Genomic DNA, 42,486 nt, shown 5'->3' with positions numbered 1-42,486 from the left:
GTGAAATTCCAAGCAGTTGCCCCTGTAGTGCCGGCATAATTGTTACCAGCTAAGTCTTTAATTGCACCGGCAGCAATTTCAACGTAGTAATCAGTACCTGCTACCAAGTCAGCAGTCGGATTAACTGTGACATTAGAGCCGCTAACTGTGACATTGGCTGAGGTGACATCAATGGTTTCAACAACTGAGTTATCGGAGACTTTCTTGATAACCAGATTGCCAGTGCCTTTTTGTACGGCTTCACTCAAGTTGACTACTAAATTAGCTGTAACTGCAACACCAGTGGCGTTGTCGGCGGGTGTGAAAGTGGCAGTAGGCGGTGTGGTTTCTAAAACACCTGTGGCTCCGAAAACTCCCAGATAATTATCAACGGTGGTACCGCTTGTTTTACTGACGGTAATGCTTTGCAGCGTTTTGGCTGGGTTGGGATTGAACATGAACCCGAATATGGCGGGATCGTTGACATTGGCATAAGCTGTTCCAGTTGTATCAGGGCTCCGATCCATTCCGTCGATGAGATAGTAACTGGACGATGTTTCGGTAATTTCATTAAACCAGTCGAAAACTGTGGCTGCGCCTGTCCCAGTAGTGCCATCGCTATAGTTAAATGTCACCTGCATCCCAGCGTTGCCATTTGTACTGGTGGCGAACAGGTGGATTTCTGAATACTGGTTGGGCGTAACTGCGAAGGTAAAGGATGTGCCGTTAGTTGTGAGGACTTTGGCGTTGTTGCCGTTATTGGTGTTGTTGTAGCCTAGCTGAACGTCTGGATGGTACGCATTCGTGGCGAAAAAGCCGTTGTCGGGTAAACCGTTCCCATTAGCACCACCTTTAAATGTTGCAAAGGACTGAGTGATTAGGGTATCTATGGCAGTCCCTGAGCTACCCAGTGGGTTTTGTGTGGTGTCTGTGACTCCTCCCGTGTAGTTGATAATGACATCGCGATCGAATACTGATGTGAGATCAAATTGAACGGCTGTGGCTAAAACACCGGCATAGGTTGCCATTGCTTCGCTGGACAACGCAAGGGAGGCTTCAATTGAACCGGTGGTTTTTTCCAGTTCCCAGTCGCCCCCTAGTGCTGCATTACCGGTCTTATTGGTGGATGCTGTTACATCTGCCCCGGTTATTTCGCTGAGGCGCTTTACGAAGTTTTCTCCAACTTCTCCCGCTGCTACGTCGCAGCCATAAAGTAGGATATCGCCATTTGCTGTCAGGGCATTTCCCCACTGTTTTAGCTGATTGCTGAAAGTTTCTAGGTTATTCTCATTGAGTACGTCAGCACCGAGTTTTAAACTGCCTCCGCTCCCGTGAGAAACTATATGAACTGCTTCAATATCTTTTTGATCTGCCAAGGCGTTAGTAATTTGGTCGATCGCGCTGAAATTTTCCTTTAAAATGACAACTTGAGCGCCATTGATGCCTTGAATCAGGCTTTGATAATCCTCTACATAAGAGTCTACGAAAATAATTTGCTTGTTCGCGGTTGATAAGTTCATAGTTGCTGAAATCCTTTATATTTATCGTTTACATCCCAGTCCGGCAGGAGTGAAAATCCCCGCCTCAAAGCTTAAGTTCTCGCTATGAGGAATGAATAATTTATTAGTCCTATTGCTCAAATCAATCGGGCGGTAGAATTGTTAGCCCGTTCCCCTTTTTCACGGGAAATGAACACAAAAAACTCATTGTCTTCGCTCATAGCTGACAACATTCGATCGACTTGCGCCCCCCCAGGGCGATCGTCATAGCAGTGTGAAAATCTGATTTTGGCGCAATAAAGCCACGAGCAAAGTAGAACCTGAGCGAGGTAATCCTGAGCTGAAGTGAACTTTCACTGACCTCGGGTTGGAATGGGCTCTATAACTTAGATGCCACTTGAATGTATCATACTAAAGGCAGATTTTATACCATTTTTTATTATTTAATATTTCGCAACACAACATCCAGATTTACGATATCTTTACAATTTAGACATCGTGGGTTGGCTTTCCCTATCTCTAATCATTGCTTCGGGCCCCTGCCTCTGTAAAGTCGGAAAAGTCGGATCGTAAAGTCGGAAAAGTCGGATCTTTGTGATGAGTAAATAATAAGGTTTACGATATCTTTACAATCTACACATCGCTGGGTTAATTACTTAGGTATCTTAACCGCAGATGTCAGCGGATATACGCAGATATACGCAGATGGACGCAGATGGACGCAGATGAAGAGATGTTATTTGATGAGTTCTTCTAGGGATGGAAAAAGCAATTTTTCTGCGCTCACTTTTTCGCAATCGCAAGGCTGTTGATTTGCGGATATTGCTGATACTTTTCCTAGCAGCAATTGGATGCTTTCGATTAGCAATGGTAGAGTTAATAAAATAATTGATGCAGAGACTAGCAAGCTAATTAAACCGTCAGCCCAATTCCAGTGCAGCCACGCCACGGCGATCGCCGCTAAAATTACTCCAACCGACGAAAATATGTCTGCCACGGCGTGCAGAAAGGCGCTTTTGAGGTTCAAGTCGCCGTGACAGCAGGAATGCAAGCAGCAAGCATTGATCGAGTTGATGCTTAAACCGACTATGGCCGTAATTAACATCGGCAGCCCTTCTACTTCGGGGGTTGGGGACAGCAAACGGGCGATCGACTCTGCTGCAATCCAAAGGGCGATCGCAACTAAACTGATACTATTAATCAAAGCAGCAATGATTTCTGGGCGGGCGGGCAGGATGCCCACCCCACAGGAAGACTCACTGTTGGCTTCACAGGCATCTTGCTTGTTCTTAACAATAGTGCCAATGCCCACCCCACTAGAAAATGCACTGTTCGCTTCACAGGCATCTTGCCTGTTCTTGAGAATACTGCCCGATTTCAATTCGATCGTACAATCTACGGATTTACTTTTGCGTTTGACTGAGGAGTACCAAGTGGCGGTTAAAGTTATTGCTAAAGCTGCTACATCTGAAAAAACGTGACCCGCATCTGCTAGTAGGGACAAACTATGAGAATTAAGTGCGGCGATTAACTCTGCTACAAAAAAGCTGCTAAGCAGTACCAATGCTGTTTGTAAAAGTCGCACTTTGCCAATTCTGGGATTTATATTCTCGCATTGTGCGATATCCTTGGCGTTTTCAGAGTCAAAATTGTCCGTAACTGGAAATGTCATGCAGCAGTCCTTAAGGTTAAACTCGATTTTAAATTAAACATTAAATTAACTATCAATGACCGATTATATACCAAATCCGCACCAAGATCCGGAAAAATTGAGCGCAAATTCCCCAAATTCTGGAATAAGCGATCGTCCAATTACCCACAATCAGCCAAATATTTTAACAGGGGAATCTTGGGTTGATTTGCGGCTGTACAACCAATCAAAGTTCGATCGGGGAAAGCCCGGTTGGCTAATTTTGCTGTGGTGGTTCGTGCAGGCGATCGCATTTCCTCTCACTCCACACCCTTTTAACAGCATCAGAAGGGGCCTGCTGCGGTTATTTGGAGCGAAAATAGGTCGCGGTGTACTCATTCGCCCCACGGCTCGTTTTACCTATCCTTGGAAAATTGAAATCGGCGATTACAGTTGGATCGGAGATGATGTTGTATTGTACAGTCTCGATCGAATTGCGATCGGCAAACACTGCGTAATTTCTCAAAAAAGCTACCTCTGCACCGGCACTCACGACTCCCAAGACCCAGCCTTTGGCTTAATAACAGCATCTGTTACTATTAACAACGGCGTTTGGATTGCCGCCGACTGCTTCATTGGCCCTGGTGTCGAAATCGGTGCTAACGCTTTAATCGGAGCTCGCAGCAGCGTCTTTAAAAATATGCCTGCAGGCTTTATTTGCACGGGAACACCTTGTCGTCCCCGCTGTCAGCGAGAAATTAACAAAAGTTGGTAAGAGACATTGTACCGGGAAACTAAGCAACTTTACAAGCTTGCTGCCGAACAGGAATTTCAATGACGAATTCTATTCCCTTTCCTGAGACAGGCTGGCAGTATAATCGACCTCCATGTTTTTCAACGATAATTTGGTAACTGATAGATAACCCCAATCCAGTTCCTTTACCGATAGGTTTGGTAGTAAAAAATGGATCGAATAGCTTCGGTTCAATGCTTTCGCAAACTCCCCGACCGTTGTCACTAATATAAATAGCCACCCAATTATCGTCAATTACTTTTGTAGAAATTTGAATGCGGCTCGGGTGTTGTTTGATTTCTGCAAAGGAACGATCCTGATTCGATTCATCTAAAGCATCAATGGCATTGGAAAGAATATTCATGAACACTTGATTTAATTGTCCGGCATGGCATTCTACTGGTGGAAGCTGACCGTACTTTTTTACTACTTCAATTTCAGGATGCTCTGGTCTTGCTTTTAAACGATGATGCAGGATGGTGAGTGTACTATCAATTCCTTCATGAATGTTTACAGCTTTCACCTCTGCCTCATCCAGACGAGAAAAGATTCGCATTGACTTGACAATCTCCTGGATGCGCTGCGTTCCTAAGTTGATTGAGTTAAGGACTTTGATAAAATCTTCCTCCACAAATTCCAGTTCTATTTCATCCGTTGCTGCTTGAATCCGAGGGGTGGGATTTACATAATCTTCTTGATATAGGTGTATAATTTTTAGTAAGTTATGAGCGTACTCTTGGGCATAACCCAGATTGCCAGAAATGAAATTTATCGGGTTATTAATTTCATGAGCAATGCCAGCAGCCATTTGCCCTAAGCCGGACATTTTCTCGCTTTGAATTAACTTAAGTTGCATTTGTTGTAAATCTTCATAGGCTTGGCTGACTTCTAAAACTTTTTGCTCCAACAATGTATTTTGTTCTGCTAATTTCTCAGTTAGAACATGAAGCTTTAAATGCAGCTTGACGCGAGCTAAGACTTCCTCCTGTTGGAAGGGTTTGGTAATATAATCTACAGCCCCAAGCTTAAACCCCTCAACTTTATTAGCGGTATCCGAGAGAGCAGTCATGAATATAATGGGAATCTGCTTAGTTTCTGGATTAGCCTGTAATCGACGACAGGTTTCAAATCCATCGATCTCTGGCATCATGACATCTAGCAAGATTAGATCGGGTAGAGCATATTTAACTCGTTCTAGTGCCATTTTTCCAGATTTGGCAACCCGAACTTCAAATCCTTCTTGGCTTAAGGCATCAGATAAGACACCCAAGTTAGCTGAATTGTCATCAACTATAAGAATCGTACTATTTGCTTGAATTTTTGAATAATTCATAAACCTTACTTGTAGGACTGAATAAACGTTAAAATCTCTTCGTCTTGAAAGTCTTTTGCCATCTGATGCAATCTTTTAGCAAAGGGAATGTATTTGGTATCTATTTGTTCAAGTAATACCGCCTGCTTAACTATTTCTAGGAAATTTCCTTCCCTGGCAAGCTGGTATAGCCTTTCCATTTCTTTAGTTGGCGGGGCAATTAGCTCGCTGGTGTCTGAGGCGATCGCCTGTGGCTCTTCATTAGCTTCATAAACCCATTCCAAATCCAGATACTGTTGTAATTTTTGCAGGAGTGCTGTTGCCTGAACAGGTTTGGGAAGAAACGTATTGCCTCCTGCTTCTAAACTTCTGTATTGATCGGTTTCAAATACGCTGGCAGAAGAGACAATAATGATGATGTCTTTTAATTTTTCCGATTCTCTAACCCGCTTAATTACCTCGAAGCCATCTAGTTCGGGCATTAGTAAGTCGGTAACGATTAAATCTGGCTGTACCTCCAGAATTTTTTCCCAGCCTTCCTGCCCGTCGTTCGCTTCAGACACCTCAAAGCCGATCGGACTGAGCAAATTGTTAATTACCGAACGGTTAGCCCATTTGTCATCAATCACCACAATCTTAGGTTGGCGGTCTTTGATGCCGATAATCTGCCCGCGATGGTCGATTTGAGAAGTTTTCACCCATTCATCGGCTTGAGATAGATTGACATCAAACCAGAAAATACTGCCAACATTCATCTCACTTTGAACCTGAATGGTACTGCCCATCAGTTCTACAATCCTTTGGCTAATTGCCAGTCCCAATCCCGTACCTTCGGTCTGCCGCCTGCGATCTCCTACCTGCTCGAAGGGCTGAAAGATAGCTTGGAGTTGATCTTGTGCAATGCCGGTACCTGTATCGCGTATTTCAAAGCGAATTTTTCCTTCTGCTGCAAAACTTACTGTAAAAGTAACGCTGCCCTCATCCGTAAATTTAATAGCGTTGCTTAAAAGATTAATTAACACTTGTCGCAAGCGTTTTTCATCCGCACGAATACCGACCGGGAGTTCGGGGCTTGATGGAAAATGGAAGTGAATTCCTTTTAGTTCAGCTCGGATACGACACATTTCTGCGACACCTTGCAGGAACGCCGGGAAATGAAAATCCGTGGGCATGAGTTCCACTTTCTGCGCTTCAATCTTCGACAAATCGAGAATATCATTGATTAAGGTCAGTAAATGCGAACCGCACTGATAAATGACATCAATGCGCGATCGCTCTTCTTCATTCAAGACTTTGGAACGCTGAAGAATCTGCGCGTATCCCATAATGCCGTTAAGCGGAGTTCGCAACTCGTGGCTCATGTTGGCAAGAAATTCACTTTTTGCCCGACTTGCTGCTTCCGCTGCTTCCTTTGCTTTTGCTTGTGCGATTTCTGCTAGTTTGCGATCGTGGATATCGATACAAGTGCCAACCCACTCCCGGAGGCTGCCATCTTCATCCAGAAGTGGCACCCCTCTAGCTTGGAAATAACGATAGTTTCCATCTGTTCCGCGCATTCGATATTCCATCTCAAACAGGTTTTTCGTTTGCACTGCTTCCATCCACACCTGAACTGTTCGTTCGCGATCGTCCGAGTGGATTGTATCTAACCAGCCAAAACCCACCCCCTCAGCTTCGGTTTGTCCGGTGTAAGCTCTCATACTCGGTGAATTCTGGCATCTTCCTTCAGCATCCGTTGTCCAGACAATTTGGGAAATGGCAAGGATTAGCGATCGATAGCGTTCTTCGCTTTGTTTGATCGCATCTTCGGCAAGTTTGCGATCGTGGATATCGGTGCAAGTGCCAACCCACTCCCGGATGCTGCCATCTTCATTCAGAATGGGTACTCCTCTAATTTGAAAATAGCGATAGTCTCCATCCGCTGCACGCATTCGATATTGTGTGTCATACAGGCATTTCGTTTGCGCTGCTTCCATCCATACCTGAGCCGTGCGTTCGCGATCGTCCGGGTGAATTGCATCTAACCAGCCAAAACCAACCACTTCGTCTACGGTTTGTCCAGTGTAAGCTCTGAAAGTTGGTATATCTGGGCATCTTCCTTCTGCATCCGTTATCCAGACCATTTGGGACGTAGCAGCGATTAGCGAACGATAGCGTTCTTCGCTCTGTTTTAGAGCATCTTCGGCTTGTTTGCGATCGCTAATATTTCGTGTTATGGCGATGATGCCGAGGATATTACCATTAGCATCCCGCCAAGGAGCTTTTGTAGTTAAAAAGGTTGTAGACGTTTCATCATCAGAAGAGATATCTTCCTCGTAACTCTCAGTGATTCCTGCTACCATGACTTGGCGATCTTTTGCCATCATTGCATGGGCAGTGTCAGGCGACATTAATTCGAAATCATCTTTGCCGATGATTTCCTCAATGGACTTGCCTAGGAAGTTTGCCACATTGGAGTTAATGGCAACATAACGCCCTTCGGTATCTTTAACCACAATGATGTCTGGCGTACTTTCCAAAATAGAGTTTAGCAGTGCATTGCGATCGCGCAGAGCTTCTTCAGCTTGTTTGCGATCGTTAATGTTTCGTGCTATGGCGATAATACCGAGAATATTGCCTTGACCGTCCCGCCAAGGGGCTTTTGTGGTTAAAAAAGAAGTGTTTTCTTTACCATTGAAAACATCTTCTTCGTAGCTTTCAGTAATGCCTGCTTCCACGACCTGGCGGTCTTTTGCCATTATTGCAATGGCGGCAGCAGGGGGAAGGAGTTCCGAATCATCTTTACCGATAATTTCCTCAATGGGTCTACCGTAAAAGGATTTTGCCACAAAGGAATTAAGGGCAACATATCGGCCTTCCCGGTCTTTAACAACTATTATGTCTGGCGTACTTTCCAAGATAGAGCTCAGCAAGACGTTGCGATCGCGCAGCACAGCTTGCTGTTCGCGCAGAGCTTCTTCAGCTTGTTTGCGATCGGTAATATCTGTATTAGCTCCAATCCATTCGCGAATTGAACCATCCGCGTTCAGAATTGGTACACCACGACAACTCATGTACCGATATTCGCCGTCATAGCGGCGCATACGTAATTCATCTTCATAGAGCGAGCGATTGGCCACGGCAGCCGACCATATACTACCAACATGAGCGCGATCATCTGGGTGCATGGCATCTAGCCAGCCCCATCCTTTATACTCCTCAAATGTCTGTCCTGTAAATGCACCTAAAGTAGGTTGTTCGCTGGCCAATTCGCCATCAGCATTACCGATCCAAATAATTTGAGCGGTAGCTTCGATTAAAGAACGAAATCGTTCTTCACTTTGTTTGAGGACATCTTCTGCGGTTTTGCGACCGCGAATATCCCGCGTAATAGTGGCAATTCCTACGGGTTCATTAGTCTCTGAATGTTTAATCAAAAATAGGGTGTAATCTACCAGGATGGGTTGACCTGTCTGGAAATGTCTGAAGCGGAAATCGCTCCGCCAACTTCCGTCTTGCATGATTGCAGGCATAATAGACTGCTGTACAAAGTCCAGATCTTCTGCAATAAAGAAGTCGGTCATGTGTTTGGTTTTGGCTTCCTCCAAACTACTGAGCCCCACCAAATCCAGACCCGCCTGATTCACTAGCATCGGGCGACCATCCATTGAGGCAACGCCAATAAAGTCACGGCTGTTCTCGATCGTGGTAGCAAGTAATTGCCGTTCTTCCTCTGCTTTTTTGCGATCGCGAATATCTCGCACAATAGTAGAAACAAACTCGACTTCACCCGCTGCGGTTTTGTGGACGATTAAAACCTGGGAAACTGGAATTTCTTCCCCATCCCGTGACAAAAATAGGGTTTCACCAGCCCAACTACCCTCTCGCAAGGCGGTGGGAATTATTTCGTTGTGGAACTTTGCTTTTGCCGAGGTAGCTAATACAGAATCTATAGTAAACGGCGATCGTGCTTCCTCTGGAGACATCCCCAGCATTTCCTGTCCGGCTTGGTTGAGATAGACGCTATGCCCAGCCGCATCCGCAACTGCTACTAAGTCGGAAGTTGCTTCCAAAATTGCCGTCAGCCGTGCCTGCTTTTGTTCTGCCCGCTTGCGATCGGTAATTTCAATTACAATCCCACCAAGACCAAAAACGATGCCATTTTCATCGAACAAAGGATAGTAAGATGCTTGCCAGTAGCGCGCGATGCCCGGTTCTTTCGGCGTTTCACCCACTAATTCACAGTCGAGAATTGGCTTGCCCGTATCCAGAATGCTTTGCAGCATTGGTTCCACAGTCGGAGCGAATTCTGGCAGCACTTCACGCACTGACCTACCAATATGGTCTGCCACACAAACGCCATTGATCTGAGCCAGAACTTCGTTAATTTGGACATAGCGGAGTTGGCGGTCAAAAATCAGCATTCCGGCGTTGGCACCTGCAAAAAAAGCGTCGAAGTGAGCCTGTCGCAATGCCTGTGCTGTTGTGCTCTCTTGCTGTGGCCGTTGGTTTTTATCTGGTGGCAATTTGCTCATGTTGGCTCGTGCATTTCAGCTATAATTCTAGAACTTATTTCCAATTGTGCGATCGCAAGGTTTGCCTTTTTTCCTATTTTGGTACTGAATAAAACGTTCGCTGGCGCGATCGTTAGGCTTTCAATCTGCGATATATTATGTATCTCTTGCCATACTATATTCCCTTAATTATTCGGATGTATGGCCAAGTATTTCTATTTTTCATCAATTCTATTGCCAATCAATCCTATCGCTAGAACATTGGTAAAAACTCAACCTAGGGAAGCATTTGTCAATCAGCAATTATGCTCAGCATTGACTCGGATTTTGGGTGCAAAACTTAGATTTGGGCGATCGAGGAATCACGGCGATCGGCATATTTTTGCCCGCCTACCCCCAAATCGCCAATTTTCCACTCCTAAACCAGCAGTATTTTCAGTAAAATTACGGATTGACAAATGCGATTAAGTTCTAGTTTGTCCCCCATGTCAGTAGAATTCCAAGTAGTTTTGGAACGTTATCAATTTTAGCTAGATCCGTTAAATTTTCACTTAGATATACACAAGACGGACGCAACTGGCAGAGTAATAGCAATATCTCTCCCACCAGTTAAAATAATTGTAATACTTGGATATTTGACTTGTCCACTTAAATAGTCATTGAATAATCCCTGCTTAAGTCGATCGCGGGACTTCAAAAAAAAATAGTGGAGAGTATGATAAACTCGAATCGAGTTAATGTTGACTAAAGTTAGTAGAGTGTCCGCTTTAATAATAGATGAGTTGGCTATCGGAACGAGAAAAAGTGGCACACTAACCGCAGGTCTGCGAAGACCAGTATCCGAAAAATTGGCAAGAGGGATAACTCCGTAGTATGAAAAACCACATATCTATCTAACGACTTCACTTTTTTCAGCCGAAAAACAGGTTAAAATTTACGATAACGAGTTCAGTATTTTATTTTTACATTTGGCACTGAGGACTTTTTTTACTACTCCCCTTAAAAAATGACCGAACAAAAAACATTATCACCTGAATTTCAACTGAATACAATAACAGAAGAAGTATGGACACAGGTATCGCAAATATTGACAGCCACCCTATTTAAAATAGGTGAAAATCCTGTATCGCTGCAGTCACTGGTAGAACTGATTGTACTGTTTCTTGCTATCCTGGTCATAGCACGATATTTCACGAACTTCCTTAAAGAAAGCTTGTTGGTAAGACTGGGAATTGACGAGGGTAACAGGGAAGCAATCGCAGTAATTATTGGGTATTTAATAGTAGCTTTTGGAGTAATATTCGCCATCCAAAGCATCGGCTTCAACCTCGCTTCTTTTGCAGTAGTTGCGGGGGGACTGGGAGTCGGAATTGGCTTCGGAATCCAAGATTTAACAACTAATTTTGTCAGCGGTTTAACGCTACTTTTAGACCGACCCGTGAAAGTCGGAGACTTTGTGGAATTAGAAGGATTAATGGGAATAGTCAAAAAAATCTCGATTCGATCGACCATCATCCAAACCACTGAGGACTCCAGCGTCATAGTTCCCAACAGCAAAATGATTAGCAACAAAATTGTTAACTGGAGTTACGAAAACTCCCTACTCTGTCTGCGAGTTCCCGTAGAAGTAGCCGAGAATAGTAACCCGCTGTTAGTGACAGAAACTCTGTTAAATATTGCTTACGCGGAAGCCGGAGTTTTGTACGAACCGAATCCGAAAGTATTGTTTGTCGAGTTTGGCGATGATAGTTTTAAATTTGAACTTTTAGTTTGGACGGACAGGCCGATTGAAAGAGAATTTATTACAAGTTCTTTAAATTTTGCAATTGAATACAATTTTCGCCATCTAAAAATTGACTTTCCGTTCAATGACAGAGAAATTTATTTGCAAAACCCCGAAGTTCTGTTGTCCATGTTCAACCAAAAAGAAACTGTAACTGACATCCCGAACCGTTACTCCAAAAATAAACAAAAACTGCCAATTTTGGAAGATAAACTGAAAAAGTCATCGTCCCTTAGCTGTTTGCTGCGTGAGGTGGAATACTTTGAAAATCTGACGGAGATTGAATTGCGGCAATTGATTGAAGTTGGATACCGCAAACGGCTGCGATCGCAAGAATATTTGTTTCACGAAAACGACCCCGGAGATGCTTTTTACATGATTCTTTCAGGTTCAGTAGAAGTTTTTGTGGAAGCTATTAACAAACACCTGAATAACCTCGGTACGGGTCAGTTTTTTGGGGAACTTTCTTTGATGTTGGGAATTCCGAGAACTGCTTCGGTAAGAGCTTTGGAAGAAACAATTTTGTTTGCCATCAATAAAGAAGGTTTCCAAAAAGTTTTAACCGAACGACCGGATTTATACGAACAGATTATTAAAGAAATAGTCAAACACAAAGAAGAACTCAGCGAGAGACAAAAATTATTGCGAGAAATGGAATTGGTAGATGCAGAAGAAGAGGATGAAAATCCTGTAGAATGGGTGAGAAAACGGCTAAAAAATCTATTTAGTGTTTGAAATAATTTATATGACGCGATTTATTCACGATCTTTTTGCCAAAGAATACCTGGAGGAATTACTGTCGCCGCTCGGAACGGTTAATATCGGCCGCGATGTGACTTCGGAAGTCCGAGAAATAGATGTTTACTTCACTCCCAGTACCGCAATTCCAGAATACTCAGACACCCTGGGATTGTTGGGAAAAATGGCAAGCACAACTGCAATTTTTGAACCGTTTCGCAATCCTGCCAACGTCAGCGAAATTTGTAGCTGTCTGGGCAAGTTATTGGACGTGCGAGGTGAATTGGAGCGAAAATTTAGGAGAGAAAATACTCGCTATGATGATTCTCAGTTACCAAAACTGTGGATTTTGATGCCCACAGCATCGAAAGCATTGGTAGATAGCTTTAATGCTATACCAGACACAGAGAATTGGATGCAGGGAATTTATTTTTTGGGGGAATCTTTGCGGACTGCAATTGTGGCGATTCACCAGTTGCCAGAAACTCCAGAAACCCTGTGGTTGAGGATTTTGGGCAAAGGGGGAGTGCAGCAAAGGGCTATTTCCCAATTAAGCGCTTTAGCAACAGACGATCCGTTGCGGACGATCGCGCTAGAATTGCTGTATCGGTTACAGTCAAATTTAGTAACCGATGCGCCACAAGGATTAGAGCCAGAAGAGCGGGAGTTAATTATGGCCATTGCACCACTTTTTCAACAACAAATACAAGCAGCACAGCAACAAGCTAGAGAAGAAGGACTAGAACAGGGACTAGAAGAAGGATTAGAACGAGGAATAGAACAAGGACTAGAACGAGGCAGACAAGAACAACAGCGCTTAATCTTAGAAAACTTTTTGCGAGTTAGATTTGGAGAATTAAGTCCAAAAATGACAGTATTTCTATCTCCAATATCCAAGTTGGCGGCGGCGGAGTTTACAGTTTTGTTGCTGGCAATATCGATGCTAACCGTCGATGAATCGGGGCGGGAATCAGCGGTTAAATTGTTAGCTGAAAGTGCGTTGCAAATCCGATCGCCTGAATTGGGCGCTCTTCTGCCTACAGTCGTTACTAATTTATTGGCATTGCCTGTAGCAGAATTGACATTGTTTGTAGAACAACTGCCGCAGTTATCGGCTGATGAATTGAGGGACAGGTTCGGAAAAACACCTGACTAAAACCTGCGATCGCAGCCATACAGGGATCTCGCTCTTTATGGCTGCGATAATTCTCACATAAAATTCCTAGATTCTGTCGATCGCACTTAGGAATTGGACTGCGGGCCTAAAATCAAGTGCAGCAGAGCGTCGATCAGTCGATCGCGCTCCATGGGGATAATATCTTTGCCGTGCATCATATGCTGCGTTAATTGGAAATATACCAGCGATCCGATAAAAATCCGCGCCGTTGCCTCCGGATCGGGCAATTTTAACTCTGGATGCGATGCAAAATATTGAGTAAGCCGCTCAATACCCGGTTTAGCTAAGTTTTTCACAAAAGTCTGCGCTAGCTGGGGAAAACGCCCCGACTCCGCAATCACTAGCCTCACAAAATTCAGGAATTCAGGTTCCTGCGTCACCTGCTCTAATAGATTGGTGGCAACGAATCGCAGCGCTACGGCGGGTTCTTCATCCAAAACTGTAAAATGGACTTTTTCTCGCGCCAGCCGCTGTACTAAGGCCACGAATAATCCTTCTTTATCTGCAAAATAGCTGTAAACCGTGGCTTTGGAAACTCCCCCCGTCTTCGCTACCTTGTCCATACTCGTGCCCGCGTAGCCGTGGGCTAAAAATTCTTGCATCGCACCTTGGAGGATTTGCTCGCTCTTGTCACCTCCTGTTGCGTCTGGTTCGATCGGTTTTGTCCTTGCCATACCTTGCTTCTGTAATTTTTATTTGGGCTCTTGACATCATTATACTGAACGGTTTAGTATTAAGACATATCAGAACTAAACGGTTTAGTTTTATTCCTCAAAAAGAGGTATGTCATGGTACACCAACCAACAGCAGACGGCTTATCCTCAACTCCATCCCTAGTTAAACAACTCCTAGTTGTAGCAGCAGTAGCAACCCTGGGGGCAGCGGGAACCACAGGCTACACAATCTGGCGATCGCGCATACCCGACTCCAACGCAGTAGCCGCCGCCGCCGCCGTCGCAGCATCCCAATTAACCACAGTTACAGCCTTGGGGCGACTGGAACCCAGAGGAGAAGTAATTAAAGTCTCCGCCTCCGGTGCGGCGGAAGGAAACCGGATCGATCGACTTTTGGTGAAAGAGGGAGACACAGTGAAAACAGGTCAAGCGATCGCAATTTTGGACAGCCGCGATCGCCTGCAAGCCGCCCTCGACCAAGCTCAAGAACAAGTGCGCGTCGCCGAGGCAAACCTAGCAAAAGTGAAAGCCGGAGCCAAAAACGGCGAAATTCAAGCCCAAAAAGCGGCTATTAGCCGTTTATCAGCCGATCGCAGCAACGAGATCGCAGCGCAACAGGCGATCGTTGCCCGTCTAGAAGTCGATCGCAGCACCGAAATTGCAGCGCAACAAGCCACAATTGCTCGCATCAGGGCCGAACAACAAGGTGAAATTCAAACCCAACAAGCCACAATTGCCCGTCTGCAAGCCGAACTCCGCAACGCCATAAGCGAGGATCGGCGGTACTCCCAACTCTATGAACAGGGAGCAATTTCCGCCTCAACTAGCGACAGCAAAAGCCTCGCCGCCGAAACCGCCCAACAGCAACTCAACGAAGGAAAGGCAAAACTGAATCAAATTCAGCAATCGCGCCAACAGCAAATCAACGAAGCCCAAGCCAAATTGAATCAAATTCAGGAATCCCGCCAACAGCAAATTAACGAAGCCCAAGCCAAACTCAGCCAAATTCAGGAATCTCGACAACAGCAGATTAATGAAGCAGCGGCAAATCTCGATCGTATCGCCGAAGTGCGTCCCGTTGACATAGCAGCAGCAGCCGCCGAAGTCAGTGCCGCCACGTCAGCAGCCAAACAAGCCAAAGCCAATCTCGATCTAGCTTACATCCGTGCTCCCAGAGACGCTCAAGTCCTGAAAATTCACACGCATCCGGGGGAAAAAGTGGGAAACGACGGCATTGTCGAACTGGGACAAACTCGCGAGATGCTAGCTGTTGCGGAAATCTACGAAAGCGATGTGGACAAAGTACGCCTCGGACAAACCGCCAAAATTACTAGCGATGCTTTGACCGGCGAATTGCGGGGAACTGTCGAACATATTGGTTTGCAAGTGCAGCGGCAAAACATTGTTAACACCGATCCTTCTGCGAATATTGATGGTCGAATTGTGGAAGTAAAAGTGCGCTTAGATGCAGCTTCCAGCCAGAAAGTAGCGGGATTAACCAATTTGCAAGTCAAAGTGGCGATCGGCGAAATTAAAGATTAAGAAGACTTAAACCACCGGGTCGCTTTCTTCAATCCAAAATCCAAAATCTCAAATCTAAAATCCTATGATTGGACTCATAAAACCCTTACAACAATTAAGACGCAGAACTTCCCTCGGATGGCTGCAACTGAGTCACGACAAAGGCCGAATGGCCGTTGCAGTAGCAGGAATTGCCTTTGCTGACGTTTTGATGTTCATGCAGTTAGGCTTTCAAAACGCCCTTTACACCAGCAATACGCGCCTGCACCAAACCTTGCAAACAGACTTAGTTTTGATTCACCCCCAAGCGCGAAATTTGATTAATTTGTCTTCCTTCCCCAGGCGCAGATTGTATCAAGCAATGAACGTACCGGGCGTGAAATCAGCCGAGCCGCTTTACGTGAAAATTGCTAACTGGAAAAATCCCGGAACTCGGCGCGAAACGTCGCTGATGGTGGTGGGTTTCAATCCCGATCGCCCTGCGTTTGCGCTTCCAGAAGTCAACCAAAATTTGAGCGCGATTAAACTGCCGGATACCGTGTTGTTCGATCGAGCTTCTAGGGGAGAGTACCAAGGGACGATCGCACAAATCGCTGAAGGAAAAGCCGTTAAAGCTGAGGTCGAGCGGCGCACGGTTAACGTCAGCGGTTTATTCACAGTTGGAGCATCTTTTGCCGCCGACGGTATTTTGATGACTAGCGATCAAAATTACCTGCGCCTGTTTCCCAGACAAAACGCCGCGAGTGTTAATGCCGGATTAATTCAACTGGAACCGGGTGCTGACCCCGTGGAAGTTCAACAAGTTTTGAAAGCATATTTACCGCCGGATGTCAAGGTACTAACCAAACAAGAATTTATCGATTTTGAGAAAAACTATTGGGCTAAGAATACTGCGATCGGCTTTGTATTTAACTTAGGCGTCGCGATGGGTTTTGTAGTTGGTGTCATTATTGTTTATCAAGTTCTCTCAACCGATGTCAGCGACCACATGGGAGAATACGCTACTTTCAAAGCGATGGGCTACCGCAATGTTTATTTACTCGGCATCGTTTTTGAAGAAGCTCTAATTCTTTCCGTCCTCGGTTTTTTGCCCGGAGTAGGAGTCTCTGTCGGACTCTACTCTTTAACTCGCCAAGCCACAAATTTACCTTTGTACATGACGCTGATTCGAGCGGTTGCAGTCTTAATCTTGAACGTAATTATGTGTACTATTTCTGGAGCAATTGCCACTCGCAAACTGCAAGCAGCCGACCCGGCAGATATGTTTTAAGGGAAAATAAATAAGAGAGTCTGAAGAGGCTAAAGTCCTGACTACCAACATATTTTTTGTAATCCTTCTCTTATTTTTCCTCTGCATTGTCGGCGACGAAAGCGGTTTATTAGACTTGAATTGCCAACTATCTTGAACTCCATCTGCGGTCATCTGCGTTCATCTGCGGTTTCCCTCTTACATCAAAGATTTAGGCAACTTTATCTCTTAATTAAATCTCCAACCTCAAACCAATAACTTATGAATTCTACTACTCTCTACCCAACAACCAACCCATTACAGATTGCTGTACCTGTAGTTTCCGCGCACCAACTCGACCACTACTTCGGTCAAGGTCAACTGCGAAAACAGGTACTTTTTGACATTAATCTCGAAATTAATGCAGGTGAAATTGTGCTGATGACTGGGCCTTCCGGTTCGGGAAAAACCACGCTTTTAACTTTGATTGGCGGACTGAGATCCGGTCAATCGGGAAGTCTCAAAATTCTCGGTCAAGAAATGTGCAAAGCCAGTTCAGACCAATTGGTAAAGGCGCGACGCAAAATTGGCTATATTTTTCAGGCGCACAACTTGCACCGCAGTTTGACGGCGCTGCAAAACGTGCAGATGGGTTTGGAAGTTCACGGCAATTTGTCGCGTTCTCAAATGCGCGATCGCTCTGCAAAAATGCTAGAGTTAGTAGGACTGGAACAGCGGATTAACTATTATCCAGATGACTTGTCGGGAGGACAGAAACAAAGAGTTGCGATCGCCCGCGCTTTGGTCAGTCAACCGCAAATTGTTTTGGCTGACGAACCCACAGCCGCCCTGGACAGCAAATCCGGTCGAGAAGTGGTGAATTTGATGCAGCAACTAGCCAAAGAGCAGGGTTGTACTATTCTGTTAGTCACTCACGATAACCGTATTTTGGATATTGCCGATCGCATCGTTCACATGGAAGATGGAAAATTAGCCTAATTTTTTAATTCCCGAAGAATAGACATCACCCATAAATCCCTCATTTTCAATTTTGGATGTCAAAATTTAATCCAAAATTGCCCAACCCCAATCTAAACTCGTCCTGGGACTGTTCACTAATTTCTAACAACCAATCCGGGGCGGTCAATCCCCAAATTTTGCAGGTACATTGCTTCGAGTTTGGGCATCGACGATTCTACAGAACCGCCATAACGCCGAAAAGAAGGCCAGATGTAAGCGAGTTTTCTGACTGCTGGCTCCAATCGCCCCGCTTCTATATCTTCTAATGCACCTTTTTCTCGGATTAACTCTATAGCCATCCAATCTTGATTTTGGGGGCTGAAATCGCGGACGCCAAATTTTTTGGCAAATCTGTCCCAAGTGGTGCTGAGAAACTGATATCGCCCCGCAGCGTCGGAACAGAGTTTTTTGCCGTAGCGGCGGCCGCACCTCATTTCCCTGGGGTGATCTTGAAAGCTGACAAATTTTGTACCGGTGTACTGGGTGCGGTAGCCGTCGGGGCTAGCGGTTCCTTCGGCGGCTGCGATGGTGTCGAGAAAGGCTTTGACTCGACGTTCCGGGCCGATGCTATCAAGTTTGCTATCCTGTGTGGGAGCTGGTGCATTCAGGGTTGCAGTTTCGGGTTGTCGATCGCGCTCGATGTTATCCTCTCTTTTGTCTGGTGAATCGATCGCCGCAACTTCCGGCAGACGTTTCGGGGTAGGCGAGCTTTCTGCCGAGACAGATTGTCCCCACAGTCTCGGCGTCATTCGACCTAAGAAAAAGCACAAACAGATTAAAAAACCCCAAGAGAGTTGAAAACGAAGGCGTTTAAAGCGATTCCGGCGCAGAACCGGCCACCGGTGAAGGGGGAGTGTTGCGGGCAAAATTTTCGTTTGCTGACCGAAGGCGAACAGCGATTTCAGCGCTACCAAGGTTTGCTTGTAAAAACGCGGTGGAAATTTCCGAACTCTCATCGCTGCGGCGAAAGTCTCCACATCTGTCAGAGTAACTTGTGCCAGCGGTTTTGCGACAAACACTCGAAAATGGTTGGCCGCCTGCCAGCTAAAGCGCCGGTTGCGGGGGGATTTGCGGTTTACCCACAGGCGAATTAGCTCCATGTCTGACATAGGGAGCAGGTGGCGTCCCAGATGTTTTGATGCGTACAAAAGTACCTCCTGATATCAGTTCAGGTTGAAATATCCCAGTTTGTGGACTTGAGATTGGTTTCACCGTTGAAATTGGGGACTAGCAAGGAAACAAATTTCTTTCGGGGCGATCGCAAACTTCAAATTTTTCGGTGATCACCGAAGGGTAGGAACAGGGATCAAGATAAACTGATTTCAACCATATCCAGTGATACTACTAAGTGTTCGCCCGGTCAAGTTCGCGGGCAGATTTGGCGATGGGTTGAGTCTAAAATTTAGTGATTCCACAGGCCTGGCAGTCCCAACTGACATAGGTTTCAAGGTGCTGGCATCCGGCTGGCTCAAAAGCGAGCGATCGCATTTTTTGTATCCAATATTAAGAATTCTGTCGGTGTTTGGACGCGGAGGACTCCTCAGCTTGAATGCTGAGCAAATTTTTGCGTTTTGCCAGCATCAGGGAACCGTAGCGATTAGCCCAAACTTGAGTAAACTCAGCACCTAAGAAGAGAATCTGAGCCGAATAATTGATCCAAAGTAAGATAATCACGAACGAGCCAGCAGCACCATAGGTAGAGGCAATACCGCTACCTCCGAGGTAAATTCCAATTAGGGATTTGCCGATCGTAAACAACAAGGAGGTGATAGCAGCGCCGATCCAAACATCGTTCCAAGCCAGATTAACATCGGGCAATAGTTTATAAATTAAGGCAAACAGCATCGTGACTACGCCAAAAGAAATGGCAAAATCCACGATCTGCCAAATGCCGACGGGTAAGTGCAACCAGCCGTTTAACCAATAGCTGACGGCTGCTAAAATGGCGCTAATTACCAAAGAAACTAGCAGTAAAAAGCCGATCCCTAAAATCATTGCAAAAGACAGTAGGCGGTCTTGTAAAAAGCCCCAGATACCGCGTCCGGGAGGAGGTGAAACATTCCAAATAGTATTGAGGGCTTCTTTAAGATTAGTAAACACGTTGGAAGCGCCCCACAAAAGTGTAGCGATGCCGACTAGAGTAGCAATCATTCCCGACTTGGGTTCGGAGGCTTTGAGGATGAGTTCTTGGACGGTTTGGGCGCCATCTTTGCCGATTAGACTTTGGAGTTGGGCGACAATTTGACCTTGGGCTGCGTCTGGGCCAAAGACTAAACCGGCGATCGCAATCACGATAATTAGCAGCGGGGCGAGGGAGAAGACTGTGTAATAGGCTAGGGCGGCGGCTAGGGTTGGCGCTTTATCTTCTTGCCATTCAGTAAAAGTTTCTTTGAGCAGCGATATGACTGTTTTTAAGTTCACGGCATTTGGTTTCCTTATACTTATCGTCCACCAAGGGATTGTAATAGGTTAAGAGTTTTTTAGCCTCAGCCACAAGATAGATTTATCGATTAGCAAATTCGGAAAATTACTTTTATGTCAGATTCCCACACAACTGTTAACAGCACCGATGTAAAGTTGTCCAAAAAAGCAATTTCTTGGGCAAAACTGAGCGCATTAGTAGCGGTGGCCAATTTTTTGCTGGTACTTTTTCATTTCAGTTACCTTCAGTTGCGCCCTGTTTATCAGAGCTATTTTCCGGGTTTAGTTAAAATTTATGACCCGATTAAAGGCATTGATTCGAGTTTGCCAAATCCCGAATATTTGAAAAGCGCCGACCAGTTTTGGCGAATTGATGCGTTGTTTATCGGTTTTTTTGGGGCGGAATTTTTGATTAAAAGTCTGTTTCACACCCGCCGTAAACCGGGGGTAACTTGGTTTGATTTTGTGCTGAGGCGCTGGTACGAAGTGTTTCTGGTAATACCGATTTGGCAGGGGTGGCGGATTCTGCCGGTATTGGTGCGGCTGCACAAGTCGGGTTTGGTGAATCTCGATCGCGTAGTTGCTCAAATTACCTACGAACCGGTGGCTTATTTAGCCAATACGATGTCGGAATACATGATGGTGCGGTTTATCAATCAAGCTAAAAGTTCGATCGAACAGGGCGACGCGGCGCAGATGTTGCTGGCGCAGCAGCCATACCTTCACGTCAATCAGGAAAATACGATCGAACAAATTACCAAGCGGATTTTGGATCTGACAATTTACAAAGTTTTGCCGCAGGTGCAACCAGATTTGGAAGAATTGCTGCACCACAATTTGGAAACAACAATCAAACAGTCGGATTTCTATCAAATCCTGCAAACTTTATCTCCGATTAATATTTTGCCTGCTGAGATGACGGAACAGCTAGCGAATTATTTGGCTCAAACTGCTGTGGATGTAGTAGCTACTACTTATGAAGACGATAAAGGTCGAAAAATTCTCGATAATTTCAGCCAAGAATTTAATCAAAGTTTGCGGCGGGAATTGCAAGATGAGAAAACTCTCGGGGAATTGCAGTCGCTGCTGTCGGATTTGTTAGAAGAAGTGAAGTTGAATTACATTCAAGGCGGGTTGAAGTCCGATCCGGTGCAGACTTTTACGGAAATTAATGCGCTCCGGGAAGTAAGGGAGAGTTGATACAGCAATGAGTTCCGGTTTGGTAAATTAGATGCTTTTTTTTAACTCACATCTTGCACCATTGTCAAGAACAGGCTTTTCGGCCTGTTCCACAAGAGATGAATTTTATTGTGGAACAGGCCGAAAAGCCTGTTCGCAAGATACCTCTTCCACAAGAGATGAATTTTATTGTGGAACAGGCCGAAAAGCCTGTTCCTAAACAAGTAATTGAGAATGGTGCAAGATCTCAGTTAAAACGAACCGCGAAGACGCCAAGGGTGCGAAGGAAGACAAGAGAAAGAGTTCACAAGTTCTACGGGTAAGGTGCGCAATGCGCACCTACGAATACGGGTAGTGGGGATATCCGCAATGTCTGGCGCTCAATATATCTCAATCGCCAGCTAAAATTAAATAATTAACTTAAAACATCTATCGTATTAGATATCTATCTTGAACAACCTTACTTGCCTGGAAATAGAAGTCGCCGAAACAGTGCTGAGATTAGCAATGTTGCTGGGCTTAACACTTGTAATCGCCTTTTTTGTGGCATCAGAACTAGCATTAGTATCAGCCGATCGCCATCAAATCCGCCAACTCGCCCACTTGGACGATCGCCCAACCGCTAAAACTGCCGAACTCGTCCACCAAGCTCAGAACAACATACCGCATTACCTGTCTGTGACTCAAACTGGCACAACAGCAGGGAGTTTGCTGTTGGGTTGGTTGGGTGAGGGAGCAACTGTACACTGGATCGAACCGTGGATCGACAAATTGCCGATCGGTCATTTGCCGGCGATGCTGACTGCTCATTCGATCGCAGTTCCCGCAGCTTTTATCTTAGTAACTTACGTAGAAATAGTCTTAGGAGAACTAATCCCCAAAGTATTAGCAACCCACGCCCCAGAACGCACCGCTTTGCTGCTGATGCCAGCCCTCGAACTCTGCTCAAAAATACTGTGGCCGCTGCTAGCAATTCTCAACGGTACCGTGCGGCTGCTGACCGGTTGGATTACCAGTAAAGAGTCTCAACCGCTGCTGTTACCTTCCGAGGCAACTATCCTGCAAAAAGATGCTCATTCGGCACTAATTTCTGGTCTATGGGAAGTGACAGCAGTTAACGAAAAACTCGGGTTAAACCTGCCGACCAACCAAGCTTACCAAACCATCGCCGGATTCGTGATCCACAATTTAGGTAAAATGCCCAATCAAGGCGATCGGCTATTGTGGGGCGAGTTAGAAATAGAAGCAGAAAATGTAGTAGAAGGCAGTTTAGAAACAGTGCTGCTGCGTCAGGTAACTCGTCCTTTGTTTGAGACTCAGCAGCCAGAACTCGTGTTGAATTAAATTACCGTTTTTAATGGGAGTAATATCCCCGTAGGGAAACGGCACTGCCGTCTCCTCTTACGGACACGATAGGGAAATGGTAGGGAAACGGCACTGCCGTCTCCTCTTACGGACACGGCAATGCCGTGTCCCTACAGATATCGCCTACAATCGACCCAGCTTGATATCAATTCAATCCTGAGTTAGGTTGTAATTAGTCGCTCAGTGCGACAACCTACCAGAAATCGGCAAATTGCATAAAGCACAGTTTATGAGGTGGATATGCTAAAAACACTTTGGGCTACTGTTCGACAAGGGAAAATTGAACTGCTGGAGTTATCAGAATTACCCGAAGGCGCAAAAGTATTAGTAACACTCTTACCTGATGAAGAAACTGAGTTTTGGCTTCAAGCGAGTCAAACATCACTAGATACAGTTTGGGACAATACTGAGGATGATGTTTACGCCCAGCTACTCTAAACATGACCTAGTTTTGGTTAGATATCCATTTTCAGACTTGTCTAGTTCTAAGGTAAGACCAGCTATTGTTGTGAGTGTGCCGCACGTATCTCAAGACATTATGATTGTGCCATTGACAAGCAAAACTGCATCCTTACTGGAGGGTGAGTTCGTACTTGCTGAATGGTCAACAGCCGGGTTAAATGTGGCTACCGCAGTCAAGCGAGGTTTGTATACAGTGCATGAAAGCTTGGTTGTAACGACGATTGGCAAATTAGCGGATTCTGATGCTGAGCGAGTTGAGCAATTTCTTCGAGGTTGGTTAGGGTTGTAGTGCAGCTATACAGTATAATATTTCCTGTTTGTCGGGTTTCGCATAAGAAGGGCAATCGCGCAATGCCGCAGCTTGTCCATCTTCTCCCCGAAAGATTGCCAGCCACTCTCCGTCCAGCGATCGGGCTAAAACAGTGTTAGGTTGTAATTAGTCGCTCAGTGGGACAATGTACCAGAAATATGCCAATTGCATACAGTATACTTTATGAGGTGGATATTCTGAAAACGCTTTGGGGTAATGTTCGACTAGGGAAAATTGAACTGCTAGAGTCATCATAGTAGTTAAGAAATATTAAAATGCGATGTAGTCATGCAGAAAGATTGGGATAATTGATTACTACAAGAAATCTGTAGTGGATCGTATTGAAATATAGGAGCGAAAGAGCAAAGCGAAAAAAGGAAAGTATTACAATTAAAAGCAACGATTATTCATCTGAGTTTGAGAGAAAATCCAAAGAGAGTTATCCGATGCAAAAAAGTGTCGATGAAAATAACATTAACCCAGGAGAACAGCTAAGGGAATTTATTAAAAAACTTTTCCCTGCTGATGTCAAAAATGACTCCTTTATTTCAAGAATTGATTATATTCTGCAAGCTGATGGAGAATTAATAGATTTAGTTTACAATAGCACCATCAACTATGTATTGAGACGACTGATAGTAACCGCTGATTATTTTCAAAGGAAGTGTAAAAAAGAGGGTAAAGGAGATGAAAAATTAATCACTGATTTGAGAGCTTTCCTGAAGGATGATATGCGCTTCCCGGAAAAGCCTATTGAACGAATTATTTTCTTACTTCGTCAGTGTTTGGATAAGAGAAATGCACAGGTAGCAGACAGCACTAAACATAACATAAGAAAGAGAGCCAGAGATAATAATAAGGCTTGCTATATCTGTGGCGGCGAACTGGACTTTGATACCAGAAAAAAAAACTCATACAACGGCGACGAACTGGACTTTGATACCAGAAAAAAAAACTCATACAACTTGGCCGAAGTGGAGCATAAATGGCCGCAAACAATGGGCGGTGCAAGTGATAATTTTAATCTTGAAGTCGCTTGCTCAACTTGTAATGGTAAAAAGTCAGATCATATAGATGCTAGCGATTTTCATTATGAAAAGATATGTCTCGTAAGTGATGAAAACGATAAACACTTTTCGACGGAGATGAACAGGCAATATGAATTGGCTTTATGGGCTAAAAGAGAATTTAAGTGTTCTATTTGTGGAAAATCAGCAGCCGATGCGGGAAAGTTAAAATTTGGACGCAAAAATCCCAATGATAGTTGGCATTTCTTAAATATAGAGATTTTTTGCGAAAAACATCACAAAATAAGGGGATAGTTATGACTGAACACAGGTGTTATTTTGGCAGTTTAATATCACAGCGCACAGATGAAAAGGTAACTCGTTTTTTTGTTTTTAATGCACGCGCAAAAGATTTGAAAGAGTGGTTGGGGATTCGACGAATAAAAGATGTCAAAAAAGGAGCGCAGCGTGTACTAAGAAAAGCTAGAGCTAGTGCAGTTACAAAATTTATAGAGGCTAGTTCAATCAATACAATTCCTAATAGTATACTTATAGCTTTTGATCCAGGCAAAGCAAAGTTTACCTCTTTAAATACAAAAATTATCGAAAGTATTATTCAAACAAATAGTTCATTAGAAAAGCCTGTAAACATATTAAATGGCTGTGATAATCAACTCAATTGGGGAATTATTGAGTTTTCATTTGAACGCAATGAACAAGAGGATGCTAAACCAGCACTTATTGTAGACGGACAGCACCGTCTTTATGGTATGTCTGATTTTGATAAAGAGGATTTACCAATAACTGTTGTTAGCTTAATAGATGCTACTCGTCAAGAACAAGCTTTCCAGTTTATTGTAGTAAATAATAAAGCAGTACGAGTTTCAGCCGAAAATGTCAAATCTATTGTTGCAGATTTTAATGAAGATGAACTTGAGACACGACTTGTACGAGCGCGTGTTAAATATGGTGATAAGCCACTGATACTTGCGTCTCTCAATGATTCTCCATCAAGCCCATTTCAAAATTTATTAGATTGGTCTTATAACAGAGAGATTACAGACGAAAATGCGCTAGTGCCAATTACTGCAATAGAACAAACAATCCGATATATTCGTAAGTCATTTACAGTGCTTGAAAATGATGAAGATTCCTTGATCGAGTTTTTCTGTGCCACCTGGAGAGCGGTGAAAGGAAATTACCCAGAGCTTTTTGGAAAAAATAATCAATTTATGACGAAGGCAAATATTAGTGCTTTCAATGAGTATATCACTGACCGATTAGTATATTTTTGGGAGATGGATTTACTAGATGTATTTGAAAGTGATGAAATTGAAGAAAAAGTGTTAGATATCATTAAACGTTTACCTAAAGAATTTTGGCTAAAAAATTGGGAGCTTAGAATTCAAGACACTCCCTATTTTAGAGACATCATAAAAAATGATTTAAAGACTATAATTACTAATTCAAAATTAGGCAAGGATTGGATGAATGGTTTAGAGTTGATTGAAACAGAGGAATAGAGAATGTCCATATATTTGAAGCACTTCTTTTGCCCTTAAAAATCAAGTTCCAATTGTCTAACTAATCGATCGGGCTGGGCGAGCCGCTCCCCGCCCAGCGCGATCGCACTTTCATCACCCAACAGCCACCTTCACCGCACCCCCAACCAACTGCTCGTAATCCGCCAACAACCACGGAGGCAAACAAGTATTCGCATCCTGAACCCGCAACTGTCCAGGGCGACAATACAGCATTGCCACCAACAAATTATTTACAGCTTTAGGCGTTCCAAATCCTTTACTCAACTCAACAACCAACGAGTTGAAAAACTCGCGATCGCTCTCATTCAGCGGCTCGTTAATAAACCCGCTGCGCAGCATTGCTTTGTAACCCTTGCCAAAATCGCTCCGGTACAAAACTTCTACTTGTTCGCCGGAAACGCTCAGCCACAAATCGGCAATTTGCTTGCGAATTTGGCGCAAATCTGCTATTACCAATTCAGCAGTCGGGTCGATTTCATAAAGATTGACCGCAGCAGTTAATTGATTGAGAAACTGCGGCAGATAATCTTGTTTAATAAGTGGTTGTTCTGTTGGCTCCAATGCGCTCTCAAACACCTTTTCGTAATCTTCAAGCAACCACTGCGGCAAGCGGGTGCGAGCATCGGGAACCCGCATTTTTCCCGGCACAAAATACAGCATCGCCCCCAGCAGACCATTGATAGCTTGAGGATGCACCAACCCTTTGCTAAGTTCGGTCAATTGCTGCAAAAATTTTTGTTCGGCTTCCGTCATTGCTTCTGCTTGCAAGCCGCAGCTAAGTAGTGCTTGATATCCCTTGCGAACTTCTCCTTTGTAAACAGTTTTCAATTGTTCGGAGGGAACAGTCAGCCAAAAATCAGCCAGTTGCTTTCGGATTTGCCTGAGTTCCAAAACTACCGATTCATCAGACGGATCGATGCGGTAAAGATTGACGCATCCTAACAGTTGATTCGCAAATTGCGGGGATTGAATGTATTGAGCTAACAAGTCAGAACTTGACTCAGACTTGACGGTGGCATCAGCCTCAAAAAATTGTTCGTAATCGCCAATTAACCAGTGCGGCAAACGGTTGCGAGCGTCGGGAATTCGCATGGTTCCCGGTGGGAAATACAGCATTGCTGCCAGCAAGGCGTTGACAGCTTTGGGATGCACTAATCCTTTGCTAATCTGCGTTAATTGGTGCAAAAATATTTGTTCGCTTTCCATCATCGGTTGACGTTGGAAGCCACTGGAAAGCATTATTTGATAGCTGTTGCCGGGGTCGGTTTTGTAGGAAGTTTCGAGGTTTTCGGCGGGAATGTTCAGCCAAAAATCAGCGATTTGTTTGCGGATTTGACGCAGTTCGGATATTGCTGAGATGTTTGATGAGTTTCTTTGGTAAAGCTTGACGGCATTCGAGAGGCGATCGAAAAAATCTGTCGGTTCGGGAGTTGTATCTTGTAAGCTGCGGGATACTTCCAGGTGGCTGGTTTGCCATTTGCCAAAGAGTTCTTGGAATAATTTGCCGATCGCCCCAGAGTATGCAACACTGTCAAAACAGCGCGGATTGCCTTGCATTTTTTCCTGAATTTGCTGCCGTTTTTGCTGCCGCAATTGCTGGTTGGTGCCGAGAGTAACAGCTAGTTGAATGTAAGATGCTTCGTCATACGCAATTAAATCAGACATTTGCAGTTCCCGCAACATCGCCGAACCTTGGCGGAACCGCAAAGCATTTCCTTCTACAACAACCACCGGCAATCCTACTTGCAAAGGATCGATTAACGATGTTGCCCCAGCGTAAGGATAGGAATCGAGATAAACATCTGCTAGCTGCAAAAATTCTTTCACATCCGCGCGGCTTGGCAGTTGTTTTATGAACCGCAAGCGGTTGTTATTCACGCCGTATTTAGCGCAGACAGCGTTCATATTGTTAACAAAAGGTGTGGCTGGATAAGTGCGAGTCCAAGCCGGCCCGAAGGGATATAAAATCAAGATGGAATCGGGTACAGCAGCTAGAATCTTTACCCAACTCTCTCTCAACTCCGGCAAAATTTTATAGAAATTTGCGCCGGAGATAAAAACTGTTGTTTTGTCGGAAATTCCGAGACTTTGGCGGGTAGGTTTGACTGTAGCTACTTCCGATTCGGTTGCGTATTTGAAACAAAAACCGCTGCCTTCGAGCACAGCCAACTGTTCGCGATATTGTTCTTGATAACTAGCATCCGGTGCGGTAAATTGACCTGCGATGTAGTAATCCATGTGGCGGATACCGGTAGTTGTCGGGGAACAGAAAGATGTCGTTTGTACCCTAGCTAAACGGTGCATTGCTAGCGATCCAACTGGTTTGTTAATAGCTGTTAAATTCGTACCGAAAAACAGGATATCTAAGTCGTCGGCGCGGATTGTTTGGACTTGCGATGCAAAGTCTTTGGGGAGTGCAACCAGTTTGTCGGCGCGACTTTGACAGTATTGTTCTAATTGGTGGCCGCTGGTGTTGAGCGCGTACAGGTAAATCTCGAAATCGTTGCGGTTTAAATGCTCGAAAACCGGGATGGTAGCGAAGGTTTCGGTTTGCGGCGCGAAATGGTCGCTGATGATGCCGAGGCGGATTTTTGTGCGATTTGGCGATCGCGCCGGGAAGATACAATCAATTGAACAGCCGCGATTCTTGAGTGCAAACTCGATAATTTCCGCCCGTTTGGTGTAAATATCGCGCAGGTTGGCAGTTGTAAAATAAAGCGGGATAAAGTTAGCAATTTGCGCGAACAACAAAGCAATATTCTGCCAAAGTGGCGAATCTGCATTCTCAAACAAATTAGTATGTAAGTAATCAATCCATCCTCGGGTAAATTGATAGTAACTCTCTGCTTCTCCTCGGGTTTGAAATATGTTCGGACAAGTAAACATGAATTTGAGATATTCGTTGGCGAACCAATTAGGCACTTTAGCGCGATCGTACTTGACCGGCAATTGGTGTGCCCGACGGTACAGCATGGCTGCGAGCAGGTAATTGATGGCTTTTGGCTCGTTAAATCCTTTCGCCACATTGGCGGCTAATTCGCTCACCAAAGTCTCTTCTGTATCGGTTAGCACTTCATCTCTAATCTCGCTAGCAAGCAGCGCTTGGTGCTGTTTGCCTGCATCGCCTGCAAAGGCACTTGCAACTTGTTCTGCTGGTAAATTAAGCCAGATAGCAGCAATTTGTTTTCGAGCTTGGCGGACATTTGCTAGTGCAGATAAATCGGTCGGATTTTTTTTGTATTCCTCGATAACGCTTGACAATAAGATTGGAGATTCCGGCGATTTAGCCGGGATTTGCTGTTGGCTGCCGCAGGCTTGAATCAAGGCAGAACTAACTGTTTTTGCCATCTTTGACCAAGTAAATTTGCGGGCTTGTCCAAGTCCGGCAGCAATTAACGAGTTGCGAATATCTGGCTTCTGTACGTCCAGCAGCGCATTTGCCAGTGCATTGACATCATTTTCGCTTACATACAATGCTGCTTCGCCTGCTACTTCTGGAATCGAGCTGTTGGGACAAGTGACGGCGGGACAACCGCAAGCCATTGCTTCCAATATTGGCAGTCCGAAACCTTCATACCTCGATGGAAATATCAGGGCGATCGCACCCGAGTAAGCCGCTCTTAATTCATCGTCGCCCAAATACAGCAGGTGGACGTTTAAACCAGCAGTGTACGGTTGTAATGTAGGTTCTAGCGAAGGTTGACCGCTAGTACAAACAACATCAAATCCCGACTTGCTGCTGAGTCTCGATAAAGCTTGAAAAAAAGCAATCGTATTTTTATAACCGTTGAATCCCAATCGTTCTCCGACTATTAAAAAGTATGGTTTTTCAATTCTGTGTGCAGTTTTAAATGCTTCTATTTCTGGTAGACTAGAAGGATAAAAATGTTTTTGAATGCCGCAGTGAGCTACAGTAATTGATTGGGGAGATATTTCTGGGAAAAACTTTACTAAGTCGCGGGCGGTGTTTTGGGAAATGGCGATGTAGGAAGATGCTTGGCGGATAGCATGATGTTTTTCTCGCCACATGGGATTATTCAGGTCGCCTCCCGTAACTTCGGGTATCATGTCGTAGGCGACAAATGCCGATCGCGTCGAAATCGGTGTTGTATAGTAGGTAGAAACAAATAAATCAGCATTTTCTCGATCGCACATTTGCTGCAACATTTGTTTGTCAGCATCAGTTTTGTTGTAATCGTAAACCGGAATCGATCGATGTTCAATCCCCGCAATCTTCGGCATTGTACCCGCGCGATCCAACATAACTATATTCTGAGCAAAACCATCTTTTACCCATTCTGCCATCAAAGACTCCCAAACGCGAGCAATCCCGCTTCTTTGCTGGCTTTGAAAAAATATACCGTCAATAACTATTTTCATGGTGAGTTTGCTGTAAAATTACGATAAAGCAGTTCGATAAGCAGCGATAGTTTCTTGAGTGCAAGTTTCCCAGCTAAAAAGTTTAGCTTGCGCCAAAGATTTTAAAGACATACTTGCTCGCAGTGACGAGTTGTTGTAGATTTCCAGCATACTATGACACAGCGCATCGGTATCTGTTGGATCTACCATAATCCCCGCTTCCCCAACTACTTCCGGAAGCGAAGAGGTATTGGAGGTAATCACCGGTACTCCGCACTGCATCGCTTCCAGCGGCGGCAAACCAAAACCTTCATAAAACGACGGATACACAAATGCTAAAGCACTGCTGTAAAGCGCTGCCAAATCAGACTCTGGCACGTATCCGGTAAAAATTATCCGTTCTTTGAGAAAGTTTTTCTTAGAAACTTCTTCCATGATTTTCTCGTATTTCCACCCCGGAGTACCCACTAACACTAGATATAAATCTTTAATATTTTGTTCCTCAATTAGTTGAGCAAAACTGCGGATTGCACCGTCGAGATTTTTGCGCGGTTCCAATGTACCCAAACTCAAAATATAAGCAGCATCTGGAATGCCGTATTTGCTGCGAGTAGAGGCAAGTTTTGCCGCATCGCGACAGGGATAAAATATGCTCGGTTCCGCAGCGAGATGCGTGACAAACACTCTCGAATCGTCAATGTTTAAATAATTGCAAAGGTCGTTTTTTGTTGAATGAGATATGCAAGTTATGCAGTCATTGTGAGAAATGTTGGCTAAGGTTTTTTTATGAAGGAAAGAGACTCGCTCGTCGAGAATAAACTGCGGATGTAAAATTGGGATTAAGTCGTAAATTGTCAGAAAAATTTGCAGGTTGTTTGCTGTCTTTACCGATGCAGGTATTTCATCGTAGGGAGAGTGAAAGATATCCACTCCCTCTAAGCTATCAGGGGCGATCGAACTCCAGTAACTGCCGATCGCGTTCAAACCGTTAGCTAGATTGGTTTTCAGCTCATCGAAAAACAATTTATCCTCAGCCTTACCCGCAACTTCCTGCGCTTGCGCTTGCACGCCCACCAAATGATAAACTTCCGCCAGCTTCCTGTAAAAAATTCGGTCAAAGCTGGAATGCAGCAGCGGAATTCCTGTCAATTTAGGGTTGGATTGTAGGTAATCCAAAGCAGCATCCAACAACTGAAAATATTGAGTTGTACAAAAGGACAAATCGCATTCTTTGGACTTAGCCAATCCCTCCGCAATATTTTCAACCACCCTAAAAATGCCCGTCCGAGCTCGCAGGTGCAAGTGTCCTTGTCCGAGGACAGAGATATCGTAAATAACTTTGATTGGTTCCGAGTTTAATTGTAGCATATTTTGTGCTTTTAGTTTAGCTTGACAAGGCTATTTTGTAAGCGTCTGTTGTCTCTTGAATGCACCTTTCCCAACTAAAAGTTTTAGCTTGTTCGAGGGATTTTCGCGACATTTGCTGCCGCAAAGATTGACTTTTATAAAGTTGCAGCATCTCGTGGCAAAGTCCGTCCGCATCTTGAGGGTGCAGCATTATTCCTGCCGATCCAACTACTTCCGGCAGAGATGAATTATTGGAGGTAATAACTGGAACGCCACACTGCATTGCTTCTAAAGGAGGCAGACCAAAACCTTCATACAGCGACGGGTAAACAAATACTAAAGCACCGCTGTAGAGTGCGGCCAAATCTTCATCCGCGACATAACCAGTAATTAGAATTCTGTCTTTTGATAAACCGCCTTTTGATATTTCTTCAAATATCGGTTCGTAATCCCAACCAAAAGCACCTACTAAGACGAGGTACAAATCTTTGATACCTTGCTGTTGGACTAACTGGGCAAAGCAGCGGATGACGTGTTCGAGGTTTTTTCGAGGTTCTAGCGTGCTGACTGCTAAGATATACTGTGCGTCGGGGATGCTGTATTTATTTCTGACTGCTGTTAGTTTGTCGGTATCAGTACATTGATAGAATGTATTTGGGTTCGCTGCTAGGTAGGTAACGAACACTTTTGCCGGATCGATCGCCTTTACTCGATCGAGCAAATCGTTCTTAGTAGCCTGGGATATGCACAAAACGTAATCCTCAGCAGTTATGCTCTCCAAAGATTTTATCATCCTCTGGTAGTCGCTGTCATTTTTCCCGACATACAAATCCGACAATACAATCGGAATTAAATCGTAGACTGTAGCAAATTTTTTCAGGTTTTTAATTTGTTTTACTGCTTCTGGAAAGTGATAAAATGTGGTATGAAAAATATCCGTTCTGCTTAAACTATCTGCATCTAGTAAATTGCTGTAGTTACCTGTCAAGCTAAGCGAGTTGCTCAGGGAAATTTTCAGAGTTTCCATCAACGGCTGATACTTTAAATCTGCACCAGACTCGGGAGCAATTGTACCCCGTTTTTCCAGCATTCCGTACAAATCATTTAATTTTTTAATCAAAATATAGATGAAGCTGGGATGCACAAACGGCGTTTCTTTAAAGATTGGCTGGGACTGCAAGTAATCCAGACAAGAATACACGGCATACATAGAATGACTGCCGCAAAAAGATAAATCTATTTCTTTGGAAGCAAGCAAACCCAATGCAATATTTTCAATGACTCGGGCAACACCTGTTCGGGAACTGTATGTGTGCTGACCGTATCCTAGAACAGAAATGTCGTAAATTATTTTTATTGGTTTTTCCCTTTCCTGACTGACAACTGGTAAGCTGGAAATTCCCCCTTTTTTATAATAGTCTTTGCGGACAATCAGCAACAGAGAGGTTGCCACATAACCGCCCATTTCCAATTTTAAATGCGGTTCTGTATAAGGTGCTCTTGCTACTTTTAAATCTGGTTCATCGCTGCCAATTTCATAGCTGATCGGCTCTACCCAGTGTCCTTGTTTCTCTAATTCTTTAATTAGTCGATCGATATCTTGAAGCCTGTAAAACACTAAATTCGGTAAATCTAGCGTCCCTGCATTGGACGTACAATTAAATTCTGTCGTGTGAAAAGCAACTCCGCCGCTTTTTAAACAATCCATAGAATTTTGGACAAATTTCAGCCCTTTCTCGATCGATCCTATGTGTTCAAAAGCACAAGACGACCAAATAAAGTCAAACTTTCCTAGCCTCAAATCTTCAGGAATGAAGTTCATATCTACTTCCCGAAATTCAACTAATCTCTCAAATTGTTCGGGCGGACAAATGCCCTTCTCATTGAGAGCTTCTTTACCTTTACAAAGTTGGTCTGTCTCGCCCCACTGTTTTTGGCTCACAGGATTCAAACCTTGATCTGTCGCCACAATCTCGCAGCCAAAGGAAGCAAATAAAGACGGTAACGGCTCATTTCCGACAGCAAATCCTAAACCTTTTTTACCGCTGCCCAGCAAGCCCCGTTCGTGCAAAGCTTGGACAATTGCCACGAATTCCCACTGTTTGCGTCGAGGAGTAAACTCCTCTTTCATTTGGGCAATCCAATGCCGATAATAATCGGTTAAAAAGTCTCGATAAATGCACAGTCGGCTGGTTGTCATCAAGTTACTCCGTCCAAATTGTTCTTGCAGTTGATTTCTGACAAATAATCTAACTTGTTGGATAACGGCGGGGTTCTGGAACGGCAATAACTGTTCTCTAGCAATCATTTCTAACCATTCCTGACTTTCGCAAACAGTTGCGATATAGTCAGTGCATATCGACTTTTTCAATCTCTCGTCCAAGCCGGAGTTATGCAAAACTTTTAACAAGTCTTTGGCTAATGACAAGTGATAATCTCGGCGCTGCTTGTCGGCTCCATCTGGATTGAGACTCACCATTAAATCGTAGGAAGTTTTAGCTACTTTGCGGGGAATCCGGTAGCTAAATAAAACTTCGGGAATTTTGACTGTTTCACCTAAAATAAATAGTTCTAACTCTAAAATAACATCGGCTCCATAGCTGGAACTCACCTTGTTTGTTTGTTTGAGAGCACTGCTGCGAATCAGGCTGTACACTTCAATCCAAGTTAGCTTGTTAACGAGTGTAAATACTCGCTCGCCAACTTCCATGCCGAGGGTTTCTCGATTTCTGTAATGATTCCAGTCGGGATTTATATTTCCTTCTTCATCGATGAATGCAACTTCGCTGCAACACATGACGGCTTGGGGGTGTTCTTGGAGTTTGGCAACGCATTTGCTAATGTAACTCGGATGCCACAAATCGTCATGGGCAGCCCACATAAAGTATTCGCCGATCGCCAATTCAAAAACTCGGTTAAAATTTTTGCTAGAACCGAGGTTTTCGGCATTTCGGAAATAGCGAATTTGAGGATAATTGGCTGCGTATTCCTGACATATTTCTTGAGTTTGGTCTGTAGAGGCGTTGTCGGAAATAATTAGTTCAAAATTGGGATAGTCTTGTGCCAGCAGGGAATTTAGGGCTTGCCGAATGTAGCTTTCACCGTTGTAAACTGGCATTCCGATACTGACTGATGGTTTTGTGTTAATCATTTTTTCAAGGATTGATTTGAAAAAAAATCGATTTTTATTTTGGTCGTATCTATCTTGGCACGAGAAAGTTTACGACCATATATACGTTATATCTGATATTTTGCACCATTCTCGCTCGCGCAGGCTGTCGGGCCTGTGAAGCGAGAAGATATCAAGGGTGCCTGCGAAGCGAGAAGATATCAAGCTTGTTGTGGGGTGAGCGTCCCGCCCGCGCCCGCTCTTTAAAACCCGATCGCCAATGGTGCAATATATCAGTTATTCAGTTATATCGATCGCCAAACCAGAAAGATTTAGCTGGCATTCATAAATTTTTTACCTGTGTCTTGACAAATTAAGGTTTTAGGTCTAACCCGCCGAGATTGGAAAATTCGATCGCCACTTCGATCGCCAATTAAATCTAGCGCACAAGCGCACTCTTGGGAAGCCGGAGGGCGATCGTCGGTGACTGTTCGGGAATGATCCGAATGCCCTCTGCCGCTCGCCGAAGCCCAGCCCTCTGCCCTCTCTCCTATATAACTAAACTCCTTCTGCCTTCAGAACATACTTCCGGGCCGCAAACAAGTTACAATTACGTTAAGATTGATGAACATAATTAAAAATTCCCAAATCACAGGGACTAAAAATTAGGAGGATCGACCTCGGTGAATAAACGGTGGAGAAACGCGGGCCTGTACGCACTGCTGGCTATTGTAGTCATTGCCTTAGCAACGGCATTTTTTGACAAACAGCCCCCAAGTAGGGAAGTTTGGAAGTACAGTCAATTCATTCAGGAAGTCGAAGGCAAGAGAGTAGACAAAATAAATATCAGTTCCGATCGCAGTAAAGCCCTGGTCACAGCCCAAGACGGCAACAAAGTGATCGTCAACCTGCCGAACGACCCAGAACTGATCAACATCCTGACCAAAAATAACGTAGACATTTCTGTTCTGCCCCAAAGCGACGAAGGTTTCTGGGTAAAAGCCCTCAGCAGCCTGTTTTTCCCGATCCTGCTCTTAGTGGGACTGTTTTTCCTGGTGCGGCGCGCCCAAAACGGGCCCGGCAACCAAGCCATGAACTTCGGCAAATCCAAAGCTAGAGTCCAAATGGAGCCGCAAACTCAGGTGACTTTCGGCGACGTGGCAGGCATAGAACAAGCCAAGCTAGAGCTCGCAGAAGTCGTGGACTTCCTGAAAAATGCAGACCGCTTCACCGCAGTCGGAGCAAAAATCCCCAAAGGCGTGCTGCTGGTCGGCCCTCCCGGAACAGGCAAAACCCTGCTGGCAAAAGCAGTAGCCGGAGAAGCAGGCGTTCCCTTCTTCTCGATTTCCGGTTCAGAATTTGTGGAAATGTTCGTGGGTGTCGGTGCTTCCCGCGTCCGCGACTTGTTTGAACAAGCTAAATCTAACGCTCCTTGTATCGTATTTATCGATGAAATTGACGCCGTAGGCCGCCAGCGGGGCGCTGGTTTGGGCGGTGGTAACGACGAACGGGAACAAACCCTGAACCAGTTGCTGACCGAAATGGACGGTTTTGAGGGTAATACTGGCATCATTTTGATTGCTGCCACGAACCGCCCCGATGTACTAGATGCGGCGCTGCTGCGTCCGGGTCGCTTCGATCGCCAAGTTGTAGTCGATCGCCCCGACTTCGGAGGCCGCCTAGAAATTCTCAACGTTCACGCCCGCGGCAAAACTTTGTCCAAAGACGTGGACTTGGAAAAAATCGCCCGCCGGACACCCGGTTTCACCGGTGCGGATTTGTCCAACCTACTCAACGAAGCAGCAATTTTAGCCGCCCGCCGCAACTTGACCGAAGTCTCGATGGATGAAGTCAACGACGCGATCGACCGCGTGCTCGCAGGCCCGGAAAAGAAAGACCGCGTGATGAGCGAAAAGCGCAAAACTTTGGTAGCTTACCACGAAGCCGGTCACGCTTTGGTCGGTGCGCTGATGCCCGATTATGACCCCGTGCAGAAAATTAGCATTATCCCCCGCGGCCGCGCTGGCGGTTTGACTTGGTTCACACCCAGCGAAGATCGGATGGATTCTGGCTTGTATTCTCGGTCTTACTTGCAAAATCAAATGGCCGTAGCTTTGGGCGGCCGCATTGCTGAAGAAATTGTCTTCGGCGAGGAAGAAGTAACAACCGGTGCGTCGAACGACTTGCAGCAAGTGGCAAGAGTAGCGCGCCAAATGGTGACTCGCTTCGGAATGAGCGATCGGCTTGGTCCTGTAGCTCTCGGTCGCCAACAAGGCAATATGTTCATGGGTCGCGATATCATGGCCGAACGCGATTTCTCTGAAGAAACCGCAGCCACGATCGACGATGAAGTGCGTTTGTTGGTAGAGCAAGCTTACCGCCGCGCTAAAGATGTACTCGTCGGCAACCGCCACGTCCTTAATGCTTTGGCAGATCTGCTAGTTGAAAAAGAAACTGTGGATGCGGATGAATTGCAAAATTTGTTAGCTAATAGCGATGTGAAAATGGCGACGATCGCCTAATCAATTTTGGATTTTGGATTTTGGATTTTAGATTTAATCTAAAATTTGAAATCAAGAATTGGGGTGATTCTGGGAAGGTCTGGAATCTCCCCGATTTTTTTTAAGTTCATGCGGCCTCGCTCCCGGCAGGACACGGCACTGCCGTGTCCCTACAATTAATCCGGGTAGGGACACGGCACTGCCGTGTCCTCTATATAATTTCGGTCCAACCGGAAACGATATAATTCCGATGCTACCGGATTTGATATTAGACATTCAACCTACCTTTTTCCTGAAGCTGGCGCTTAACTTCTTCCCAGGGAAATCTTCTTTCATCTTTTCTATATTCAATGAATTCGACAGTCGTAAACATCCTCCCAGAGTTCGCCTGGGTACTCGAAGTCAAGCCGCGACTTTTTAGCCTTGAGAATCAACTAAAAACTGAAAGTCGATCGGTTCGCCACCTTCAGCCAGCACGTCCGCCCAAAAATCTCTGTATTCTTTGAGGTCAACAATTACAGCAGTTTTGTTGCCTAGATTATCCGTTAAAAATTGAACGTGGAGCATATTGTAATTTGGCATATATAGCAATCCTAAATGATTCAGATAAATTTGTAGGGGTAGTGCCTTTCTTTGCCTACCCCCTATCTATCGGGCAACCGGGCGTGGGATTGCCCCTACAATAATTATGCAAATGATTTAGGATTGCTATATAGCAGTTAGTAACCTGTATTAAAATTATATGCGAGTCAGAATGATACGAGTTCCCAATTCGGGAGCCTTCCCAAATCTAAAATCTAAAATTGTATGAATCATCAATCTTGGTTGACACTACTAAAAAAACACCGGGCGATCGCAGTTATCCGTTCCTCCGAAAAAGAACTCGCTCGGCACATGGCATCATCGGTAGCAGCAGGAGGAATCCAGTTTATTGAAATTACTTGGAACACCCACAAAGCCGTTGAATTAATTGCGGAACTCCGGTCGGAATTTCCTACTTTTAGTATTGGTACTGGCACTTTATTAAACTTAGAAGAGTTACAGCAAGCAATAGACTGCGGCGCTCAATTTCTGTTTACTCCGCACACCGATGTAGCGATGATTAAAACAGCCGTTGATGCCGGAGTGCCGATCGTCCCCGGTGCTTTTTCTCCCACGGAAATTGTGACCGCGTGGCAAGCAGGCGCTACCTGCGTTAAAGTGTTTCCGATATCGGCTTTGGGAGGCGCGACTTACCTGAAAAGCTTGCAAGGCCCCCTGGGAAACATTCCTTTAATTCCCACTGGCGGGGTGACGCTGGAAAATGCGAAAGTATTTATAGACGCCGGGGCGATCGCCGTTGGTTTAGCCGGAGACTTATTTCCTAAACACTTAGTGGAAAATCGAGATTGGCGGGCGATCGTCCAAATTGCCCGAACTCTCGCCCAAAACTTAACAACTTGTTAAGTCCAGTTTCCCAATCCAACATTTCAAATCTAAAATCTAAAATAGGACAAGCCAATCTAAAATCTATAACCTAAAATCTAAAATAGTACGAGGTGTGAGAAATGAACAGCATTATCAACTCAATTTACTTCCGCCGCGCTGGAACTTTCTGTGCCGGCTGCGCCCTCACTTTTGCTGCATTCTGCGGCGGTTCAATGACCGCATTGGCCAGCGAACAGCACAACACAATTGCCAATAAAATTATGCAGTTGCAGCAATCCAGCGAACGCTGGATTGAAATAGATTTATCAAGACAAAGGTTAATAGCTTGGGAAGGAAATACACCCGTTTACGCGGTGATTATTTCCAGCGGCAAATCAGAGACTCCAACCCGCACCGGAACCTTTGCCGTTGAAACCAAACACCGCGTTACTAGAATGACTGGGCCGGACTACGACGTGCCCGACGTTCCCTATACAATGTATTACGACGGAGGCATGGCAATTCACGGCGCTTACTGGCATAATTTGTTTGGCAATCCCGTTACTCACGGCTGCACAAATGTAGCTGTCAATCACGCTAAATGGCTATTTGAATGGGCTTCGGTGGGAACACCCGTGGTGGTGCACAAATCTCAGGTTTAGGGCATGGGGCATGGGGCATTGGGAATTGGGCATCGGGAATAAGCTGTCGCGCATTTAAATTGTATATTCAGGGCGGGCGGGACGCCCACCCCACAAGACTTTTATTTTTTTTGACATACAATTTAAATGCCGAACAGCTTAGTCAAACACTATTAGGAATTACCCACGGCTGGTCAGAAACCGGGTTTTTTTGCGAAATATTTCGTTGCAGCCCCTAGATTCAGTAAAAACCCGGTTTCTTCAGTCGGAGTGCGTAATTCCTGGTTTTTTTAGGCGTGCTTAATTCCTAACTTAGCTGCACCACGGGTTTATCCTCTAACAAAGTTTCATTTGTCAGCAAATCTTCCACGGTAATGCGTAAAAAGCGCTGTTCGTCAACGCGGAAGAAGATTTTGATGCGATCGCTCCCCGGATACCCAGGCGGCGTCAATTGCGCGATGCTGCGGGCTCCATCTTTATCATTTAGGGGCTGTACCGATGTTTGGCCCGCGAGTTGGCGAGTAATTAGCCTGTCGCCGTCAAAATATATCTCCGTGCCGCCAGTTTCCGCTCCCAATTCGCCGATAATTAATTCTATACTTGGCTGATTTTCTAAAGAAGCCCCCAAGACTAATTCTACCGGTTCGCTCATCGGATAAGACTGGCCGGATTTGATTAAACTGTGCCAACTGTGGCAATTGTCGCGGCGGTTCCAGTAGCGGATGCCGTAACTGTGATAGAGAAAATCTTTGATTTCTATGCCTTGACTCAGTTGCAGAGCACCTTGGGCGATCGCCTCAAAGGGTTTGTCGCAGCGAATTTTTGCCGGCTCAAAATATTGCTCCACCCAACGCCCGACGGCGGGAATTTGTACAGTACCGCCAACTAGCAAAACTGCATCGATATCGCCAATTTCTAAGCCTTGGCGCCGCGCTTGCTGCAATACTTGATTCATGCACTCGTCTAGTTTGTCAAAAAACTGATGTTCCGCGAGGATAGATTCAAAACGAGTTCGGTCTAATTCTAATTCGTAACTCTCAAAATTTTCGTCATCAAAATAAACCTCAACCGCCTGATTCACCAAAGACAATTGAATCTTTAACCGTTCTGCCAATCTCGTGGTAATGGGAGATTTTACCAGCCCTTTTGTTTGAACAAAATAGTCAACCAGCCAATTATCAATATCAGAACCGCCTAAATTTTGTCCGGCTTTAGCCAAAACCCGGGCAACTTTTGTTTTTTGCGCTGAAGATTCAGCTAATAACTTTTCGCCCCATTTGAGAATAAAACCGAGGGGCTTTTTGTCGGCGGCAGCGTCCAAACGCACCAAAGAAAGGTCTAGAGTTCCGCCACCGAAATCAATGACTAACAGATTTTCGCGATCGGCCAAACCGTAACCCAAAGCAGCCGCCGTAGGTTCGTCCAACATCCGCACCTGTTCTACTTGCAGAGATTGTGACACTTTTCCCAACCAATGGCGGTAAGCTTCAAAACTATCTACCGGCACAGTAAAAATCAAAGAGTCGATCGGCAAGGGCAGTTCGCGAATTGAGTTCACAATTTGGCTCAAATACCACTCACCTACTCGTTCAAAAGTAACAAGTTGCCCGTCAAGTTCTGGCAGAAAACCCTGAACTGAAGTGCCAATTCCCCGCTTAAAATTGCGAAAAAACCGAGAATCTCCACTCAAATCCAGGCCTTTGTCGCGGACTTGCTGACCGAGTATGACTTTACTTTGAGCAGCGTCCTCAACGTAGAGTAAACTGGGAATTAGGGGCGGATTTTGAGCCGAGATTGCCGACAATCCCGGTAATTTCAAAGTTTCGGGCTGCTGGAGGGCTGGATTCCAGCGAGCGGCCACGGTGTTGCTAGTTCCAAAATCAATTGCGATCGTCATTCAGCCAAAATACACAGCTACTAGGGATTAGATTATATTATGGTATTTAGAGTGGTAAATGCAAATATAGCAAGCCTAAATCATTTGTGAATTTCTTACTCCCTCCCCTTGATAAGGGGAGGGTTGGGGTGGGGTAAAAAGTTGACAACTCATTTAGGATGGCTATAGATTCTCAAATAGTGCTTGCATAAAGACTTTGTTGCAACCGGAACAGCTTTAGCGGCGGAGTCTTCAATTTTGTGCAACTGCATATTTTTATGTGCAACAAATAAGCACCACTTTTATAAGCTGCATAAAAATCCTACCCTTTTATATTTTATATTAAAAACTTGAGAATGACTAACTGCATAAGGGTTGGGAATTGGGGCATACAGTTGCACTGTTTCTTGAAAATGGTATAATCTGTCCGCCGCTACCAAGCTTTTACCTTTGATATTAATCCAATTTTGTAATGAAGCGTGAAAAATGTTGGAAATGGGCGATCGCCAAACAGCACTATTGGCTCTAACACTGCTTGTCCCTGCGGCTAGTATCGGTATCATAGCAGGCTTGTATATTGCCCCTGGAAGCTGGGGACAAACACTGTCAGTCTTGTGTCAAGTTTGGTTGCTAGTTTTTCCGATCGCGTGGTCTGTTTTTGTCGATCGCAAAAAGCTGCGTTTATCCATACCCAAGCGCCAAGAATTGCTGGCTGGAGCTATTTGGGGAATATTCATGTTTGCGGTAATTCTGGGTATCTATAGCCTTTTTGGTCAGCACTGGATCGATCCTGTAGTTGCTAAACAAAAATCGCATCAATTAGGTATTAGCAGCCCTACTATTTACTTGATTGTAGAAGCATATTTTGTGCTGGTTAACTCGCTGATTGAAGAATTTACTTGGCGGTGGTTTGTCTGCAACAAGTGCCAGATTCTCATACCGGGAACAAAAGCAATATTTCTGAGTTCGCTATTTTTCACCCTCCACCACATTTTTGTAATAGCAGCTTACAGCGACTGGCAGGCTGTGCTCTTAGGGGGAGCATCCCGGTTTTGCAAAAACCTCAAATGGCTAAGAGGTCGTTGAGGTAAGCACAACGAAGTTTTAGCAT

Annotated in this window: 28 protein-coding genes; 16 read left to right on the top strand and 12 right to left on the bottom strand. The window is 44.8% G+C overall.

The features are described from left to right. Both QUA99_RS05565 and QUA99_RS05560 read right to left on the bottom strand, forming a co-directional pair. Positions 1 to 1,499 (bottom strand): DUF4347 domain-containing protein (locus QUA99_RS05565; RefSeq protein WP_333460307.1); only part of this gene is annotated, 1,499 nt, incomplete at its 3' end. Positions 1,500 to 2,214: 715 nt separating this feature from the next. After that, positions 2,215 to 3,150 carry a cation diffusion facilitator family transporter gene (locus QUA99_RS05560; protein WP_333241275.1) on the bottom strand — a complete coding sequence of 312 codons (936 nt, stop codon included), beginning with the start codon at positions 3,148 to 3,150 and terminating at the stop codon, positions 2,215 to 2,217. Between the two features lie 55 nt (positions 3,151 to 3,205). Here QUA99_RS05560 and hpsU point away from each other — a divergent pair, with 55 nt between their 5' ends. Continuing rightward, entirely contained in the window at positions 3,206 to 3,883 is a 678-nt protein-coding gene (gene hpsU / locus QUA99_RS05555; protein WP_333241274.1) for a hormogonium polysaccharide biosynthesis acetyltransferase HpsU, read from the top strand. 19 nt (positions 3,884 to 3,902) lie between these two features. Here the strand turns inward: hpsU and QUA99_RS05550 are convergent, their stop codons facing one another. Then, the gene (locus QUA99_RS05550) at positions 3,903 to 5,234 is read right to left on the bottom strand and encodes a response regulator (RefSeq protein ID WP_333241272.1); all 1,332 of its coding nucleotides are present in this window, start codon (positions 5,232 to 5,234) and stop codon (positions 3,903 to 3,905) included. Between the two features lie 5 nt (positions 5,235 to 5,239). Continuing rightward, the gene (locus QUA99_RS05545) at positions 5,240 to 9,727 is read right to left on the bottom strand and encodes a PAS domain S-box protein (protein WP_333241270.1); all 4,488 of its coding nucleotides are present in this window, start codon (positions 9,725 to 9,727) and stop codon (positions 5,240 to 5,242) included. 985 nt (positions 9,728 to 10,712) lie between these two features. Between QUA99_RS05545 and QUA99_RS05540 the strand changes: the two genes are divergently transcribed. Both QUA99_RS05540 and QUA99_RS05535 read left to right on the top strand, forming a co-directional pair. Continuing rightward, entirely contained in the window at positions 10,713 to 12,224 is a 1,512-nt protein-coding gene (locus QUA99_RS05540) for a mechanosensitive ion channel domain-containing protein (RefSeq protein WP_333241269.1), read from the top strand. Between the two features lie 10 nt (positions 12,225 to 12,234). Beyond that, entirely contained in the window at positions 12,235 to 13,383 is a 1,149-nt protein-coding gene (locus QUA99_RS05535) for a flagellar assembly protein H (protein WP_333241267.1), read from the top strand. Positions 13,384 to 13,469: 86 nt separating this feature from the next. Here QUA99_RS05535 and QUA99_RS05530 read toward each other — a convergent pair whose 3' ends face one another. Then, a complete protein-coding gene (locus QUA99_RS05530; protein WP_333241266.1) occupies positions 13,470 to 14,078 on the bottom strand; it encodes a TetR/AcrR family transcriptional regulator in 609 nt (202 codons plus the stop codon). Positions 14,079 to 14,192: 114 nt separating this feature from the next. Between QUA99_RS05530 and QUA99_RS05525 the strand changes: the two genes are divergently transcribed. The 3 genes from QUA99_RS05525 (at position 14,193) to QUA99_RS05515 (ending at position 17,826) form a co-directional block, all read left to right on the top strand. Then, positions 14,193 to 15,620: an HlyD family efflux transporter periplasmic adaptor subunit gene (locus QUA99_RS05525; RefSeq protein ID WP_333241264.1), complete on the top strand. Its 1,428-nt coding sequence runs from the start codon at positions 14,193 to 14,195 to the stop codon at positions 15,618 to 15,620. 64 nt (positions 15,621 to 15,684) lie between these two features. After that, complete coding sequence (gene devC, locus QUA99_RS05520) at positions 15,685 to 16,869, top strand: ABC transporter permease DevC (protein WP_333241262.1); 1,185 nt, start codon at positions 15,685 to 15,687, stop codon at positions 16,867 to 16,869. Positions 16,870 to 17,109: 240 nt separating this feature from the next. Then, positions 17,110 to 17,826, top strand: coding sequence for a DevA family ABC transporter ATP-binding protein (locus QUA99_RS05515; RefSeq protein WP_333241261.1), 717 nt, complete (start codon positions 17,110 to 17,112; stop codon positions 17,824 to 17,826). Between the two features lie 116 nt (positions 17,827 to 17,942). On the opposite strand, the gene QUA99_RS05510 is transcribed toward QUA99_RS05515, so the two are convergent. Next, on the bottom strand, positions 17,943 to 18,956 hold the full coding sequence (locus QUA99_RS05510; protein WP_333241259.1) for a glycoside hydrolase family 104 protein: 1,014 nt from the start codon (positions 18,954 to 18,956) through the stop codon (positions 17,943 to 17,945). Positions 18,957 to 19,350: 394 nt separating this feature from the next. Further along, positions 19,351 to 20,268 carry a YihY/virulence factor BrkB family protein gene (locus tag QUA99_RS05505; RefSeq protein ID WP_333241258.1) on the bottom strand — a complete coding sequence of 306 codons (918 nt, stop codon included), beginning with the start codon at positions 20,266 to 20,268 and terminating at the stop codon, positions 19,351 to 19,353. Between the two features lie 114 nt (positions 20,269 to 20,382). Between QUA99_RS05505 and QUA99_RS05500 the strand changes: the two genes are divergently transcribed. From QUA99_RS05500 to QUA99_RS05475, 6 genes are all read left to right on the top strand, one after another. Further along, entirely contained in the window at positions 20,383 to 21,468 is a 1,086-nt protein-coding gene (locus QUA99_RS05500) for a hypothetical protein (RefSeq protein WP_333241256.1), read from the top strand. 429 nt (positions 21,469 to 21,897) lie between these two features. Beyond that, entirely contained in the window at positions 21,898 to 22,791 is an 894-nt protein-coding gene (locus tag QUA99_RS05495) for a CNNM domain-containing protein (protein WP_333241255.1), read from the top strand. A 261-nt stretch (positions 22,792 to 23,052) separates the two neighbouring features. Continuing rightward, positions 23,053 to 23,250 carry a hypothetical protein gene (locus QUA99_RS05490; protein WP_106333869.1) on the top strand — a complete coding sequence of 66 codons (198 nt, stop codon included), beginning with the start codon at positions 23,053 to 23,055 and terminating at the stop codon, positions 23,248 to 23,250. Then, entirely contained in the window at positions 23,225 to 23,563 is a 339-nt protein-coding gene (locus tag QUA99_RS05485; RefSeq protein WP_333241253.1) for a type II toxin-antitoxin system PemK/MazF family toxin, read from the top strand. The genes QUA99_RS05490 and QUA99_RS05485 overlap by 26 nt, the downstream gene beginning before the upstream one ends. 467 nt (positions 23,564 to 24,030) lie before the next feature. Beyond that, entirely contained in the window at positions 24,031 to 24,906 is an 876-nt protein-coding gene (locus tag QUA99_RS05480) for an HNH endonuclease (protein ID WP_333241251.1), read from the top strand. 2 nt (positions 24,907 to 24,908) lie between these two features. Next, a complete protein-coding gene (locus QUA99_RS05475; protein WP_333241250.1) occupies positions 24,909 to 26,114 on the top strand; it encodes a DGQHR domain-containing protein in 1,206 nt (401 codons plus the stop codon). 114 nt (positions 26,115 to 26,228) lie between these two features. Here the strand turns inward: QUA99_RS05475 and QUA99_RS05470 are convergent, their stop codons facing one another. From QUA99_RS05470 to QUA99_RS05460, 3 genes are read right to left on the bottom strand one after another with little or no spacing between them, the layout of a single operon-like run. Next, positions 26,229 to 30,515 carry an O-linked N-acetylglucosamine transferase family protein gene (locus QUA99_RS05470; protein ID WP_333241249.1) on the bottom strand — a complete coding sequence of 1,429 codons (4,287 nt, stop codon included), beginning with the start codon at positions 30,513 to 30,515 and terminating at the stop codon, positions 26,229 to 26,231. Positions 30,516 to 30,533: 18 nt separating this feature from the next. Beyond that, the gene (locus QUA99_RS05465) at positions 30,534 to 31,862 is read right to left on the bottom strand and encodes a glycosyltransferase family 1 protein (protein WP_333241247.1); all 1,329 of its coding nucleotides are present in this window, start codon (positions 31,860 to 31,862) and stop codon (positions 30,534 to 30,536) included. 16 nt (positions 31,863 to 31,878) lie between these two features. Continuing rightward, a complete protein-coding gene (locus QUA99_RS05460) occupies positions 31,879 to 34,992 on the bottom strand; it encodes a glycosyltransferase (protein WP_333241246.1) in 3,114 nt (1,037 codons plus the stop codon). A gap of 641 nt (positions 34,993 to 35,633) precedes the next feature. Between QUA99_RS05460 and ftsH3 the strand changes: the two genes are divergently transcribed. After that, positions 35,634 to 37,472, top strand: coding sequence for an ATP-dependent zinc metalloprotease FtsH3 (gene ftsH3 / locus QUA99_RS05455; RefSeq protein WP_333241244.1), 1,839 nt, complete (start codon positions 35,634 to 35,636; stop codon positions 37,470 to 37,472). A gap of 396 nt (positions 37,473 to 37,868) precedes the next feature. Here the strand turns inward: ftsH3 and QUA99_RS05450 are convergent, their stop codons facing one another. Beyond that, positions 37,869 to 38,033: a hypothetical protein gene (locus QUA99_RS05450; protein ID WP_333241243.1), complete on the bottom strand. Its 165-nt coding sequence runs from the start codon at positions 38,031 to 38,033 to the stop codon at positions 37,869 to 37,871. A gap of 225 nt (positions 38,034 to 38,258) precedes the next feature. Between QUA99_RS05450 and QUA99_RS05445 the strand changes: the two genes are divergently transcribed. Further along, complete coding sequence (locus tag QUA99_RS05445) at positions 38,259 to 38,897, top strand: bifunctional 4-hydroxy-2-oxoglutarate aldolase/2-dehydro-3-deoxy-phosphogluconate aldolase (RefSeq protein ID WP_333241241.1); 639 nt, start codon at positions 38,259 to 38,261, stop codon at positions 38,895 to 38,897. 101 nt (positions 38,898 to 38,998) lie between these two features. Next, positions 38,999 to 39,520 carry a L,D-transpeptidase gene (locus tag QUA99_RS05440; RefSeq protein WP_333241239.1) on the top strand — a complete coding sequence of 174 codons (522 nt, stop codon included), beginning with the start codon at positions 38,999 to 39,001 and terminating at the stop codon, positions 39,518 to 39,520. Positions 39,521 to 39,806: 286 nt separating this feature from the next. Here QUA99_RS05440 and QUA99_RS05435 read toward each other — a convergent pair whose 3' ends face one another. Beyond that, entirely contained in the window at positions 39,807 to 41,396 is a 1,590-nt protein-coding gene (locus QUA99_RS05435; protein WP_333241238.1) for an Hsp70 family protein, read from the bottom strand. A 465-nt stretch (positions 41,397 to 41,861) separates the two neighbouring features. Here QUA99_RS05435 and QUA99_RS05430 point away from each other — a divergent pair, with 465 nt between their 5' ends. Further along, entirely contained in the window at positions 41,862 to 42,461 is a 600-nt protein-coding gene (locus tag QUA99_RS05430) for a CPBP family glutamic-type intramembrane protease (RefSeq protein WP_333241237.1), read from the top strand. Positions 42,462 to 42,486 lie beyond the last annotated feature (25 nt).

This window comes from Microcoleus sp. F10-B2 (assembly GCF_036704965.1).
Lineage (GTDB): Bacteria > Cyanobacteriota > Cyanobacteriia > Cyanobacteriales > Microcoleaceae > Microcoleus.
Note: the sequence above shows the minus strand (reverse complement) of the source record. Positions and strands in the feature narration are given on the sequence as shown.

Coding starts and splice junctions, on each gene's coding strand:
- QUA99_RS05560 (WP_333241275.1), bottom strand. CDS start 3,150: ATGACATTTCCAGTTACGGACAATTTTGACTCTGAAAACGCCAAGGAT.
- hpsU (WP_333241274.1), top strand. CDS start 3,206: ATGACCGATTATATACCAAATCCGCACCAAGATCCGGAAAAATTGAGC.
- QUA99_RS05550 (WP_333241272.1), bottom strand. CDS start 5,234: ATGAATTATTCAAAAATTCAAGCAAATAGTACGATTCTTATAGTTGAT.
- QUA99_RS05545 (WP_333241270.1), bottom strand. CDS start 9,727: ATGAGCAAATTGCCACCAGATAAAAACCAACGGCCACAGCAAGAGAGC.
- QUA99_RS05540 (WP_333241269.1), top strand. CDS start 10,713: ATGACCGAACAAAAAACATTATCACCTGAATTTCAACTGAATACAATA.
- QUA99_RS05535 (WP_333241267.1), top strand. CDS start 12,235: ATGACGCGATTTATTCACGATCTTTTTGCCAAAGAATACCTGGAGGAA.
- QUA99_RS05530 (WP_333241266.1), bottom strand. CDS start 14,078: ATGGCAAGGACAAAACCGATCGAACCAGACGCAACAGGAGGTGACAAG.
- QUA99_RS05525 (WP_333241264.1), top strand. CDS start 14,193: ATGGTACACCAACCAACAGCAGACGGCTTATCCTCAACTCCATCCCTA.
- devC (WP_333241262.1), top strand. CDS start 15,685: ATGATTGGACTCATAAAACCCTTACAACAATTAAGACGCAGAACTTCC.
- QUA99_RS05515 (WP_333241261.1), top strand. CDS start 17,110: ATGAATTCTACTACTCTCTACCCAACAACCAACCCATTACAGATTGCT.
- QUA99_RS05510 (WP_333241259.1), bottom strand. CDS start 18,956: ATGTCAGACATGGAGCTAATTCGCCTGTGGGTAAACCGCAAATCCCCC.
- QUA99_RS05500 (WP_333241256.1), top strand. CDS start 20,383: ATGTCAGATTCCCACACAACTGTTAACAGCACCGATGTAAAGTTGTCC.
- QUA99_RS05490 (WP_106333869.1), top strand. CDS start 23,053: ATGCTAAAAACACTTTGGGCTACTGTTCGACAAGGGAAAATTGAACTG.
- QUA99_RS05485 (WP_333241253.1), top strand. CDS start 23,225: ATGATGTTTACGCCCAGCTACTCTAAACATGACCTAGTTTTGGTTAGA.
- QUA99_RS05480 (WP_333241251.1), top strand. CDS start 24,031: ATGCAAAAAAGTGTCGATGAAAATAACATTAACCCAGGAGAACAGCTA.
- QUA99_RS05475 (WP_333241250.1), top strand. CDS start 24,909: ATGACTGAACACAGGTGTTATTTTGGCAGTTTAATATCACAGCGCACA.
- QUA99_RS05470 (WP_333241249.1), bottom strand. CDS start 30,515: ATGAAAATAGTTATTGACGGTATATTTTTTCAAAGCCAGCAAAGAAGC.
- QUA99_RS05465 (WP_333241247.1), bottom strand. CDS start 31,862: ATGCTACAATTAAACTCGGAACCAATCAAAGTTATTTACGATATCTCT.
- QUA99_RS05460 (WP_333241246.1), bottom strand. CDS start 34,992: ATGATTAACACAAAACCATCAGTCAGTATCGGAATGCCAGTTTACAAC.
- QUA99_RS05450 (WP_333241243.1), bottom strand. CDS start 38,033: ATGCCAAATTACAATATGCTCCACGTTCAATTTTTAACGGATAATCTA.
- QUA99_RS05445 (WP_333241241.1), top strand. CDS start 38,259: ATGAATCATCAATCTTGGTTGACACTACTAAAAAAACACCGGGCGATC.
- QUA99_RS05440 (WP_333241239.1), top strand. CDS start 38,999: ATGAACAGCATTATCAACTCAATTTACTTCCGCCGCGCTGGAACTTTC.
- QUA99_RS05435 (WP_333241238.1), bottom strand. CDS start 41,396: ATGACGATCGCAATTGATTTTGGAACTAGCAACACCGTGGCCGCTCGC.
- QUA99_RS05430 (WP_333241237.1), top strand. CDS start 41,862: ATGTTGGAAATGGGCGATCGCCAAACAGCACTATTGGCTCTAACACTG.